General features: G+C 63.6%; 48 protein-coding genes and 1 tRNA gene (1 of these 49 only partly in view). 20 read left to right on the forward strand and 29 right to left on the reverse strand.

The window, feature by feature from the left end; all coding sequences use genetic code 11:
• The 8 genes from bioF to C163_RS01825 all read left to right on the forward strand — a co-directional run.
• On the forward strand, positions 1-337 hold the end of the coding sequence (bioF, locus tag C163_RS01790) for an 8-amino-7-oxononanoate synthase (protein ID WP_025337430.1). The gene continues 836 nt to the left of window position 1, outside the view; the window shows 337 of its 1173 coding nt (coding positions 837-1173); the start codon falls outside the window, past its left edge; the stop codon is at positions 335-337.
• The gene (locus C163_RS01795; RefSeq protein WP_025337431.1) at positions 330-1061 is read left to right on the forward strand and encodes an alpha/beta fold hydrolase; all 732 of its coding nucleotides are present in this window, start codon (positions 330-332) and stop codon (positions 1059-1061) included. Before bioF ends, C163_RS01795 begins: the two co-directional genes overlap by 8 nt.
• Positions 1054-1872, forward strand: a complete 819-nt coding sequence (bioC, locus tag C163_RS01800) for a malonyl-ACP O-methyltransferase BioC (RefSeq protein WP_025337432.1) — start codon at positions 1054-1056, stop codon at positions 1870-1872. The genes C163_RS01795 and bioC overlap by 8 nt, the downstream gene beginning before the upstream one ends.
• 10 nt (positions 1873-1882) lie before the next feature.
• Complete coding sequence (bioD, locus tag C163_RS01805; protein WP_025337433.1) at positions 1883-2563, forward strand: dethiobiotin synthase; 681 nt, start codon at positions 1883-1885, stop codon at positions 2561-2563.
• Positions 2564-2793: 230 nt separating this feature from the next.
• A complete protein-coding gene (locus C163_RS01810; protein ID WP_025337434.1) occupies positions 2794-3090 on the forward strand; it encodes a hypothetical protein in 297 nt (98 codons plus the stop codon).
• Positions 3091-3416: 326 nt separating this feature from the next.
• On the forward strand, positions 3417-5222 hold the full coding sequence (locus C163_RS01815; RefSeq protein WP_025337435.1) for a phenylacyl-CoA dehydrogenase: 1806 nt from the start codon (positions 3417-3419) through the stop codon (positions 5220-5222).
• 290 nt (positions 5223-5512) lie between these two features.
• Entirely contained in the window at positions 5513-6796 is a 1284-nt protein-coding gene (locus tag C163_RS01820; RefSeq protein WP_025337436.1) for a diguanylate cyclase, read from the forward strand.
• A 123-nt stretch (positions 6797-6919) separates the two neighbouring features.
• Positions 6920-8698, forward strand: a complete 1779-nt coding sequence (locus C163_RS01825; RefSeq protein ID WP_025337437.1) for an acyl-CoA dehydrogenase C-terminal domain-containing protein — start codon at positions 6920-6922, stop codon at positions 8696-8698.
• Positions 8699-9051: 353 nt separating this feature from the next.
• Here C163_RS01825 and C163_RS01830 read toward each other — a convergent pair whose 3' ends face one another.
• On the reverse strand, positions 9052-9975 hold the full coding sequence (locus C163_RS01830) for a LysR family transcriptional regulator (RefSeq protein ID WP_004375209.1): 924 nt from the start codon (positions 9973-9975) through the stop codon (positions 9052-9054).
• 210 nt (positions 9976-10185) lie between these two features.
• On the opposite strand from C163_RS01830, the gene C163_RS01835 reads away from it, so the two are divergent.
• Together C163_RS01835 and C163_RS26100 are read left to right on the forward strand one after the other, a co-directional pair.
• Positions 10186-11466 carry an aspartate aminotransferase family protein gene (locus C163_RS01835; RefSeq protein WP_025337438.1) on the forward strand — a complete coding sequence of 427 codons (1281 nt, stop codon included), beginning with the start codon at positions 10186-10188 and terminating at the stop codon, positions 11464-11466.
• A gap of 153 nt (positions 11467-11619) precedes the next feature.
• On the forward strand, positions 11620-11778 hold the full coding sequence (locus tag C163_RS26100) for a YqaE/Pmp3 family membrane protein (protein WP_009681539.1): 159 nt from the start codon (positions 11620-11622) through the stop codon (positions 11776-11778).
• A 132-nt stretch (positions 11779-11910) separates the two neighbouring features.
• Here the strand turns inward: C163_RS26100 and C163_RS01845 are convergent, their stop codons facing one another.
• The 9 genes from C163_RS01845 to C163_RS01880 all read right to left on the reverse strand — a co-directional run bounded on the left by C163_RS01845 (position 11911) and on the right by C163_RS01880 (position 22171).
• Positions 11911-13734: a S9 family peptidase gene (locus C163_RS01845; RefSeq protein ID WP_025337439.1), complete on the reverse strand. Its 1824-nt coding sequence runs from the start codon at positions 13732-13734 to the stop codon at positions 11911-11913.
• Positions 13700-14860, reverse strand: a complete 1161-nt coding sequence (gene pqqE, locus C163_RS01850) for a pyrroloquinoline quinone biosynthesis protein PqqE (protein WP_025337440.1) — start codon at positions 14858-14860, stop codon at positions 13700-13702. The genes C163_RS01845 and pqqE overlap by 35 nt, the downstream gene beginning before the upstream one ends.
• Positions 14832-15107, reverse strand: coding sequence for a pyrroloquinoline quinone biosynthesis peptide chaperone PqqD (gene pqqD / locus C163_RS01855; RefSeq protein ID WP_025337441.1), 276 nt, complete (start codon positions 15105-15107; stop codon positions 14832-14834). The genes pqqE and pqqD overlap by 29 nt, the downstream gene beginning before the upstream one ends.
• Positions 15104-15859 (reverse strand): pyrroloquinoline-quinone synthase PqqC, encoded by a 756-nt coding sequence (gene pqqC / locus C163_RS01860; protein WP_025337442.1) that lies wholly within the window; start codon positions 15857-15859, stop codon positions 15104-15106. Before pqqC ends, pqqD begins: the two co-directional genes overlap by 4 nt.
• A 155-nt stretch (positions 15860-16014) precedes the next feature.
• Complete coding sequence (gene pqqB / locus C163_RS01865) at positions 16015-16926, reverse strand: pyrroloquinoline quinone biosynthesis protein PqqB (protein WP_025337443.1); 912 nt, start codon at positions 16924-16926, stop codon at positions 16015-16017.
• Positions 16927-17004: 78 nt separating this feature from the next.
• Entirely contained in the window at positions 17005-17076 is a 72-nt protein-coding gene (gene pqqA, locus C163_RS26110) for a pyrroloquinoline quinone precursor peptide PqqA (protein WP_003243383.1), read from the reverse strand.
• Between the two features lie 158 nt (positions 17077-17234).
• A complete protein-coding gene (gene pqqF / locus C163_RS01870) occupies positions 17235-19535 on the reverse strand; it encodes a pyrroloquinoline quinone biosynthesis protein PqqF (RefSeq protein ID WP_025337444.1) in 2301 nt (766 codons plus the stop codon).
• A 144-nt stretch (positions 19536-19679) separates the two neighbouring features.
• The gene (locus tag C163_RS01875) at positions 19680-20474 is read right to left on the reverse strand and encodes a carbon-nitrogen hydrolase family protein (protein ID WP_025337445.1); all 795 of its coding nucleotides are present in this window, start codon (positions 20472-20474) and stop codon (positions 19680-19682) included.
• 14 nt (positions 20475-20488) lie between these two features.
• Entirely contained in the window at positions 20489-22171 is a 1683-nt protein-coding gene (locus tag C163_RS01880; protein WP_025337446.1) for an NAD(P)/FAD-dependent oxidoreductase, read from the reverse strand.
• 624 nt (positions 22172-22795) lie between these two features.
• Between C163_RS01880 and C163_RS01885 the strand changes: the two genes are divergently transcribed.
• Positions 22796-23086 carry a hypothetical protein gene (locus C163_RS01885; protein WP_025337447.1) on the forward strand — a complete coding sequence of 97 codons (291 nt, stop codon included), beginning with the start codon at positions 22796-22798 and terminating at the stop codon, positions 23084-23086.
• 13 nt (positions 23087-23099) lie between these two features.
• Here C163_RS01885 and C163_RS01890 read toward each other — a convergent pair whose 3' ends face one another.
• Positions 23100-23561 carry an Lrp/AsnC family transcriptional regulator gene (locus C163_RS01890; RefSeq protein ID WP_015268712.1) on the reverse strand — a complete coding sequence of 154 codons (462 nt, stop codon included), beginning with the start codon at positions 23559-23561 and terminating at the stop codon, positions 23100-23102.
• Between the two features lie 534 nt (positions 23562-24095).
• Between C163_RS01890 and nicB the strand changes: the two genes are divergently transcribed.
• Entirely contained in the window at positions 24096-25034 is a 939-nt protein-coding gene (nicB, locus tag C163_RS01895) for a 6-hydroxy-3-succinoylpyridine 3-monooxygenase (protein ID WP_025337448.1), read from the forward strand.
• Positions 25035-25108: 74 nt separating this feature from the next.
• On the opposite strand, the gene C163_RS01900 is transcribed toward nicB, so the two are convergent.
• The 5 genes from C163_RS01900 to rpsU all read right to left on the reverse strand — a co-directional run bounded on the left by C163_RS01900 (position 25109) and on the right by rpsU (position 33575).
• A tRNA-Ile gene (locus tag C163_RS01900) sits at positions 25109-25185 on the reverse strand.
• A gap of 16 nt (positions 25186-25201) precedes the next feature.
• A complete protein-coding gene (locus C163_RS01905; protein WP_025337449.1) occupies positions 25202-28945 on the reverse strand; it encodes an EAL domain-containing protein in 3744 nt (1247 codons plus the stop codon).
• Between the two features lie 210 nt (positions 28946-29155).
• Entirely contained in the window at positions 29156-31006 is a 1851-nt protein-coding gene (gene rpoD / locus C163_RS01910) for an RNA polymerase sigma factor RpoD (protein WP_025337450.1), read from the reverse strand.
• A gap of 67 nt (positions 31007-31073) precedes the next feature.
• On the reverse strand, positions 31074-33056 hold the full coding sequence (gene dnaG, locus C163_RS01915) for a DNA primase (protein ID WP_025337451.1): 1983 nt from the start codon (positions 33054-33056) through the stop codon (positions 31074-31076).
• Positions 33057-33359: 303 nt separating this feature from the next.
• Positions 33360-33575: a 30S ribosomal protein S21 gene (gene rpsU / locus C163_RS01920; RefSeq protein ID WP_003255575.1), complete on the reverse strand. Its 216-nt coding sequence runs from the start codon at positions 33573-33575 to the stop codon at positions 33360-33362.
• Positions 33576-33779: 204 nt separating this feature from the next.
• Here rpsU and tsaD point away from each other — a divergent pair, with 204 nt between their 5' ends.
• On the forward strand, positions 33780-34805 hold the full coding sequence (tsaD, locus tag C163_RS01925) for a tRNA (adenosine(37)-N6)-threonylcarbamoyltransferase complex transferase subunit TsaD (RefSeq protein ID WP_025337452.1): 1026 nt from the start codon (positions 33780-33782) through the stop codon (positions 34803-34805).
• Positions 34806-34808: 3 nt separating this feature from the next.
• On the opposite strand, the gene plsY is transcribed toward tsaD, so the two are convergent.
• Entirely contained in the window at positions 34809-35378 is a 570-nt protein-coding gene (gene plsY / locus C163_RS01930; RefSeq protein WP_013970581.1) for a glycerol-3-phosphate 1-O-acyltransferase PlsY, read from the reverse strand.
• A gap of 74 nt (positions 35379-35452) precedes the next feature.
• On the opposite strand from plsY, the gene folB reads away from it, so the two are divergent.
• Together folB and folK are read left to right on the forward strand one after the other, a co-directional pair.
• Positions 35453-35809 carry a dihydroneopterin aldolase gene (gene folB / locus C163_RS01935; RefSeq protein ID WP_004375185.1) on the forward strand — a complete coding sequence of 119 codons (357 nt, stop codon included), beginning with the start codon at positions 35453-35455 and terminating at the stop codon, positions 35807-35809.
• Complete coding sequence (folK, locus tag C163_RS01940; RefSeq protein WP_025337453.1) at positions 35800-36309, forward strand: 2-amino-4-hydroxy-6-hydroxymethyldihydropteridine diphosphokinase; 510 nt, start codon at positions 35800-35802, stop codon at positions 36307-36309. The genes folB and folK overlap by 10 nt, the downstream gene beginning before the upstream one ends.
• 110 nt (positions 36310-36419) lie before the next feature.
• Here the strand turns inward: folK and C163_RS01945 are convergent, their stop codons facing one another.
• From C163_RS01945 to C163_RS01995, 11 genes are all read right to left on the reverse strand, one after another.
• Positions 36420-37526 (reverse strand): multifunctional CCA addition/repair protein, encoded by a 1107-nt coding sequence (locus tag C163_RS01945; protein ID WP_025337454.1) that lies wholly within the window; start codon positions 37524-37526, stop codon positions 36420-36422.
• 55 nt (positions 37527-37581) lie between these two features.
• Complete coding sequence (locus tag C163_RS01950; RefSeq protein WP_025337455.1) at positions 37582-39150, reverse strand: SpoVR family protein; 1569 nt, start codon at positions 39148-39150, stop codon at positions 37582-37584.
• On the reverse strand, positions 39147-40418 hold the full coding sequence (locus tag C163_RS01955; RefSeq protein ID WP_013970586.1) for a YeaH/YhbH family protein: 1272 nt from the start codon (positions 40416-40418) through the stop codon (positions 39147-39149). The genes C163_RS01950 and C163_RS01955 overlap by 4 nt, the downstream gene beginning before the upstream one ends.
• 130 nt (positions 40419-40548) lie before the next feature.
• On the reverse strand, positions 40549-42471 hold the full coding sequence (locus C163_RS01960; RefSeq protein ID WP_015268718.1) for a PrkA family serine protein kinase: 1923 nt from the start codon (positions 42469-42471) through the stop codon (positions 40549-40551).
• 283 nt (positions 42472-42754) lie between these two features.
• Entirely contained in the window at positions 42755-43084 is a 330-nt protein-coding gene (gene glpE, locus C163_RS01965) for a thiosulfate sulfurtransferase GlpE (RefSeq protein ID WP_025337456.1), read from the reverse strand.
• A gap of 14 nt (positions 43085-43098) precedes the next feature.
• A complete protein-coding gene (locus C163_RS01970) occupies positions 43099-43965 on the reverse strand; it encodes a symmetrical bis(5'-nucleosyl)-tetraphosphatase (protein WP_025337457.1) in 867 nt (288 codons plus the stop codon).
• Positions 43965-44345 (reverse strand): Co2+/Mg2+ efflux protein ApaG, encoded by a 381-nt coding sequence (gene apaG / locus C163_RS01975; RefSeq protein ID WP_012270198.1) that lies wholly within the window; start codon positions 44343-44345, stop codon positions 43965-43967. Before apaG ends, C163_RS01970 begins: the two co-directional genes overlap by 1 nt.
• Positions 44346-44679: 334 nt before the next feature.
• On the reverse strand, positions 44680-45480 hold the full coding sequence (gene rsmA, locus C163_RS01980) for a 16S rRNA (adenine(1518)-N(6)/adenine(1519)-N(6))-dimethyltransferase RsmA (RefSeq protein ID WP_025337458.1): 801 nt from the start codon (positions 45478-45480) through the stop codon (positions 44680-44682).
• A complete protein-coding gene (pdxA, locus tag C163_RS01985; protein ID WP_025337459.1) occupies positions 45477-46466 on the reverse strand; it encodes a 4-hydroxythreonine-4-phosphate dehydrogenase PdxA in 990 nt (329 codons plus the stop codon). Before pdxA ends, rsmA begins: the two co-directional genes overlap by 4 nt.
• Complete coding sequence (locus C163_RS01990; RefSeq protein WP_015268722.1) at positions 46463-47782, reverse strand: peptidylprolyl isomerase; 1320 nt, start codon at positions 47780-47782, stop codon at positions 46463-46465. The genes pdxA and C163_RS01990 overlap by 4 nt, the downstream gene beginning before the upstream one ends.
• Positions 47763-50570, reverse strand: coding sequence for an LPS-assembly protein LptD (locus C163_RS01995; protein ID WP_025337461.1), 2808 nt, complete (start codon positions 50568-50570; stop codon positions 47763-47765). Before C163_RS01995 ends, C163_RS01990 begins: the two co-directional genes overlap by 20 nt.
• 130 nt (positions 50571-50700) lie before the next feature.
• On the opposite strand from C163_RS01995, the gene C163_RS02000 reads away from it, so the two are divergent.
• Genes C163_RS02000 through C163_RS02010 form a run of 3 tightly spaced genes read left to right on the forward strand, consistent with a single transcriptional unit; the run spans position 50701 to position 53157 of the window.
• Positions 50701-51720 carry an aminoglycoside phosphotransferase family protein gene (locus C163_RS02000; protein ID WP_025337462.1) on the forward strand — a complete coding sequence of 340 codons (1020 nt, stop codon included), beginning with the start codon at positions 50701-50703 and terminating at the stop codon, positions 51718-51720.
• Positions 51717-52388: an N-acetylmuramate alpha-1-phosphate uridylyltransferase MurU gene (gene murU / locus C163_RS02005; protein ID WP_025337463.1), complete on the forward strand. Its 672-nt coding sequence runs from the start codon at positions 51717-51719 to the stop codon at positions 52386-52388. Before C163_RS02000 ends, murU begins: the two co-directional genes overlap by 4 nt.
• A 1-nt stretch (position 52389) precedes the next feature.
• Entirely contained in the window at positions 52390-53157 is a 768-nt protein-coding gene (locus tag C163_RS02010) for a TerB family tellurite resistance protein (RefSeq protein ID WP_025337464.1), read from the forward strand.
• A gap of 106 nt (positions 53158-53263) precedes the next feature.
• On the opposite strand, the gene C163_RS02015 is transcribed toward C163_RS02010, so the two are convergent.
• Positions 53264-54256, reverse strand: a complete 993-nt coding sequence (locus C163_RS02015) for an alpha/beta hydrolase family protein (RefSeq protein ID WP_025337465.1) — start codon at positions 54254-54256, stop codon at positions 53264-53266.
• Between the two features lie 94 nt (positions 54257-54350).
• Here C163_RS02015 and C163_RS02020 point away from each other — a divergent pair, with 94 nt between their 5' ends.
• Together C163_RS02020 and C163_RS02025 are read left to right on the forward strand one after the other, a co-directional pair.
• Entirely contained in the window at positions 54351-56738 is a 2388-nt protein-coding gene (locus tag C163_RS02020) for a PAS domain S-box protein (protein ID WP_025337466.1), read from the forward strand.
• A 7-nt stretch (positions 56739-56745) separates the two neighbouring features.
• Complete coding sequence (locus C163_RS02025) at positions 56746-57378, forward strand: response regulator transcription factor (RefSeq protein WP_170929296.1); 633 nt, start codon at positions 56746-56748, stop codon at positions 57376-57378.
• The last annotated feature ends 293 nt before the right edge of the window (positions 57379-57671 follow it).

Below are 57671 nucleotides of genomic sequence, written 5' to 3' on the forward strand. Positions count from 1 at the left end.
CCTGGAACTGCTGCGCCGCGAGGCCTGGCGCCGCGAGCACCTGGCCGCGCTGATTCGCCAGTTCCGTGAAGGCGCGCAGCAGATCGGCCTGGCATTGATGGACAGCCCGACGCCGATCCAGCCGATCGTCATCGGTGACAGCGCACAGGCCCTGCGCCTGTCACGCATGCTGCGCGAACGCGGCTTGCTGGTGACGGCCATCCGCCCGCCCACCGTGCCGGCGGGCAGCGCACGCCTGCGGGTGACATTGAGCGCCGCGCACAGCGAGGCGCAGGTGCAGCTATTGTTGAATGCATTGGCCGAGTGTTATCCACAATTGGAGAGCGCCGATGCGTAATCGACTTGTTCTGTTGCCCGGCTGGGGCCTGGGCACTGCTTCTCTGGAGCCGCTGGCCGCCAGCCTGCGTGCCCAGGACGCCCGCCTGCAGGTAGAGCTGATGCCCTTGCCGGAACTGGCCGACAGCGATGTGCAGGCCTGGGTCGACCACCTCGACCGCAAGCTGCCGAGCGATGTCTGGCTGGGCGGCTGGTCGTTAGGCGGCATGCTGGCCAGCGCGCTGGCGCACAAGCGCGGCGACCATTGCTGCGGCCTGCTGACCCTGGCCAGCAACCCCAGTTTCGTGGCTCGCCCCGACTGGCCCCACGGCATGGCCGAAGACACTTTCGGCACCTTCCTCGACGGCTGCCGCAGCCATACCCAGGTCACCCTGAAGCGCTTCCGTACCTTATGCAGCGACGGTGCCCTGCAACCGCGTACTCTGCTGCGCCAGCTGGGTGTCGGCGTACCGGACACCGACCCGCTGTACCTGGCCACCGGCCTTGAGGTGCTGGCCAAGCTGGACACCCGCGAAGCACTGCAGGCCTACGGTGGCCCGCAGTTGCACCTGTTCGCCGGTAGCGATGCGCTGGTGCCGGCAGAGGCGGCAAAAGCGCTGAGCGAGCTGCTGCCCGATGTGGAAGTGGGCCTGGTCGAAGACAGTTCCCACGCGTTCCTGCTGGAGTACCCGCAGGAACTGGCGGCGGGCATCAAGAGTTTCCTGCATGAGAGTGGCGATGACTGACCTTTCCCGTCCGACCCTGCCCGGCGCGCTGCCCGACAAGCGCCAGGTAGCGGCCTCGTTCTCCCGCGCTGCAGCCAGCTACGACAGCGTGGCAGCCTTGCAGCGTGCGGTGGGTTCGAGCTTGCTGGAGCAGTTGCCGGAAGGCCTGCAGCCGTCACGCTGGCTGGACCTGGGCAGCGGCACCGGCCATTTCAGCCGGGCGCTGGCCGAGCGTTTCACCCAGGCCAGCGGCGTGGCTGTGGATATCGCCGAGGGCATGCTGCGCCATGCTCGTAACGAACAGGGCGGGGCGCACTATCATGTGGCCGGTGACGCCGAGCGTTTGCCGCTGCGTGATGGCAGTGTCGATCTGGTGTTTACCAGCTTGGCCGTGCAGTGGTGCGACCAGTTCGCCAGCGTGCTGGCAGAAGTGCTGCGAGTGTTGCGCCCGGGCGGCGTGCTGGCCTTCAGCAGCCTGTGTGTGGGTACCCTCGATGAACTGCGCGCCAGTTGGCAGGCGGTGGATGGCCTGGTGCACGTGAACCGCTTCCGTCGTTTCGAGGACTATCAGCGTCTGTGCGCCGCCAGCGGCTTCGAACAGCTTGGGCTGCAGCGCTGCCCGCACGTGCTTTACTACCCGGATGTGCGCAGCCTGACCCATGAACTCAAGGCCCTCGGTGCCCACAACCTGAACCCTGGCCGGCCTTCCGGGCTTACCGGCCGGGCGCGCATGCAGGGCCTGCTGCAGGCCTATGAGGCATTTCGCCAGCCCGAAGGGCTGCCAGCCACCTACCAGGTGGTCTATGGTGTGTTGCGCAAGCCACAGGCGTAAGGGGAGCGAGATGAGCCAGGCCTATTTCATTGCCGGTACCGATACCGATGTTGGCAAGACCACCATCGCTGCCGGGCTGTTGCATGCGGCACGGTCGCAGGGCATGAGCACGCTGGGGGCCAAGCCGGTGGCCTCCGGTTGCACGATGACGCCCAAAGGCTTGCGCAACAGTGACGCTCAGGCGCTGATCGATGAAAGCACGATCAAGCTGCCCTACGAACAGGTCAACCCGTTTGCCTTCGAACCGGCTATCGCACCCCATGTGGCGGCGCGCGAGGCCGGGGTAACGCTTGCCGTGCCGGAGTTGCTGGCAGCGATGCGCAATGTGCTGCAGCAAAATGCCGACTTCACCCTGATCGAGGGGGCCGGAGGCTGGCGCGTGCCGTTGTCGGGGCAAGCCAACTTGTCCGACCTGGCCATTGCCCTCAAGCTGCCGGTGATCCTGGTGGTGGGGGTGCGGCTGGGGTGCATCAGCCACGCCTTGCTCAGCGCCGAGGCGATTGCCCGTGACGGGCTGCAACTGGCGGGGTGGGTGGCAAACATCATCGAGCCGCGTACTTCCCGCCTGGAAGAGAACCTGGCCAGCCTGGCCGAACGCTTGCCGGCGCCTTGCCTGGGGCGGGTGCCCAAGTTGAAGCAGGCCAGTGCCGACATGGTGGCTGAGCATTTGCAGCTGGACCTGCTGGATTAGCCGTTTGCAGGTCTGGCCCTTTCGCGGGCTTGCCCGCTCCCACAGGTACAGCGTGGGGCTCAGGTGTTGTGCGGTCCCTGTGGGAGCGGGCAAGCCCGCGAAGAGGCCGGTACAGGAATACCCAAGGCCTATCAAATGGCACCAGGCCATTAGGGATTTAAACGGGCCTTTTCACCCCTGGCCTGCTTTAATTGGGCCTGTTCGTCATCCAGCGTCAATGGAGTCCTGACATGGAAATCACCGGTAGCTCCGCCTACTACGCGGGCCTGAGCGCAATCCAGACCGGCCAGAACCGCGTCGATCAGGCCGCCAGCCAGATCGCCAATACCACCGCCGAACGTACCGCCACTAGCCAGTCCAGCGATTTTCAGGCCGAACGCCTGCGCGCGGTCGACCGCAGCCAGCAGATGGACCTGGCCACCAGCACCGTGCAGCTGGCGGTGGGCAAACTTGAAGTCGAGCTTGGCGCAAAGGTCGTCAAGGCATCCGACGAAATGCTCGGCCGGATCATCGACACCTACGCCTGACCGGGCGCTCACTCGAATTACACACACACCCTGTAGGAGCTGTGGGAGCGGGCATGCCCGCGAATGCGTCAGATCAGGCACACCTTCTACTGCCTGGCCTGGCCCATTCGCGGGCACGCCCGCTCCCACAGCTCCCACAGCTCCCACTGCTCCCACAGGGGCATCTTTTTCCTAGGGTTGGCGTGAATGCCATTTTTCGTGGCGTAAATGGCACCATAGTCCATCCTTGACATAAGGCGGAGCTAAACGTAAGTTTCAAACAACTGTTTGATCGACGGCCGCCAAGTGCGGGTCACCCCACAGAACTCACCTAGAGGTTCATCGCAATGCCTGATTACAAAGCCCCCTTGCGTGATATCCGCTTCGTTCGCGACGAGCTGCTCGGCTATGAGGCGCACTATCAGAGCCTGCCGGGTTGCCAGGACGCCACGCCCGACATGGTCGACGCGATCCTCGAAGAAGGCGCGAAGTTCTGTGAGCAGGTGCTGTCGCCGCTGAACCGCGTGGGAGACCAGGAAGGTTGCACCTGGAGCGAATCGGGCGTGAAAACCCCTACCGGCTTCAAAGAGGCCTACCAGCAGTTCGTCGAAGGCGGCTGGCCGAGCCTGGCGCATGACGTCGAGCACGGCGGCCAGGGCCTGCCGGAGTCGCTGGGCCTGGCCCTGAGCGAAATGGTCGGTGGTTCGAACTGGTCGTGGGGCATGTACCCGGGCCTGTCGCACGGCGCGATGAACACCATCTCTGCGCACGGCACTGCCGAGCAGCAGCACACTTACCTGACCAAGCTGGTATCCGGCGAGTGGACCGGCACCATGTGCCTGACCGAGCCGCACTGCGGTACCGACCTGGGCATGCTGCGCACCAAGGCCGAGCCACAGGCAGACGGCAGCTACAAGGTGTCGGGCACCAAGATCTTCATTTCGGCCGGTGAGCACGACATGGCCGACAACATTGTCCATATCGTCCTGGCCCGCCTGCCGGACGCACCGGCTGGCACCAAGGGCATCTCGCTGTTCATCGTGCCGAAGTTCCTGCCCAACGCCGAAGGCGGTGTGGGCGAGCGCAATGGCGTGAGCTGCGGCTCGATCGAACACAAGATGGGTATCCACGGCAACGCCACCTGCGTGATGAACTTCGACGGCGCTACCGGCTACCTGATCGGCCCGGCCAACAAAGGCCTGAACTGCATGTTCACCTTCATGAACACCGCTCGCCTGGGTACCGCGCTGCAAGGCCTGGCCCACGCCGAAGTAGCGTTCCAGGGTGGCCTGAAGTACGCCCGTGAGCGCCTGCAGATGCGCTCCCTGACCGGCCCGAAAGCACCGGACAAGGCTGCTGACCCGATCATCGTCCACCCGGACGTGCGTCGCATGCTGCTGACCATGAAGGCCTTCGCCGAAGGCAACCGCGCGATGGTGTACTTCACTGCCAAGCAGGTGGACATCGTCAAGTACAGCCAGGATGAAGAAGAGCGCAAGAAGGCCGATGCCCTGCTGGCGTTCCTGACCCCGATCGCCAAGGCGTTCATGACCGAGGTCGGCTTCGAGGCCGCCAACCACGGCGTGCAGATCTACGGTGGCCACGGCTTCATCGCCGAGTGGGGCATGGAGCAGAACGTGCGCGACAGCCGCATTTCCATGCTGTACGAAGGCACCACCGGCATCCAGGCCCTGGACCTGCTCGGCCGCAAGGTGCTGATGACCCAGGGCGAAGCGCTGAAGGGCTTCACCAAGATCGTGCACAAGTTCTGCCAGGCGCAGGAAGGCAACGAAGCGGTCAAGGAGTTCGTCGAACCGCTGGCGGCGCTGAACAAGGAATGGGGCGAGCTGACCATGAAAGTGGGTATGGCCGCCATGAAGGACCGCGAAGAAGTAGGTGCGGCCTCGGTCGATTACCTGATGTATTCCGGCTACGCCTGCCTGGCCTACTTCTGGGCCGACATCGCCCGCCTGGCGGCCGAGAAACTGGCTGCCGGCACCAGCGAAGAAGCGTTCTACACCGCCAAGCTGCAGACCGCGCGCTTCTACTTCCAGCGCATCCTGCCGCGTACCCGTACCCACGTGGCGACCATGCTGTCGGGTGCCAACAACCTGATGGCGATGGACGAAGAGCACTTCGGCCTGTCGTACTGATCCTGCCGCTGTAAACCAAACCCGCCTGCCCTCACCGGCAGGCGGGTTTTTTTATTTCTTCAGGTCCAGCGCGGTCCCTTGTAGGAGCGGCCTTGTGTCGCGATGGGCTGCAAAGCAGCCCCAGCAATCTTTGCTGTGGCAGAAATCCTGGGGCTGCTTCGCACCCCGATCGCGACACAAGGCCGCTCCTACACGGAATCGAGTCTGATTCGAAATTCAACTGTTCATGTGCACTGCCGATGAAGTAAGGGCACAATGCCACCATTGATCTGCCGGGTTGGAGATTACCCTTGTTTCGTTTTAACGCTGTTCGCGCGAGCCACTTCCTGCCTTCGCTGATTCTTTTGCTGGCAGGCCTCGCCGCGGCCTATGTGAGAGACCTCAGTGTCTTTTTCACATCGCTGTTCAACGTCCTGCCCACCTTGGTCCTGCTGCTGGGCGGAGCCTACTGTGCGGTGTACCGTCGCCAGCGCGAGCTGTTCCTGATGCTCACTGTGTACATCGCCTACTACCTGCTCGACACCCAGACCGACTTCTACCGTGACCATGGCCGCGTGCGCGAGGACGCGGCGGTGATCTTCCACCTGGTGTGCCTGCTGCTGCCCACCCTGTTCGGGCTGTATGGTGCCTGGCAGGAGCGCACCCACCTGCTGCAGGACCTGGTCGCCCGTGGCGCCGTGCTGTTTGCCGTGGGCAGCGTGGCAGTGGCCCTGGAGCAAAGCTACCCCGAAGCGCTACTGACCTGGTTGGCGGAAATCCGCTGGCCAACCTTGCATGGCCAGTGGATGAGCCTGATCCAGATGGTCTACCCGCTGTTCCTCGGCGTATTCATCCTGCTGGTGGTGCAATACCTGCGTGCGCCACGGCCGCTGCATGCTGCGCAGGTGATGGGCCTGCTGGGCATTTTCTGGATGCTGCCGCAAACCTTCATTCTGCCGTTCACCCTGAACATCATGTGCAGCCAGGTGATGCTGATGATCGCCGCAGCGGTGGCGCACGAGGCCTACCAGATGGCCTTCCGCGACGAGCTGACCGGCCTGCCGGGGCGCCGTGCGCTGAACGAGCGCATGCAGCGCCTGGGGCGCAACTATGTGATCGCCATGACCGATGTCGACCACTTCAAGAAATTCAACGACACCCACGGCCACGACGTCGGCGACCAGGTGCTGCGTCTGGTTGCCAGCCGCCTGTCCAAGGTCACCGGGGGTGGCCGCGCCTACCGCTATGGCGGCGAGGAATTCGCCTTGGTGTTTGCTGGCAAGACCGCCGAGGAATGCGTGCCGCACGTGGAGGCCGTGCGCGAAGTGATCGCCAACTACGTGATGCACCTGCGCGACCAGCACAACCGCCCGCAGGACGATACCACCGGGCGCCAACGGCGGGCGGGCAGCAGTGGCGGCACGGTGTCGGTCACCATCAGCATCGGCGTGGCCGAGCGCCAGGCCGATCATCGTAACCCCGAAGCCGTGCTGAAATCCGCCGACCAGGCGCTGTACAGCGCCAAGGGCGCGGGGCGCAATTGTGTCATGGTGCATGGGCAACAATCGCAGCGAGGGGCAGTACGCACGGCGTGACCGAAATAGACTGTACGGTCTAGTGATGACCCTATGTCTCGTAAAAGTTGTTCGGTTACACTGCCTGCAACCCAGTGTCGCGGTTCCCCGAGACCGCCCCGACCCGACTAGCGAGAGGTTGTCATGGCTGAATATAAAGCGCCCCTGCGCGACATGCGCTTCGTACTGAATGAAGTGTTCAACGTGGCCGAGCAGTGGGCGCAGTTGCCCGGGCTGGCCGAGGTTGTCGATGCCGACACGGCCATGGCGGTGCTGGAAGAAGCTGGCAAGGTCACTGCCAGATCCATTGCGCCGCTCAGCCGCGCCGCGGATGAAGAGGGCTGCCACTGGGACAACGGCGCAGTGCGCACACCGGCCGGTTTCATCGACGCCTACAACACCTATGCCGAAGGCGGTTGGGTGGGCGTGGGCGGCGACCCACTGTTCGGCGGCATGGGCATGCCCAAGGTCATCTCGGCCCAGGTCGAGGAAATGGTCAACGCCTCCAGCCTGTCCTTCGGCCTGTACCCGATGCTGACTGCTGGCGCCTGCCTGTCGATCAATGCCCACGCCAGTGAAGCGCTGAAGGAAAAGTACCTGCCGAACATGTACGCCGGCGTGTGGGCCGGTTCCATGTGCCTGACCGAGCCGCACGCCGGTACCGACCTGGGCATCATCCGCACCAAGGCCGAGCCCCAGGCCGACGGCAGCTACAAGGTCAGCGGTACCAAGATTTTCATCACCGGCGGCGAGCACGACCTGACCGAGAACATCATCCACCTGGTGCTGGCCAAGCTGCCGGACGCACCGGCGGGGCCGAAAGGCATTTCGCTGTTCCTGGTGCCGAAGTTCCTGGTCAATGAAGACGGCAGCCTGGGTGCGCGCAACCCGGCCACCTGTGGCTCGATCGAGCACAAGATGGGCATCCAGGCCTCGGCCACTTGCGTGATGAACTTCGACGAAGCGGTCGGCTATATCGTCGGTGAGCCGAACAAGGGCCTGGCGGCCATGTTCACCATGATGAACTACGAGCGCCTGGGTGTTGGTATCCAGGGCCTGGCCTCGGCCGAGCGCTCCTACCAGAATGCCGTGGAGTACGCCCGCGACCGCCTGCAGAGCCGCGCCCCGACCGGGCCGCAAGCCAAGGACAAGGCCGCTGACCCGATCATCGTCCACCCGGACGTGCGCCGCATGCTGCTGACCATGAAGGCGCTGATCGAGGGTGGCCGTGCCTTCTCCAGCTACGTGGCCATGCAGCTGGACAGCGCCAAGTACAGCGAAGACCCCGCCGTGCGCAAGCGCAGCGAAGAGCTGGTGGCACTGCTGACGCCGGTGGCCAAGGCTTTCCTCACCGACCTGGGCCTGGAGTGCGCGGTGCACGGCCAGCAGGTGTTCGGCGGGCATGGCTACATTCGCGAATGGGGGCAGGAGCAACTGGTGCGCGATGTGCGTATCACGCAGATCTACGAAGGCACCAACGGCATCCAGGCCCTCGACCTGATGGGGCGCAAGGTGGTGGCCAGTGGTGGGGCTTACTACCGGCTGTTCTCCGACGAGATTCGCCAGTTCATTGCCAGCGCGGATAGCGAGCTGGATGAATTTGCCAAGCCGTTGGCTGCCGGTCTCGATCAACTCGACGGGTTGACCGAGTGGGTGCTGGAACAGGCCAAGGGCAACCCGAACGAGATTGGCGCGGCTTCTGTCGAGTACCTGCATGCCTTTGGTTATGTCGCCTATGCCTACATGTGGGCATTGATGGCGCGGGCGGCGCAGGCGGGTGAGGGGGATGAAGCGTTCTATGCGGGCAAGCTGGGTACGGCGCGGTTCTACTTTGCGCGGTTGCTGCCGCGGGTGGATTCGCTGGTGGCTTCGGTGAAGGCGGGGAGTGAGTCGTTGTACCTGCTGGATGCCGAGCAGTTTTGAGGGATTTTGGGGCTGCTTTGCAGCCCATCGCGACACAAGGCCGCTCCTACAGGTACCGCGCAGGCCGTCATGACGATGCGGATCCTGTAGGAGCGGCCTTGTGTCGCGATGGGCCGCAAAGCGGCCCCTGCCATGTAAGCTTTTTCCTACACAACGTGGTGACTTTTCACCACTGTTCTCAGATTGGATCCACGGCTATTCTTTACCACATGGACGTTGCGCAGGAAGCGCAAAGGACAGATCAAGGACGACGACGAAGGACCACCTGCCAGGATGGCGGGGCGATACGGATGTCACAGGGAAACAGTCTGGAAAACCCCGCTTCGGCGGGGTTTTCTTTGTGCGCGTGTTTTTCAGCCCAGCACATCCAGCGGTGATGCGCCCAACAGGCGGGCGTCCGTCTCCTCCTCCAGCAGCGTGCGCAGCAGCTCCACAGAGGCCTGCTGGCGCTGGGCATCGCGGAACACCAAGCCAACCTTCAGCGGTACCCGCGGCTCGCTCAACGGCTTCCACAGCAGCCCCTGGTCATCCTCGGCGGCCTCCTTGGCCCGCCCCGGCAGGATGGTGGCCAGCGCGGTATGGGCCAGGCTGTCGAGAATCCCCGCCATGTTGTTCATCTCTGCCTGCACCTGCGGCCGACGCCCCTGGCTGGCCAGCTGCGCCTGCCAGATCTGGCGGATCTGGAACTCCTCGCCCAGCATCAGCATGGGCAGCTCGGCAGCCTGGCGAATGGACACCTTCTTGAAGTCCTTCAGCGGGTGGGTAGCGGGGATGACCAGTTGCAGCTCATCTTCGTACAGCAGCAGACCATGCAGCCCCGGCTGGCGTGGCGGCAGGTAGCTGATACCGATGTCCAGGCTGCCATTGAGCAAGCGCCGTTCGATCTCCAGCCCCGACAATTCGTAGATCTGCACCACAAGGTGCGGCTGTGCCCTGCGCAGGCGTTCGAGCAGCTGCGGCACCAGGCTCGGTCGCACAGTCTGCAGCACGCCGATGGCCAAAGTACGCAGCGACTGGCCCTTGAAGTTGCGCATGGCCTCGTGGGCTCGCTGCAGGCCGTCGAGCAGCGGCAGGGCGTGGTTGTACAGGGTGTGGGCGGCCAGAGTCGGCAGCAGGCGCTTGTTGCTGCGTTCGAACAGGCTCAGGTCGAGGCTGTGCTCCAGCTGGCGGATCTGCTGGGAAAGCGCTGGCTGGGACAGCGACAGGCGCTCGGCGGCGCGGCCCACGTGGCCTTCTTCATACACCGCGACGAAATAACGCAGTTGGCGGAAATCCATAAGTGACACTTATCGAAAATGCTGGAAAAACGAAATGGTCGAAAACCCTCGCGAGGCCTAGTCTATCGCCGTATTCCAGCGGGTTACAGCGATGAATCGATCGATTGTTACCCCGGATGAAAAACACTTTTGATAGGCAAGGCAAAATATCGAGTGCCGGCACCCAGACCGCACCGTGGCCGCCCTTTACCGTGATTGGTTGGAGCCCTGATGAACCTGTTCAACCTGCGCCGCCCGGCCCCTGCCGCCGTCGCCGAGCCCAAGCGTGCGCCGGTGATCGTGCCGGAAGCGCCGCAGCTGTCGCGTGAGCGCCTGATGCCCAGCACCGAACGCGCAGCGCAGGTGTTCGTGCGTGGCCAGGGCTCCTGGTTGTGGGACAACGAAGGGCATGCCTACCTGGACTTCACCCAGGGTGGCGCGGTCAACAGCCTGGGCCACAGCCCCAGCGTGCTGGTGAAGGCGCTGGGCAACCAGGCCCAGGCGCTGATCAACCCGGGCTCGGGCTTCCACAGCCGTGGCCTGCTGGAGCTGGTCAACCGCCTGTGCCAGAGCACCGGCAGCGACCAGGCCTACCTGCTCAACAGCGGTGCCGAAGCCTGCGAAGGCGCGATCAAGCTGGCGCGCAAGTGGGGCCAGCTGCACCGCAACGGCGCCTATCACATCATCACCGCCAGCCAGGCCTGCCATGGCCGCAGCCTGGGCGCGTTGTCGGCGTCCGACCCGCTGCCGTGCAACCGCTGCGAGCCGGGCCTGCCGGGCTTCAGCAAGGTGCCGTTCAACGACCTGGCGGCGCTGCACGCCGAGGTGGACTCGCGCACCGTGGCGATCATGCTCGAGCCGATCCAGGGCGAGGCAGGTGTCATCCCGGCTACGCAGGAATACCTCAAGGGTGTGGAAACGCTGTGCCGCGAACTGGGCATCCTGCTGATCCTCGACGAGGTGCAGACCGGCATCGGCCGCTGTGGCGCGCTGCTGGCCGAGGAAACCTACGGCGTGCGCGCCGACATCATCACCCTGGGCAAGGGCTTGGGCGGTGGCGTGCCGCTGGCGGCCTTGCTGGCCCGGGGCACGGCGTGCTGCGCCGAGCCTGGCGAACTGGAAGGCAGCCACCATGGCAACGCGCTGATGTGCGCCGCCGGCCTGGCCGTGCTGGATACCGTGCTGGAGCCTGGCTTTTTCGTCCAGGTACAGGACAACGGCCGCCACCTGCGTGAAGGCCTGAGCCGGCTGGCCGGGCGCTACGGCCAGGGCGAAGTGCGCGGGCAAGGCCTGCTGTGGGCCCTGCAGATGAAAGAAAACCTGGCCCGCGAGCTGGTGGCGGCAGCCCTGCACGAAGGCCTGTTGCTCAACGCACCGCAGGCGGATGTGGTGCGTTTTTCGCCAGCGCTGACCGTGAGCAAGGGCAACATCGACGAAATGCTGCTGCGCCTGGCCCGTGCCTTTGCCCGCCTGCACGCCCAGCAGCAGGCCCGCCGCGAAATGCCAGCCTAGCGGCCTGGTGACATCGAGAATTCTACGAACCGTCTGGCGTTCCTGCGCATCGCCCTTGGCCTGTTTCATTCGGCCCGGGGCGTTTTTTTTTGCCTGTTGAACCTCTGTGGTGGGCGGCTAGTCTCTGATGTAACCCCTTCAGGAGAGACTCGCATGGACTTTATTCGCATCATCATCGCCATCATCCTGCCACCGCTGGGCGTGTTCCTGCAGGTGGGGTTTGGCGGGGCGTTCTGGCTGAATATCTTGCTGACCTTGCTGGGGTATATTCCGGGGATCGTGCATGCGGTGTACATCATCGCCAAGCGCTGAGATTTTTGGGGCTGCTTTGCAGCCCATCGCGACACAAGGCCGCTCCTACAGGTACAGCGCCACATTCGGGCTTGTCCGATCCCTGTAGGAGCGGCCTTGTGTCGCGATGGGCCGCAAAGCGGCCCCAGAATCTCAGCCCTCCAACACCCGGCAATAGAACTTCCACTCTTCTTCCAAGGCATGCGCCAGGTTCTCCGCCTTGCGGAACCCATGACGCTCCCCCGCATAGAAGTGCCCTTCGGCCTCTATCCCGTTAGCCTGCAGCGCCGCCAGGATCGACCGCGTCTGCTCCGGCACCACCACCGCATCCAGCTCACCCTGGAAGAAAATCACCGGCACCTTGATCTGCCCCGCATGCAGCAGCGGCGTACGCTGGCGATAGCGCTCGGCATCCTGCAGCGGGTCGCCGATCAGCCAGTCCAGGTAGTCCCCTTCGAACTTGTGGGTGGCCCGGCCCAGGGCAACCGGGTCGCTGACCCCGTACAGGCTGGCGCCGGCGCGGAACACATCATGGAACGCCAGGGCGCAAAGGGTGGTGTAGCCGCCCGCGCTACCGCCGCGGATGAACGCCTTGCGGCTGTCGACCAGCCCACGTCCGGCCAGGTATTCCACCGCCGCGCAAGCATCGGCCACATCGCTTTCGCCCCAGCGCAGATGCAAGGCCTGGCGGTATTCACGGCCATAGCCGGTGCTGCCCCGGTAGTTCAGGTCGGCGACGGCGAAGCCGCGTTGGGTCCAGTACTGGATACGTGGGTCGAGCACGGGATAACAGGCCGAAGTCGGCCCGCCGTGGATGAACACCACCAGCGGCGCGGCCCCTTGCGAGCGGGCTGCCGGGTAGAAGAAGCCATGGGCGCGCTGGCCGTCACTGCCGTAGTGGATCGACTGCGGCAGGCTGATATGCCTTGCCGGCAGCACTTCGGCGCCACCAGCCAATACGCTGACCTCGTGGTTGCTGCGGGCGATGGCGATGACCGCCGGCGGGCTAATCGGCGAGGCGGCAATGGCATACAGGTGTTCGGCATCCATGGCCAGGCTGCGAAAACGCGTGTAGGCGCTGGCGAAACGCTCCAGGCTACCATCGGCAGTACGCAGCCCCAGTTGCCCGAAGCCGTCTTCGAACCAGCTCGCCAGATAGCTTTGCTGCCCCAGTGGCAACCAGGTGCTGGCGCCCAGTTGCCAGGGCGCCGCAGCGTGGTCTGCGGGCTCGGCAGGCAGGGCCTGCCAGCAGCCATCGATCTCGCCCCAGGGTTGCCAGAAGCCATTGCGGTCGGACAGGCAGTAGAGTCGGCCTTCGCTATCGAAGCGCGGCTGCTGCAGCGATTCGTCAGCGCCGGCCACACATTGCGCGGGCCCCCAGTGGCCACTTGCATCACGTGTGCGGCACATCAGCCTGGTGACGGTCCAGGGTTGTGCCGGGCGGTCCCATTCGACCCACGCCAGGCGCTGGCCGTCGGTACTCACCGTAGGCGAGGCATAGAAGTCGGCACCCTCGGCGAGCACTTCGCGGGCTTGTTCACCCAGGGCGACCAGGCGATGCTCGACCCGTTCGCCATGCTGCTCCTCGACCGCCAGCACCAGGCCACCATGCCACTGCAAATCGCCGTAGCGGCAGCTGGCATCATCGGTCAGGGCACGCGGTACCGCGCCTTCCAGGGCCTGGGTATAGACCTGCTGGTCCTTTTCGTTGACGAACAGCAGCCCGTCACCACCCAGGCAAAAACTGCCACCGCCGTATTCGTACACCCGGCTACGCACGCTGAAGCCATCGGGGGTCAGGCAGCGGGCCTGCTGGTACTGCCAGTGCCAGATGCGACAGGCACCATCGGCCGGGCGAAACTCGTTCCAGAACAGCCCCGCGGCGCTGACCTTGAGTTCGGCGAAGTCGGTGCCGGCGGCAACTGCCTGGGCCGCGCTGAACTCAGCCGCGGACGATGACACGGGAGTTTCGTTCATTGCGGAAGGTCATCTCTTCAATGGTGAGCTGGGCGCTTTCCGCCTCCTCGCGGGCCTTGAGGATGATGCCGTGGTCGGCCGACTTGGCGCACACCGGGTCGGCGTTGCTGGCATCGCCGGTGAGCATGAAGGCCTGGCAGCGGCAGCCGCCGAAGTCCTTTTCCTTCTCGTCGCAGGAACGGCAGGGTTCGGGCATCCACTCATAGCCACGGAAGCGGTTGAAGCCGAACGAGTCGTACCAGATGTGGTGCAGGTCGTGGTCGCGCACGTTGGGGAACTGCACCGGCAGCTGGCGCGCGCCGTGGCAGGGCAGGGCGGTACCGTCCGGGGTGATGGTGAGGAACAGGCTGCCCCAGCCATTCATGCAGGCCTTGGGGCGCTCCTCGTAGTAGTCCGGGGTGACGAAGATCAGCTTGCACGGGTTGCCCTCGGCCTTGAGCTTGTCCCGGTACTCGTTGGTGATGCGTTCGGCCCGTTCCAGCTGCGCGCGGGTCGGCAGCAGGCCCAGCCGGTTGAGGTGGGCCCAGCCGTAGAACTGGCAGGTGGCAAGCTCGACGAAGTCGGCTTCCAGGGCGATGCACAGCTCGATGATGCGGTCGATCTTGTCGATGTTGTGCCGGTGGGTGACGAAGTTGAGCACCATCGGGTAGCCATGGGCCTTCACCGCACGGGCCATTTCCAGCTTTTGCGCAAAGGCCTTCTTCGAGCCGGCCAGCAGGTTGTTGACCTGCTCGTCACTGGCCTGGAAGCTGATCTGGATATGGTCCAGGCCGGCCTTCTTGAAGTCGGCGATGCGCGCCTCGGTCAGGCCGATGCCCGAGGTGATCAGGTTGGTGTAGTAGCCCAGCCGGCGGGCCTCGCCGATCAGTTCGGCGAGGTCTTGGCGTACCAGCGGTTCTCCGCCGGAAAAGCCGATTTGCGCGGCACCCATTTCCCGGGCTTCGGCCATCACCTTGAACCACTGCGCGGTGCTTAGCTCCTGGCCCTGGGCGGCGAAGTCTAGCGGGTTGGAGCAGTACGGGCACTGCAGCGGGCAGCGGTAGGTCAGCTCGGCCAGCAGCCACAGCGGCAGGCCGACTGCGGGCGTGGGCGGTAATTCAGGCGAGGACGATCCAGTGTTCGGCACGGGCCACCTCCATGAACTGCTCGATGTCATCGGCCACTTCCGGGACACCGGGGAACTGTTGTTCGAGTTCGGTAATGATCGCGGCAACGTCACGTTGGCCGTCGATCAGGCCACCGATCAAGGCCGCGCTGTCGTTGAGCTTGATCATGCCCTCGGGGTACAGCAGCACATGGCCCTTTTGCGCCGGCTCGTACTGGAAGCGGTAGCCGGGGCGCCAGTTCGGCACTTGATTACGGTCGAAACTCATAGGGTGATCCCTTTGTGCCACACCCGTTCCTGGGTGACGGAGTGATAGGGCGGGCGGTTCAGCTCGTAGGCCATGCTCATGGCGTCGAGCATGCTCCAGAGAACATCCAGCTTGAACTGCAGTATCTCCAGCATACGCTCCTGGCCCGCGCGGGTGGTGTAGTGCTGCAAGGTAATCGCCAGGCCGTGCTCCACGTCACGCCGGGCCTGGCCCAGGCGGGTGCGGAAGTATTCGTAGCCGGCCGGGTCGATCCACGGGTAGTGCTGCGGCCAGCTGTCCAGGCGCGACTGGTGGATCTGCGGGGCGAACAGCTCGGTCAGCGAGCTGCTGGCCGCTTCCTGCCAACTGGCCCGGCGGGCGAAGTTGACGTAGGCATCCACGGCAAAGCGCACACCGGGCAGTACCAGCTCCTGGGAGCGCAGCTGGTCCGGGTCCAGGCCCACGGCCTGGCCCAGGCGCAGCCAGGCTTCGATACCACCGTCCTCGCCGGGCGCGCCATCGTGGTCGAGCAGGCGCTGGATCCACTCGCGGCGCACTTCGCGGTCCGGGCAGTTGGCCAGGATCGCGGCATCCTTCATCGGGATGTTGACCTGATAGTAGAAGCGGTTGGCTACCCAGCCCTGGATCTGTTCGCGGGTGGCGCGACCCTGGTACATCGCCACGTGGTACGGGTGATGAATGTGATAGTAGGCGCCCTTGGCGCGCAGGGCCTGCTCGAATTCGGCAGGGGACATTGGCAGTGCGTCGCTCATTCGGCTGGCTCCTGTATAGCTGAGTCTGGGCTCACCTCGCCCCCTGTGGGAGCGGGCATGCCCGCGAACACCGGCGAAGCCGGTGCCATACAACGTGTTGGATTTTTCGCGGGCATGCCCGCTCCCACGGGGGTTGTGTCAACTCGCAGACCTTTTTACAACTCGATACTCATGCCATCAAAGGCCACTTCCACACCCCGGCGCAGCACTTCGGCACGCTCGGGCGAGTCTTCGTCGAGAATCGGGTTGGTGTTGTTGATGTGGATAAGTACCTTGCGCTGGCGCGGGAAGCCATCCAGCACTTCCAGCATGCCGCCTGGGCCGTTCTGCGCCAGGTGGCCCATCTCGCGGCCGGTACGGGTGCCCACGCCACGGCGCTGCATTTCATCATCTTCCCACAGGGTGCCGTCGACCAGCAGGCAGTCGGCGTCGTGCATCATCGTCAGCAGCTTGTCGTCCACCTGGCCCAGGCCCGGGGCGTAGAACAGCTTGCCGCCGGTGCGGGTGTCCTCGACCAGCAGGCCAAGGTTGTCGCCCGGGTGCGGGTCGAAGCGGTGCGGCGAGTAGGGCGGCGCGGCGCTGCGCAGGGGGAACGGGGTGAAGCGCAGGTTGGGGCAGGCGTCGATGACGAAGCTGCCTTCCAGCTCGATGCGGTTCCAGTGCAGGCCGCCGTTCCAGTGGCTGAGCATGTTGAACAGCGGGAAGCCGGTGGTCAGGTCCTGGTGGACCATGTCGGTGCACCACACCTGGTGCGGGCAACCTTCGCGCAGGCTGAGCAGGCCGGTGGTGTGGTCGATCTGGCTGTCCAGCAGGATGATGGCGTTGATGCCGGTGTCGCGCAGGGCGCGGGCCGGCTGCATCGGCGCAAAGGCCTGGAGCTGGGCGCGAATGTCGGGCGAGGCATTGCACAGCACCCAGTGCACGCCGTCGTCGGACAGGGCGATGGACGACTGGGTGCGTGGCGTGGCCCGCAGGGTGCCGTCACGCAAGCCCTTGCAGTTGACGCAGTTGCAGTTCCACTGTGGGAACCCGCCGCCGGCGGCGGAACCGAGAACCTGGATGTACATGGCCACTCTCTCTGCAGAAACCGTAGCGAAAAAACGAAAACGCCCCGGCAGGCCGAGGCGTTGAACCGTAAGCCGGGCTTAGCGGTTGGCGAAGTACATGGTGACTTCGAAGCCGATGCGCAGATCAGTGTATGCAGGTTTGGTCCACATGGAATTACTCCTTCCGGATGAGGGGGTGGGTTTGTCAGCTACTACTTGGGTACCGCCATTGGCTGGAGGTTCCCATGGCTGGGATTGCGCTATCTTACAAGAAAAATTTGTACCGAAAGGTTAATTATTCGAAAACTCCGTTGCGGTTTTCGTAACAATCATGGGGTGGAACCCAGCCAGGAAGCATCTGGTGCGGCAGCGTTGGCAAGGCATAGCCAAGTGGAGCCTTTATCGAGCAAGTGGCTCAGCAGCTGGTCCAGATCCGTCTGCCGCGTTTTCAGGATAGACCTGCGCAGCGCATCCAGCCTGTCGGGTTGTGTGGCCAGGAATGTCTGCCACGCCCATTCGGCGACTTCGGCGTTGCCCATCGCCGGTTCATCGAATTGCCCGGCCAGGGCCTGACCAGCGGCAGGGGCCAGGGTGACGCCCTGGCGCAGCAAGGTGAGCAGGTGGTCGAGGATCTGTACCTGGCTGGCATGAGGCGACTGGACCCCGAACAGCAGGCCGCCGACCCCCTCGACCTGACGAAAGGTACTGAATACCGCATAGCCGAGTTGCAGTTCTACCCGCAGCCGTTGGTAAACCGGCCCTTGCAGCAATTGGGCGAGCAGGCGGCCAGCGGCTTCCATGGCCGCCGGCAGTGGGCAGAACAGCAGCAGGGCATGCTCACTGCCAGGTACTTCGGCATGTTGCCAACGGTGGCTGGCCCAGGCGGGCAGAGGGCCAGTCGCCGAGCCTTGGCCAGGGCAGTGCTGCAGCACGGTGCCCAATGCGTTCAGGGCGGCATCGTCGAAGCCGGCAGCCAGGCCGTGCCAGCGTGTTTGCTGCCACAGGCTGTCGAGATGCGTCTGTGCCAGGGTGCAGGCCGGAGCAGGTGCAGGCGTGGCGCCCAGCACGGCGTCGGGCAGCTGCTTGAGCAGGGCCCGGATGGGGATCAGTGCCGGAGGCTGCGTCGAACTCGGCAGCCAGCTTCCTGCCGGGGGCTTGAGCATCAGTGCCAAGGCCTGTTCCACAGTGCGCAATACCGCTGCCGGCAGCCCGGCGCAGCGCAGTTGCCAATATTCGCCAGCGGTACTGAACTGCAGCTGCACCGATACGCGCTCGCAGCGCTCCTGCAGGGGGTGCAAGGCGCGCTCGAGCAGCGCATGCAGGCGCTGGCGCAAGGGGGATGGGGCATGCCAGCGCAGGTACAGCGCCGCGTACTGACGGGCGCCAGGCAGCTGGTCGCTGACCTTCAGTGCCGCTGGCAGCGGCTGCGGCCTGGCATCAGGCAAGTCTGCCAGGAGCAAGGGGTCGACGGCGGGCAGTTGCCAATGCCCATGTGCGCGGCCCGGCAGGCCTTCCAGCAGGGCACGAAGGGCCTGCAAGCCTTGTGTGTCCAGGCCGGCGAACGGCTGGCCGGCGCTGTCCCGGCGGGCCAGCTCAAGCGCACTGGCGCTGCGTTCTCGGCTTTGCTGCAGCAGTTCGAACTCGGCACTCAATTGCTCAGGGGCGGTCTGGCGGATGAAGCCGAACCAGCCCTGCAACAGGGCATCGGCTTCATCTGGGCAGGCGTCCTCGCTCAGCTTCAGGTCAATGTGCCACAGCAACTGCCCGGCGAAGGCATACAGCGCCTCGGCCTTGAAGCCTTGCAGCCAACCACGCTGGCGAAGCGCATCCAGCCAGGTCCCTGGGCGGCTATCGCCGAGGCAGGCGATCAGTAACTCAAGGGCCTGCTCGGCACCTGCCGGCAGGTTTTCGTGGCTGAACAACAGGTGCGTGTCGGTCGTCGATAAAGGCGGTGGCAGAGCTTGTGGCACCCGTTCACCCGTTGCGAACAGCTTGGCATGCTGCCGGCCCAGCAATTCCAGTTCATCCAGCGATTGTGGGCCGCACAGGCTCAAGGTGACCTGGCCGCCTTGGTAGAAGCGCTGGTGAAATCCACCGAGCGCTTGCTGGAAGGCAGGATCCTGCAAGGCCAGGGTGTGCCGGTTACCGGCATGAAAAGCGCCCAATGGATGGCCGGGCGCTGCCGATTGCAGCAAGGCGAACTGCTGCTGGGCCTGAGGGTTGCGCGACCAGGCAATGAACTCGGCATGGATTACTTCGCGTTCGCGGCGTTGGCGCTCGATGCCCAGGTCTGGCTCGGCCAACATCTGGCACAGGCGCTCCAGCCCCCCGGCCAGGGCGCTGGGTGGGACCTCGAAGAAGAAGTCGGTGGTGCGTTCGCGGGTGCTGGCATTGACCTGGCCGCCGAGAGCCTGCACGTAGCGCATCAGGCCGTCGTCCAGGGGGAAGCGCGAGGTGCCGAGGAAGAACAGGTGCTCCAGAAAGTGGGCCAGGCCGGGCCATCTGGTCGGCGCGTCGTGGCTACCCGCGTGCACCCGCAGTGCGGCGGCCGAGCGCTTCAGGCGCGGGGCGTTGCGCAGGGTCAGCTGTAGGCCGTTGGCGAGGGTGAGGTGGCGGGTGGCGTCAGGCATGGGGGCTCCGGTAACTGCTGTCCATGCTAACCCATTTGTTTGCAGGCCCGGCCTCTTCGCGGGCACGCCCGCTCCCACAGGAATGGCGCAGGTATGAAAGGCAGCGCAGACCCTGTGGGAGCGGGCGTGCCCGCGAAAGGGCCATCAGCCCTTACGCAGATGCAACTCCTGGCGCAGATCGCTCAGGTAAGGAAACGCCGCCCGCCCCTGCACCACCCGCTCATGCTCCAGCTCCGCCAGCAACTGGCATTCGTCCCGCCCGGCCATGGCCAGCAGGCTGCCATCCGGGCCGATGATGCTGCTCTGCCCGCAATACTGGATCTCGCCTTCCGAGCCGCAATAGTTGGCATACACCAGGTAGCACTGGTTCTCCTGCGCCCGCGCCCTCACGGTCACCTGGCAGATGAAGTCGTACGGCGACATGTTCGCCGTCGGCACCAGGATCAGCTCGGCGCCGTCCAGCGCCAGGCGCCGGGCATTCTCCGGGAACTCGATGTCGTAGCAGATCAGCAGGCCGACCTTCCAGCCATCCAGCTCCACCACCGGGAAGTGATCGGAACCTGCGCTGAACATCGAGCGGTCCAGCTCGCCGAACAGGTGGGTCTTGCGATAGTTGCTCAGGCTGCGGCCGTGCGCATCGATCAACTGCACGCTGTTGTAGATCGCGCCATCATCACCGAGCTCCGGGTAGCCGTAGACGATGGCGATGCGGTGCGCCTGGGCGATCTCCACCACCTCCATGGCCGCCGGGCCATCGACGGCCTCGGCCAGGCGCTCGACCTGGGCCAGGCCGATGTTGTAGCCGGTCAGGAACATCTCCGGGCACACCAGCAAACTGGCGCCGCGTTCGGCCGCCAGTTGCGCCTGGTGGCGCAACCGTTGCAGGTTGCCGGGCACGTCCAGTGGCTTGGGTGCGCCCTGGAACAGAGCGATGCGCATGCTGCCTCCTTGTCTCAGTCCGGCAGGGCGATCGGGCCGATTTCGTCGAACACATCGCCTGGGCCGGGGTTGTCCGGGTGGGTGCGGCCACCGAAGTGATTCATGATACCCCACACCGCATTCAGCGATGTCTGTACCGCGCCTTCCACCCAGGCCGGCGTCCACGACACATCGTCACCGGCGATGAACATGCCGCGCTGCTCGGCAGGCATGTCCTGCTGCATGAAGTGCGCGTACATGCGTTGGTTGTAGCGGTAGTGCCCAGGCAGCGCGCCCTTGAAGGCGCCGAGGAAGTGCGGGTCGGCTTCCCAGGAAACGGTGATCGGGTCGCCGATGATGTGCCCGGCAATGTCGGTCTTCGGGTAGATCTTCTTCAGTGCATCCAGAGCCAGTTGCACGCGTTTTTCCACCGGGTGCGGCAGCATCTTCAGCGCGTCGCTCATCCACGAGTAGGACAGGCAGATCACCCCCGGCTTGTCGTCACCGTTGTCGAACAGGTAGGTGCCACGGGTGAGGCGATCGGTGAGGGTCATGCTCATCAGGTCGCGGCCGGTTTCCGGGTCCTTGTCCTTCCAGAACGGCCGGTCGACCATGACGAAGGTCTTCGACGACTGCATGTAGCGGGTGCGGTCCAGGGCCATCCACATCTTTTGCGAGAACAGCGATTCCTCGCAGTCGATCTGGGTGGTCAGCAGCCAGGTCTGGCAGGTGGCGAGCACGGCACTGTAGTGACGGGTGTCGCCCCAGTTGTCGGTGACCGCCAGACGGCCATCGGCAGCGCGGGCGATGCGCTTGACCCCGGTACGCGGTGCGCCGCCATGCAACCCGCTCAGGCTGGTGCCTTCCGGCCAATGCACGCAGCGCTCCGGTACATGGCGCCAGATGCCTTGCGGTACCTGCTCCACACCGCCGACTACCAAGTGCTGGTGGTCGTCGCAGTTGGTCATCACCACGCGGAAGATTTCCAGCATCGAGTTGGGGAAGTCCGAGTCCCAGCCGCCGGTGCCGAAGCCGACCTGGCCGAACACTTCGCGGTGCTGGAAGCTCAGCTGGGCGAATGAGCGCGAGGTGGCGACGAAGTCGTAGAAGGTGCGGTCGTCCCACAGCGGTACCAGCTTGTTCCACAGCTCTTTCAGGCGCGGTACGTCACGGTCGCGGATGGCCTGCTGGATGTCAGCGAACTGCGCACCGCTTTCCAGCGCGTCGGCCCAGGCATCGGCCACTTCGTGGAACAGCTTGGGCAGGTCGGTGGGTTTTTCGGCGTAGTAGGTCTGGCCTTCCAGGTCGATCACCGTGCTGCCCGAGGCCGGGGTCAGCGGGTTGGGGAACGGTTTGGTCTCCAGGCCCAGCTTGTCCACGTAGTGGTAGAAGGCAGTGGATGACACCGGGAAGCGCATGCCACCCAGTTCGGCGATGATCCCGTCGGTGCCGTTGAAGGTTTGCGAGCGCAGCCGGCCACCCAGCTTGGATGCTTCGTACACCACCGGCTTGAGGCCCAGCTTCATCAGCTCGTAGGCCGCCACCAGGCCGGCGATACCGGCGCCCACGATTGCCACTTCCTCACCATGGCGCTCGGCCGGGATGCTGCCCAGGCCTGCGGGGTGTTCCAGCCAGTCGTCGAAGGCGAAGGGGAAATCCGGGCCGAAGATGGTGACGGGTTTTTTACCATCGGCGGGGTGGCGGTTTTTCTTGTTCATGAAGTGACCTTGCCAGAGAGGCTGCGCAGCGGGCGGAGCCTGAGTATAGGAGATGCCTGGGGGCCATTTTAGGGAGTGGGGTGTTCGTTATTAAGGTGCAGATTGTTGTCTGAATGTAGCTTGTATCGTCGAAATGTATAAGCAATATAGCTTTATGACGGACAGGAAGCCTACCCGTCTCAAGCACAGCATCGGCCCCCTGTGGGAGCGGGCGAGCCCGCGAAGAAGCCCCCGCGGTGTATGGCACGGGCTGCGCCCGTGTTCGCGGGCACGCCCGCTCCCACAGGGTGTGCGGCGGGCTTACCAGGGTGTGATCAGATAGTTCCTACACCCATGCCGGGAAATAAAGAATTACCCTACGCCCCCTATCGCCTCGGTCTGGCATCGCGGGAATCGCTTCATCGTTAACTTCACTGGGTCGCCCGAAATTCGGCGATCGGGCGTGAGAACCCGCGGACCATTCTGGAGGCGCACTGCTATGGCAGCTGTGCGCGGGCAGGCTTTGCCTGGCCGGGTACGCGCCTCCAAGTTCGCCGGTTCTCACCTCGTGCATGGCTGCCACCCAATTCCCGTGAGAAGGATGCGATTGGCCGCCGATCACCCTTGTGATTTGGAGGCTATACCATGACCAAACGCTTACCCGACCAACCCGAAAAACTGAAACCCACCGCAGAAAAAACCTTCTGCAACTGCGAATCCAGCCACCCGCCATTATTCGCCATACGCCCCGGCATCGACGCTGCAGACGCCTTGGTCCACGCCTGCCTGCTGGCCCGTGGCCTCAATCAGATCGCCACCGACTACGCCCAGCATCACGCCCCCGAGCGCAGCCGTGACATCGTCTGGTCGATGCAGCATTCCGCCGAAAGCCTTTCGGCGATTCTGGAAGGCCTGCTCGACGGCCAGGAGGCCTGACCGCCAGCCAGGTTCAGAGCGGCTGCCCGCGGTCCACCTTGCTGCTGAGAATGATCGACGTGGTGGTCTTCTCCACCCCGTCGACACTGCCTATCTGGTCGAGCAGTTGGTCCAGTTGCTCGGGCGAATCCGTGCGCAGCCAGGCCACATAGTCGAACTCGCCGCTCACTGCGCACAGCTGCTGCACCTGGCCCATGGCACTCAGGCGCCGCACCACCTCCTTGCCTGAGCGCGGCTGCACCTTGATCCCCACATACGCCTGCAGCCCCCCACCCATCACCCGCTGGCCCAGGCGTACGCCATAGCCGGAGATGACCTTGTTCTTCTCCAGCCGCTCCAGGCGCGAGTTGACGGTGGTGCGGGCGATGCCCAGCTGGCGGGCGAGGGTGGCGACGCTTTCGCGGGCGTTTATCTGCAGCAGGGCGATCAGCTGGCGATCGATTTCATCCAGCGTGATGGAGCGGGAATCCGACATGGCGAGTCTCTACGGTTGACCCGCTAGCCTAGCCAGCCTGCGGTAAGCAGGGCAAGGGTAGACAGTTGGCCATGCTGACGCGACCCCGTTGTAGGAGCGGCCTTGCGTCGCGAAAGGGCTGCGCAGCAGCCCCAGCAACATTTGCATCAGCGCCGAAATCCCGGGGCCGCTTCGCGGCCCTTTCGCGACACAAGCCCGCTCCTACAGCCTCCGCGCCGGCATGTAAGCATCGGGCGCAATGGCAGAACTGCTCGATTGGTGCGGCAGGTCGAGGTGCGGTCCAGGGTGGGATAGGGGCTCACAAAATCTAACGATTTATCGCTGTCTAGATAGCCATGCCTGAGCAGAGAATGGCCCTCTCACGAACGTTGTGTTTCGGAGGACGAGGATGCCAGCCTACCACCTTGCATCAGCTCCCTCATTGCGCAATACTGCCGACAACAACTAACCCTCACGACCGGCGTGGCATGACCATCTGGTTGGAGGGGGAAAAAGCCGGCTTAAGCCGGTTTTTTCGTTTCTGGAGTGCAAAAAATGCAGAGAAAGCTTGATTCTGAGCCTCTGCGCACTCGTATCTATATCGACGGCTACAACTTCTACTACGGCTGCTTGCGCGGCACACCGTACAAGTGGCTCGACCTGTTGCCTCTCTTTGAAAAGCACATCTTGCCTTCCATACTGGTCACGGACAGCCATGGCCAGATCAGGGCATGGCGGCTCCTGGAATCCCCCTCGATCAAATATTTCACGGCAAAGATCATCGAGTCGGTCGCCCGTGCTGGCGATTCGGTGTCGTCACAAGCTCGCTACCACACCGCTTTGCGCAAGCTGCATGACGGTCGAATAGAGCTCATCGAAGGTTATTACGCCGTCAATAAAATGAAGGTGAAGATCGTCGACCCTGAAGATCCGGACAAGGCTCCGCGTGAGTGCCAGGAAATCCAGGCCTGGAAGGTGGAGGAGAAACAGAGCGACGTGAATCTGGCCCTCCAGGCTTACCATGATTCGATCACGGGGCAGATTGACCATGCCGTCATCGTTACCAACGACACTGACATCGCTCCTGCACTTGAGATGATTCGTGCTCACACAGATGTGCGGATTGGCGTGGTTGTACCGACGTCGGGGCAAAACCGCTCGGCGAATACCGACCTGATCAAGTTTGCGCACTGGAAGCGGGAGCACATCAATTCAGGCGAGCTTGCGGCCTGTCAGCTACCGAGAGTGATTCCAGGGAGGAAACCAACCACCAAGCCGGAGTCCTGGTATGGGCAACCTGAACTGCTGCAGGAAATTCTGAATTTGGCCATTCCTATACGCGGAGGCAGGGCGGCAGCGTTCAAGTGGATGGAGCAGCCCAATCAGTTCCTCAGTGGTGAGCGGCCGATAGAGCTGGTGGAAACTGCCGAAGGTGCGACACGGGTTATTCAGTACATACACAGCTGGATAGCCCAGCAAGAGGAGTTGCCCTAGTCAGGAGAACATGGCTACTGCTGACCCTGAAATGACAAAGGCCTACGTTCTGCAACGTAGGCCTTTGAGTTTTCTGGTGGGCCCACACGGACTCGAACCGTGGACCAAAGGATTATGAGTCCTCTGCTCTAACCGACTGAGCTATAGGCCCTCAGTAAGTGGCCGGATTATAACGAGGGTTTCGCACCTGTGCCATCTGAAAGATCCGATAGTGCTATGCGAAGAAACGTCGCCGCGAAGTCGTCCGGGGGCAGGGGCAGGCTGACGATGTAGCCCTGGATCTGTTCACAGCCTTCAGCCGCCAGGAAGCGTTGCTGGGCCTGGTTTTCCACACCCTCGGCAATGATGGTCAGCTGCATGCTGCGGCCCAGGGCGATGATCGCGCGGGCGATGGCGGCGTCGTGGGGGTCGTCGGGCAGGCCGCGGATGAACGATTTGTCGATCTTGAGGATGTCCAGCGGCAGGCGCTTGAGGTAGCTCAGCGATGAATAACCTGTGCCGAAGTCGTCGATGGCCAGCTGCACGCCCAGCTTCTTCAGCTGGTACAGCACGGCCAGGGCTTCCTCTGCCTGGCTCATGATGAAGTTTTCGGTGATTTCCAGCTGCAGGTCGCCGGCCTTGAGCTGGTAGTGCTTCAGCAACTGTTCGATGCGCCGGGCAAGGTGGGGGTGGCGTAACTGGGCGCCGGCGAGGTTTATCGACAGTGGGCCGAAGGGGTCGTAGTGCATCTTCCAGGCCTGCATCTGCCGGCAGGCCTGTTCCAGTACCCAGTCGCCGATCTGGAGGATGGTGCCGTTCTCTTCCGCCAGGTGGATGAAGTGCTCTGGCGGCACTTCACCAAAGGTCGGGTGGCTCCAGCGGATCAGCGCTTCGGCGCCGACCAGGCTCTGGGTCTTGAGGCTGAGCTTGGGCTGGAAGCACAGGCTCAGTTCGTTGCGCTCGATGGCGCGGCGCAGTTCGTGCTCCAGGGCGATGCGTTCGCTGGCCTGGGCGGTGAGGTCGAGGGTGTAGGCTTCGACGCGGTTGCGGCCCTTGGCCTTGGAGCGGTACATGGCTGCGTCGGCGTTGCGAATCAGTGTGGCAACGTCTGTGCCGTCCTGTGGATAAAGGCTGATGCCGATGCTGGCGCTGGTGAAGAACTCGTGCTCGCCGGCCTGGAACGGCGCGTTGAAGCAGGCCAGCAGCTTGTTGGCGATGGCGCTGGCGTCACTGGGTTTGTGCAAGCCGGGCAGCAGGATGATGAACTCGTCGCCGCCCAGGCGGGCCACGGTGTCGACATCACGCACCTGCTCCTTCAGGCGTTGGGCAATGCCCTTGAGCAGCAGGTCACCGACCGGGTGGCCGAGGCTGTCGTTGATGTGCTTGAAACGGTCGAGGTCAAGGAACAGCACCGCGCCCTTGCGGTTGGACACCTGCGAGCAGGTGAGCGCGGCCTGCAGGCGGTTCTCGAACAGGGCGCGGTTGGGCAGGCCGGTCAGCGGGTCGTGGTGGGCCTGGTAGTCGAGCTTGGCCTGGGCGTGCTTGAGGCTGGAGATGTCGGCAAACACGGCGACGAAGTGGGTGATCTCGCGCTCTCTGTTGCGCACGGCGCTGATGGTCAGCCAGCCGGGGTACAGCTCGCCGTTCTTGCGCTTGTTGTAGATCTCGCCTTGCCAGTGGCCTTCGTCGGTCAGCTGGTGCCACATGGCGACATAGAACGCGCTGTCGTGCTGGCCGGAGGCAAGCAGGCGCGGGGTCTGGCCGAGGGCTTCGATCTCGCTGTAGCCGGTGATTTCGCTGAAGGCGCGGTTGACGGCACTGATGCGCTGGTCGATGTCGGTGATCAGCACGCCTTCGGCGGTGTTCTCGAACACGGTGGCGGCCAGCTGCAGTTTTTCCTGCATCAGGTGGCGCTCGGTGATGTCGCGGGCGATGGTCAGCATGCAGTCGTCGCCAGCAATCGGCAGCGGCCGTGCAGAGAGCTCGCAGAGGCGAATCTGCCCATCACTGCGGCGCAGGTGGCACGTGAAGTCGCGTACGAAGCCGTCGCGATTGAGCTGTTCGACCAGGCGTTTGCGCTCGTTGAGGTCGACCCAGATGCCCAGGTCCAGCGAGGTCTGGTCGAGCGTCGGGCTTAGGTCATAGCCGGTGAGTCGGCAGAAGCCCTCGTTCACTTCAAGCAGCAAGCCGTCGCTCTGGCGCGACAGCAGCAGGCCATCGGGCGAGGCATGGAAGGCCTTGGCGAATTTCTCTTCCGAGATTTGCAGCTGCTCCTGGGTTTCCTTGAGCTGGCTGATATCGCGTACCGCTACCACCAGCGCGAGGTTGCCGTCGAGTTCGAAGGTTTCGGCCGAGGTCAGGCCGGTGAACAGTTGGCCGTTGCTGCGGCGGAAGCTCATTTCCAGGTTGCGGATGCCGCCCTGGTGCAGGCGTTCGAGCAGCCGCGGGCCGGTGCCTTCGACGCCCCACAGGTTGAGCTCGGTGGCGGTGCGGCCGATTACCTGGCCCGGGGTGAGGCCGATCTGCTCTTCGAAGGCTTCGTTCACCTCCAGCAGGCAGCCGTCGCTGTGGCGGGCGATCAGCAGGATGTCGGGGCACTGCTGGAACACCGAGGCGAACTTCTGCTCGGACAGGCGCAGGGCGTCCTCGGTGCGCTTGGTCTCGCTGATGTCGATCATCAGGCCACGCATCACCGGCTGGTGGCCATGCTCGATCATGCTGACGATGTTGCGTACCCACAATGGCTGGCCATCGGCCCGGATTACCCGGTAGTCGAGGCTGTGGTCGCGCCCGGCGGCAGTTTCGCTGTCGCAGTAGGCCTGGGCCCAGAGGGCATCCTCCGGGTGCAGGATGCTGCGCCAGAAGCCGGGTTTGAGCCAGTCGGTCAATGGGTAGCCGAGCAGGCCTTCGGCGTGGGGTGAGACGTAGCTGTAGGTGAAGTCGTTGGCGTCGGCTTCCCAGGCGATGGCGGACAGGCTCTCGACCAGGCTGCGGTAGTGGTACTCGCTGCTGCGCAGTTCCTGTTCCAGGGCGATGCGCCGGGAAATTTCCGAACTGAGCCGGCGGTTGATGCGGATGACCACTGCCAGCACGGCCATCAATACCAGCACCGCCGGCAGGCCGTATACCAGCAGGTCCGACCAGAACATCCGTTGGTCGACCACATTGCCCACCCAGCGTTGCTGGATCTGGCTGACTTCGCCGCTGCTCATGTCGGCCATCACTTTGTCGAGAATGCCGACCAGCACCTTCTTGTCGCGCGGGGCGGCCATGGCCAGCTGGTAGCGGTAGGGCGTTTCGCCACTGACGTAGAGGCCGTCGAGCTTGAGCTGGCGCAGGCTCCAGATGCTTGAGGCGAGGTCGCCGACCACCGCGTCCACTTCGTCGGTGGCCAGGGCCTGCAGGGTGGAACTGACGTTGGGCAGGGCCACCAGGTTGAGGTCCGGGTGGTGGGTGCGCAGCAGTTCGTGCGGGGCGTAGTTTTCGACCACGGCAATCTTCAGACCGTACAGGTCGTCCAGGTTGCGCGGCTGTGCGCCGCCTTTGTGGGCGAGGATGACGATCGGGAAGTCGAGGTACGGCCGGGTGAAGGCCAGGTAGCCTTGGCGTTCGGGGGTGGACATGATGCCGGGCAGCAGGTCGATGCGACTTTCGCGTGCTTGCGCCAGTACCTCGGTCCAGCTGCTGGGTTCGACCGGTTTGAGCGTCACACCCAGGCGTTGCTGGATCGTGGCGATGTAATCGGCGGCCAATCCCTGGTATCGGCCCTCCTGGTCGCGAAACTCGAACGGTGGCCAAGAGGCGTCTACACCCAGGCTCAGCTGCGGGTGGGCAGCCAACCAGGCTTTCTCCTCGTCTGTCAGGGTCAGGGCGCCGGCCGCTGTGTTCCACAAAATCAGGAGCAGCAACAGGATGGCCGGCATCAGCGGCATAGCGGCCTCACATTCAAGTGGTATGAAGTCGAGTGTAGACGGGCATTGCTGCAGGTGTGCGGTGGAAGGGCGGGCTTTGTGTTCTGGCTGTCGGAAGGGGGGTAATGAGGAAATGGGGCTGCTGCGCAGCCCATCGCCGGCAAGCCGGCTCCCACAGGGATCGCGCAGGGCCGGAAAAGAAAAACCCCGGCCTGGGCCGGGGTTTTGTCATCACTCGTCGAGGAAGGAGCGCAGATGCTCGCTGCGAGTCGGGTGGCGCAGTTTGCGCAACGCCTTCGCTTCGATCTGACGGATCCGCTCGCGGGTCACGTCGAACTGCTTGCCGACCTCTTCGAGGGTGTGGTCGGTGTTCATGTCGATACCGAAACGCATGCGCAGCACCTTGGCTTCGCGTGCGGTCAGGCCCGAGAGCACGTCACGGGTGGCTTCCTTGAGGCTTTCGACCGTGGCCACGTCGATCGGGGACTGCATGGTCGAGTCCTCGATGAAGTCGCCCAGGTGCGAATCTTCGTCGTCACCGATCGGGGTTTCCATGGAGATCGGCTCTTTGGCGATCTTCAGTACCTTGCGGATCTTGTCCTCAGGCATTTCCATGCGCTCGCCCAGCTCTTCCGGGGTCGGTTCGCGACCCATTTCCTGCAGCATCTGGCGGGAAATACGGTTGAGCTTGTTGATCGTCTCGATCATGTGCACCGGAATACGGATGGTGCGCGCCTGGTCGGCGATCGAACGGGTGATCGCCTGGCGGATCCACCAGGTGGCGTAGGTCGAGAACTTGTAGCCGCGACGGTATTCGAACTTGTCCACCGCTTTCATCAAGCCGATGTTGCCTTCCTGGATCAGGTCGAGGAACTGCAGGCCACGGTTGGTGTACTTCTTGGCGATGGAGATCACCAGACGCAGGTTCGCCTCGACCATTTCTTTCTTGGCGCGGCGGGCCTTGGCTTCACCGATCGACATGCGACGGTTGATTTCCTTGATCTCGGCAACGGTCAGGCCGGTTTCGGTCTCAAGGTCGATCAGCTTCTGCTGGCAAGCGACGATGGCAGCGTCCTTTTCACCCAGGGCGGCCGCCCACTTGGTGTTGCGCTTGGCCAGGTCACCGCTCCAGGTCTGGTCGGTTTCGTTGCTCGGGAACATGCGCAGGAAGTCGGCACGCGGCATGCGGGCATCACGCACGCACAGCTGCATGATGGCGCGTTCCTGCTGGCGCAGGCGGTTCAGGGCGTCACGAACACGCTCTACCAGTACCTCGAACTGCTTCGGTACCAGCTTGATCGGCATGAACAGGTCGGCCAGGGCCTGCAGGGCGTCGATGCTTTCCTTGTGGGCGCGACCGTTCTTCTTCAGGACCTTGTTGGTGGCCTGAAGCTGATCGTTGACCGCACCGAAACGCTGGCGAGCGACTTCCGGGTCCGGGCCGCTCTCGGCCTCTTCCTCGTCGTCACCGCTTTCGGATTCTTCCTCGTCGTCGTCGGACTCTTCCTTCGCGGCGGCGGCCTTGGTGCCCGGGATCGGCACTTCTTCGGTCGGCGCGGCGATATTGTCATCAGGGTCGATGTAACCGCTGAGAACGTCGGACAGACGGCCACCTTCGGTGGTGACACGGTCATATTCGCCGAGAATGTAGTCGACAGTGCCCGGGAAGTGGGCGATGGCGCCCATGACTTCACGGATGCCTTCCTCGATACGCTTGGCGATTTCGATCTCGCCTTCGCGGGTCAGCAGCTCGACGGTACCCATTTCGCGCATGTACATGCGCACCGGGTCGGTCGTGCGGCCGATATCGGTTTCAACTGCCGCCAACGCAGCAGCGGCTTCTTCGGCCGCGGCTTCGTCGGTGTCGGCTTCCGCCAACAGAAGGGCATCCGCATCCGGAGCACTCTCGAATACGTTGATCCCCATGTCGTTGATCATGCGGATGATGTCTTCCACCTGTTCCGGATCTGAAATATCCTCAGGCAGGTGGTCGTTGACCTCCGCGTAAGTCAGGTAGCCCTGCTCACGACCGCGGGTGATCAACTCTTTGATACGAGACTGCTGTTGCGCTTTTCCGGACATAACACCCTATCCACTGAAGGTCTTGGCGGGCAAAAAACAAGCCGAGGATTATACCCGAGCATGGGCCTCACGCGCCAGATGAGGTCGGCGTTTGTGCGGGAACATTCCGGCTCAGCAGGGCGAGGAGCTGGGTTTTTTCCTCGCTGGTCAATTCGCTTTGACGTGATTTCCTGAGCAGTTGTTCCAGGCTGCGCTCGCGTTGGCGGGCGGACAAGCTAGTTATAGTGTCGAAAAACTGTTGTTCAAGGTTGTCGGCCACGATCAGCCATTCCTTTTCCGCCAGAGCCCGCAGCAGGCGCCCCTGTTCGGTGCCGTGCCAACGTGCGATCAACTGCATTGAGCTTAGCCCAGGATTTTTCTGCGCGGCTTCGATCAGTGCCACCAGAAGCTGGCTGTACAGGTGTTCTTCGTCGGCGAAGTGGCTGGCATCCTCCACCTTGCCGGCCAGCAGCGGGTGGTGCAGCAGGGTGCGCAGGGCGGCCAGGGTGGGCGGCTCGACCGGGGCCGGTACGCGTGGTGGCGCTTCGTCACGTTGCTGCCATGGCTTGCCACCCTTGCGGTTCTTGTCCCAGGGTTTGTCGCTCCACTGCTTCTTGCCCGCGCCCTTGTTCGGCTTCCACTCCTGTTCCTGATGAACGGGGGCGAAGTCGTGCTGCGGCATGTCGCCGTAGTCGGGGGTGTAGCTGGCCATGGCGTCGTAGTCGTAGCCAGGGTCGTAGTCCGGCACGCTGCTGGCGGCCGGGGCGTGTTGCGCCAGTTGCTCGACCTGCTGCGGGTCGAGGCCGGTGATTTCCTTCAGGCGGTTGCGCATCAGCTGGCGCAGGTTGGCGCCGGGGATCTTTTCGATCAGCGGTGCGGCCAGGGTCGCCATATGCGCCTTGCCTTCCAGCGAGCGCGGGTCGGCTTCGACGCCTAGTTGCTCGAAGAAGTAATCGGCCAGCGGCTGGGCGTGCTGGTTGATGCGGGCCATGAAGGCATCGGTGCCTTCGGCGCGCACCAGGCTGTCCGGGTCTTCGCCTTCGGGCAGGAACAGGAAGCGCGCGCGGCGGCCGTCCTGCAGGTTCGACAGGGTCGACTCCAGGGCGCGCCAGGCGGCCTTGCGCCCGGCCTGGTCACCGTCGAAGCAGAACAGCACGCTGGGTACCACGCGGAACAGGCGCTTGAGGTGCTCTTCGCTGGTGGCGGTGCCGAGGGTGGCCACGGCGTTGCGCAGGCCCTGCTGGGCCAGGGCAATGACGTCCATGTAACCCTCGACGACGATGATTTCGTCGAGGTTGCGGTTGTGCTTGCGTGCCTCGTACAGGCCGTAGAGTTCCTGGCCCTTGTGGAACACCGGGGTTTCCGGGGAGTTCAGGTACTTGGGTTTGTCGTCGCCGAGCACCCGGCCACCGAAGGCGATGATGCGCCCGCGGCTGTCGCGGATCGGGAACATCACCCGGTCGCGGAAGCGGTCATAGCGCTTGCCGCTTTCGGCGTTCTCGATCAGCAGGCCGGCATCGATCATCACCTTCTGCTGCAGAGTGTCGGCACCCAGGTGCTTGAGCAGGTTGTCCCAGCCTGGTGGGGCGAAGCCCAGGCCGAAGTCGCGGGCGATTTCCCCGGACAGGCCACGGCCCTTGAGGTAATCCACAGCCGCCTTGCGGGTCGGGTGGCTGCGCAGGGCCTGGCGGTAGAACTCGGAGGCGGCGTCCAGCAGCGGGTACAGTGGCGAGTCGGTTGGCTGGCGCGGCTTGTGGTCGCGGCGGCCTTGCTCGCGGGGCACTTCCATGCCGGCGGCGCGGGCCAGCTCCTCGACGGCCTGGGGGAAGTCCAGGTTGTCGTGGTCCATGACGAAGCCCAGGGCGTTGCCGCCGGCACCGCAGCCGAAGCAGTAGTAGAACTGCTTGTCGGGGCTGACCGTGAAGGAAGGGGTCTTTTCCTTGTGGAACGGGCAGCAGGCGGAGTAGTTCTTGCCGGTTTTTTTCAGCTGGACGCGCGAACTCACCACGTCGACGATGTCGAGGCGGTTGATAAGGTCGTCGATGAAACTCTGGGGAATCAGCCCGGCCATGGCAGTCTCGTCATCTGGCAGCTGGCAAGTCTAATCGCTCACGCGCCGAATGGGGCGAGTGCCGCTTGGGAAAGTGCGAGGGAATGTGTGCTCGTCGCCGGCCCCTGAGGGCCCGTCAGTCGGACGTGCACGTCTGGTCATACAACAAGGAGGACCAGCTCTGACGTTTCAGGCAGGTTGCCCATGTGCAGTTCGCATGAAGCTTGTGCAGGGCCTTGAGCTAGCTGCTCAAGTTTGAAGCGACCACTGCCATCGCCCGGCGGTTAGCCGGGCAGGGCAGAAGCTTTGCGTAGAACGTCTGTATTAGTACAGACGAACGGCGCGGCGCTGTTCGCGCTGAACTTTCTTGGCGTGACGCTTAACAGCAGCAGCTGCTTTGCGCTTACGCTCGGCGGTCGGCTTCTCGTAAAACTCGCGGCTACGAACTTCAGCCAGTACACCGGCTTTTTCGCAGGAGCGCTTGAAACGACGCAGAGCTACGTCGAAGGGTTCGTTCTCTTTAACTTTGACGGCTGGCATCCAGGGCTACCTTAATTCATTACCGGGGTAGACGTGCTCCTGGCAAAACAAAGGTGTGCTGGAGAACGTCGGTTTTCAAGGGTTGCGGATGTTAACCCTTAGCAAGCCGGAATGCAAAGCCTCTGATCGAAAACCGCTGGTCGGCATCCGACACGGGGACTATCATGCGCGGCTTCGAATTCAGCCCCCACAAGGGACGAACCCATGCTAGTACTGGGATTGGAAACATCCTGCGACGAAACTGGCGTCGCATTATACGACAGCGAACGCGGTTTGTTGGCCGACGCGCTGTTCAGCCAGATCGACCTGCACCGCGTGTTCGGCGGTGTGGTGCCAGAGCTTGCCTCGCGTGACCACGTCAAGCGCATGCTGCCACTCATCCGCCAGGTGCTGGATGAGGCCGGCTGCGTCGCCACCGAGATCGACGCCATCGCCTACACCGCGGGCCCTGGCCTGGTCGGTGCCCTGCTGGTGGGGGCCTCCTGCGCCCAGGCGCTGGCCTTTGCCTGGGACATCCCGGCGATTGGCGTACACCACATGGAAGGCCACTTGCTGGCACCCATGCTGGAAGAAAACCCGCCGGAGTTTCCGTTCGTCGCTTTGTTGGTTTCCGGTGGCCACACGCAGTTGGTGCGGGTCGATGGCATCGGCCAGTACGAGCTGCTGGGCGAGAGCCTGGATGACGCCGCCGGCGAAGCGTTCGACAAGACCGCCAAGCTGATCGGCCTGAACTACCCCGGTGGCCCGGAAATCGCCCGCCTGGCCGAGCGCGGCGTGCCTGGCCGCTTCGTGTTCCCGCGGCCGATGACCGACCGCCCGGGCCTGGAGTTCAGCTTCAGCGGCCTGAAAACCTTTGCCCTGAACACCTGGCAGCAGTGCCGCGATGCCGGCGACGACAGTGAGCAAACCCGTTGCGACCTGTCCCTGGCATTCCAGCAGGCGGTGGTGGAGACTTTGACCATCAAGTGCAAGCGGGCGTTGAAGCAGACTGGCCTCAAGCGCCTGGTCATTGCTGGTGGCGTCAGCGCCAACAAGGCCCTGCGTGCATCCCTCGAGGACATGCTCGGCAGCATCAAGGGCAACGTGTACTACGCGCGCCCGCAGTTCTGCACCGACAACGGCGCGATGATCGCCTATGCCGGCTGCCAGCGGTTGTTGGCCGGGCAAAAGCAGGACCTGGCAATCAGCGTGCAGGCACGTTGGCCGATGGAGCAGTTGCCGCCGGTTTAAGCGTTAGAAGTGCCGTTCGCGGCCTGCGAACAGGTCGCGCAGGTTGCTGCGGTGGCGCCATACGATCATCGCTGTCAGCACGGTGATCGGCAGCAGGGCCTCTGGCTCGCGCCAGGCCAGCAATGGCAAGGTCAGCGGTGTGGCGATCAGCGCCGCCAGCGAGCTGGTGCGGGTGAGGTAGAAGGTCAGCAGCCAGGCACCGATGGCCAGCAGCGCGGCCGGGAAGTACAGGGCCATGAGCATGCCGGCGGCGGTTGCCACGCCCTTGCCGCCCTGGAAGCGGAAGTACAGCGGGAACAGGTGGCCCAGCACTGCGCACACGCCAACCCAGGCCTGCGCGTGCAGGTCCAGCCCGGCACCGCGGGCGAGCAATACCGGCAACAGGCCCTTGCACAGGTCGCCAAGCAGGGTCAGGATCGCCAGTTTGCGGCCTGCCAGGCGTAGCATGTTGGTGGCGCCGGCATTGCCTGAACCGCTGGAACGCGGGTCCGGGCTGCCCGTAAGGCGGCTGAGGACGATGGCGAAGGACAGCGAGCCGAGCAGGTAGGCGAGCAACGCCAGTAACCAAAACATGCTAACTATTCCGGGCGAGGACGCCCTGATTCTAACGGCGCCAGTCGCCCTTGTCGTGCTGTGGAGAGAAGTGCTTGGACAGAGTGTTCATCGAAGGCCTGGAAGTCGATACCGTCATCGGTGCCTATGACTGGGAGCGGGATATTCGCCAGTGCTTGCGCCTGGACCTGAGCTTTGCCTGGGACAACCGCCCGGCTGCGGCCGGTGACGACCTGAACCTGGCACTGGACTATGCCAGTGTGTCGGCGCGCATCCAGGCGTTTGCCGAACAGGCCCGTTTCGAGTTGGTGGAAACCTTCGCCGAGCGCCTGGTGGCGACGTTGATGGAAGAGTTCCACATCCCGTGGGTGCGGTTGAAACTGACCAAGCCGGGTGCGGTGCCGGCGGCCCGTGGTGGTGTTGGCGTGGAGATCGAGCGCGGATGTCTCTGAGCACGGTTTACCTGGGCCTTGGCAGCAACATCGACCGCGAGGTGCACTTGTGCGCCGGGCTCGATGCGTTGGCGGGCATCCTGACCGACATGCGCTGTTCGCCGGCGTTCGAAAGCCAGGCGGTGGGGATCAAGAGCGGGCCATTCATCAACTTCGTGGTGACCGGGCAGACTGCATTGCCGTTGATCGAACTGGACCGCCGGTTGAAGTTCATCGAGGCCGACAATGGTCGCTATGCGCCGGACCGCAAGGGCCTGCCGCTGGATATCGACGTGCTGATGTATGACGGCCTGCACGGCACGTTCGATGGGCTGGTGTTGCCTCGAGCCGAGATCCTGAAGAACGCCTTTGTGTTGTGGCCGCTGTCGCTGCTGGCGCCGGAGCTGGTACATCCGGGGGTAGGCAAGACAATGGCGCAGTTGTGGCAGGAGGCGCGGATTGATCAGGTGTTGGCCCCGGTTGCCTTTGAGTGGCGTGGGTTGCAGCTGACTCCCGCGTAAGCCTGTACCGGCCCTTTCGCGGCTAAAGCCGCTCCCACAGGTACAGCGACAACCTCGAGAGCAACGCCGTACCTGTGGGAGCGGCTTTAGCCGCGAAAGGGCCGGTATGTTCAGCCGAGCTTGTAAGCCTCGAGCGCTCTCAGCCGTTCACCTTTGAGCGCTTCCCCCAAGGCCTGGCCAGTAAGCCCTGCCTGCACCAACGGCTTGACATCCACTGCCCGCGCCGCCGCCGCTGCCCTTCGCAGGTAGTCGGCCTGTGGATAACCCGCTTTGCCCTCGCCCAGCGCTGTCATCTCGCAAGCGATCAGGAAGTCTTCGAACCGCTGTGGCCGCCGGTACACATCGAACTTCTGCAACAGCTCCAGCAGTGCCGTGGCAGGCAGCTCCTGCGCCTGGTTGCCCAGCTTCAGGCACTCACCCGTCAGCAGCGCCAGCTCCTGGCACTCCCGCGGCGCCTTCAGGCGCTGGTTGATGGCTTTGATCGCGGCCGGTGTCAGCGACTGCAGCAGGCAGGCCCAGCGTACATGCAGGGGCCGTTCATGCATTGCCGCCTGTTCCAGCGCCGCCAGGGCCTGGGGAGCGTCATCAAGCTCTGGCAGCAGCTCCTGCAGGGCCCCACAAGCATGCAGCACCTGGAAGAACACCTGCGGCTGCGCCTCCATCAGCGCCCGCTCGATTTCCTTCCAACTGCGCTCGGCGGTCAGCGCCTGCAGTTCGCCCGAGGCGCTGATCTGGCGCATCAGCTCAAGCGTCTCATCGGCAACCCGGAAACCCAGCGGCGCATAACGGGCAGCAAAGCGCGCAACACGCAGCACACGCAATGGATCTTCGGCGAATGCCGGGGAAACATGGCGCAAAAGGCGCTGATCGAGATCGCTCTGGCCGTGATAGGGGTCGTACACCGTACCCGTCTCGTCCTCGGCCATTGCATTGATGGTCAGGTCACGGCGGATCAGGTCTTCTTCCAGGGTCACATCGGGGCTGGCGTGGAAGGTGAAGCCGCCGTAGCCGCGCCCGCTCTTGCGCTCGGTGCGCGCCAGGGCATATTCCTCGCCGGTTTTCGGGTGCAGGAACACCGGGAAATCAGCGCCAACGGGGCGAAAGCCCTTGGCGTGCATTTCCTCGACCGTGGCGCCGACCACCAGCCAGTCGATATCGCTGACAGGGCGGCCGAGCAGGCGGTCGCGCACGGCGCCGCCGACTTTGTAGATGTGCATGTGCAGCTCTCCATAACTGCCGACAGGATACCCTGTCGGCACTCATGGCGTGGCACTAGAGGTGGTGGATGACAGCCAGGTCCATGCGGCCGTAGTCGGCACTTTCGCCGTGCTCGCCGCGTGGTGGCATGTGGTGGGTCTTCATCACCTGCTCGCCCTGGACGGTCTCCAGGTGGATGTCGAAGCCCCACAGGCGGTGCAGGTGCTTGAGCACTTCATCGGTAGAGTCGCCCAGCGGTTTGCGGTTGTGTTGCTGGTGACGCAAGGTCAGCGAGCGGTCGCCGCGGCGGTCGACGCTCCAGATCTGCACGTTCGGTTCGCGGTTGCCCAGGTTGTACTGCGCCGCCAGCAGTTCGCGAATAGTCCGGTAGCCGGCCTCGTCGTGGATGGCAGGTACATACAGGTCGTCGCGCTGGTCGTCATCGAGGATGCTGAACAGCTTCAGATCGCGCATGACCTTCGGCGACAGGTACTGCAGGATGAAGCTCTCGTCCTTGAAGCTGCTCATGGCGAACTTGATGGTAGAAAGCCAGTCACTGCCGGCAATGTCGGGGAACCAGCGGCGATCTTCTTCAGTCGGGTTCTCGCACATGCGGCGTATGTCGGTGTACATCGCAAAGCCCAGTGCGTAGGGGTTGATGCCGTTGTAGTAGGGGCTGTCGAAGCCGGGCTGGAACACCACGCTGGTGTGCGACTGCAGGAACTCCATCATGAAGCCTTCGGTGATCAGCCCCTCGTCGTACAGGTCGTTCATCAGCGTGTAGTGCCAGAACGTCGCCCAGCCTTCGTTCATCACCTGGGTCTGGCGCTGCGGGTAGAAATACTGGGCGATCTTGCGCACGATGCGCACCACTTCACGTTGCCAGGGCTCCAGCAGCGGGGCGTTCTTCTCGATGAAATACAGGATGTTTTCCTGCGGTTCGGCGGGGAAGCGTGCATCATCGCGCTCGTTACCCTTGTCGGCACTCTTCGGAATGGTCCGCCACAGGTCATTGATCTGCCGCTGCAGGTGCTCCTCGCGCTCCTTCTGCCGCCGCCGCTCCTCTTCGGCGGAAATCGGATAAGGCCGCTTGTAACGGTCGACGCCGTAGTTCATCAGGGCATGGCAGGAGTCGATCAGGTCTTCCACGGCATCGATGCCATGGCGCTCTTCGCACTGGGCGATGTACTGCTTGGCGAACACCAGGTAGTCGATGATCGAGCTGGCGTCGGTCCAGGTGCGGAACAGGTAGTTGCCCTTGAAGAAACTGTTATGGCCGTAGCAGGCATGGGCGATTACCAGTGCCTGCATGCACATGGTGTTTTCTTCCATCAGATAGGCGATGCACGGGTCGGAGTTGATCACGATCTCGTAGGCCAGGCCCATCTGGCCACGGCTGTAGGACTTCTCCGTGCTGAGGAACTGCTTGCCGTAGGACCAGTGGTGATAACCCAGCGGCATGCCGACCGAGGCGTAGGCGTCCATCATCTGCTCGGCGGTAATCACCTCGATCTGGTTGGGGTAGGTGTCCAGGGCGTAACGCTCGGCCAGGCGGCTGATTTCCCGGTCGTAGGTCTGGATCAGTTCGAACGTCCACTCGGACCCGGTGGAAATAGGTTGGCGTCTCTGTGCTCTGGCGGTCATGTGGCTAACCTGCGCTGGAAGAGTTCACGGAAGACCGGGTAGATATCGCCGGCCGATACCAACTGCTGCTGGGCGAACGTGTCGGGGAAGGCTTCGCCGATGCGCTCGTATTCGTACCACAGCGCCTGGTGTTCACGCGGGGTGATTTCAACGTAAGTGTAGTACTGCACATGCGGCATGATCTGCTTGGCCAGGATGTCGCGGCAGATCGGCGAGTCGTCGTTCCAGTTGTCGCCGTCGGAAGCCTGGGCGGCGTAGATGTTCCAGTCGCTGGCCGGGTAGCGTTCGGCCATGACCTCCTGCATCAGCTTCAGCGCGCTGGAAACGATGGTGCCGCCGGTTTCCCGCGAATAGAAGAATTCTTCCTCGTCGACTTCACGGGCGCTGGTGTGGTGGCGGATGAACACCACTTCGATGCGGTCGTAGTTACGCTTGAGGAACAGGTACAGCAGGATGAAGAAGCGCTTGGCGATGTCCTTGGTGGCCTGCGTCATCGAGCCGGACACGTCCATCAGGCAGAACATCACTGCCTTGGAGCTGGGGTTGGGCTGCTTGACCAGCAGGTTGTACTTGAGGTCGAAGGTGTCGAGGAAGGGCAGGCGGTTGATGCGTGCCTTCAGGCGTTCGATCTCGTGTTCGACTTCCTGGATATCGGTGAAGTTGTCGGGTTCCTCGACCTTCAGGCGGGCGAGTTCCTTCTGCGCTTCGCGCAGCAGTGCGCGGCTGCTGCCGGTCAGGGCGATACGCCGGGCATGGGCCGAACGCAGGGTGCGCACGATGTTGATGCGTGACGGGTTGCCTTCGTTGGCGATACCGGCGCGCACGGTCTTGAAGGTGTCTGCCCCGGTCAGGTGACGTTTGACCAGGTTGGGCAGTTCGAGGTCCTCGAACATGAACTCGAGGAATTCTTCCTGGGTGATCTGGAAGACGAAGTCGTCCATGCCTTCGCCGGAGTTGCCGGCCTTGCCTCGGCCGCTGCCACCGCCACCGCCTTGTGGCCTGGGGATGTGTTCACCGGCGGTGAATTCCTTGTTGCCTGGGTGCACGATGGTCTGCTTGCCCCCGCGACCATGGTGCAGCACCGGTTCGTCGATGTCGCGCCCCGGGATGCTGATCTGCTCGCCATGTTCCATGTCCATGATGGAACGGCGGCTTACCGCCTCTTCGACGGCTTTCTTGATGTGTTCGCGGTACCGCCGCAGGAAGCGCTGGCGGTTCACCGTGCTCTTGTTCTTGCCGTTCAGGCGTCGATCTATAACGTAGCTCATGGTCCCTCCGGTAGCTGGGAACAGCTGCACGCTTCAAGCTACGAGCTGCTGCACGTAAAGGCAGCAAAGCAGCTGCCGCCGCCCAGGGCTGGCATAGCAGCCCTGGGCGCGCGGTGGGTAGCTTGTCGCTTTATTGCGATTTCCTGACCCGCAGGTACCATTCCGACAGCAGACGAACCTGTTTGTCGGTGTAGCCACGCTCCACCATGCGCGTGACGAAGTCGTTGTGTTTCTGTTGGTCCTCCTTGCTTGCCTTGGCGTTGAAGCTGATGACCGGCAGCAGGTCCTCGGTGTTGGAGAACATTTTCTTCTCGATCACCACCCGCAGCTTTTCGTAGCTCAGCCAGCTTGGGTTCTTGCCGTTGTTGTTGGCCCGGGCACGCAGCACGAAGTTGACGATTTCGTTGCGGAAATCTTTCGGGTTGCTGATGCCGGCCGGCTTCTCGATCTTCTCCAGTTCTTCGTTGAGGGCGATACGGTTGAGGATTTCGCCGGTTTCCGGGTCGCGGTATTCCTGGTCCTGGATCCAGAAGTCTGCGTACAGCACGTAGCGGTCGAAGATGTTCTGGCCGTATTCGCTGTAGGATTCCAGGTAGGCGGTCTGGATTTCCTTGCCGATGAACTCGATGTAGCGCGGGGCCAGGTACTCTTTCAGGTAGCGCAGGTAGCGTTCGCGCACCTCGGCCGGGAACTGTTCCTGCTCGATCTGCTGCTCCAGCACATACAGCAGGTGCACCGGGTTGGCGGCCACTTCATGCGGGTCGAAGTTGAATACCTTGGACAGGATCTTGAAGGCGAAGCGGGTCGACAGGCCGTTCATGCCTTCGTCGACGCCGGCGGCATCGCGGTACTCCTGGATCGACTTGGCCTTCGGATCGGTGTCCTTGAGGTTTTCCCCATCGTACACCCGCATCTTCGAATAGATGTTGGAGTTTTCCGGCTCTTTCAGGCGCGATAGTACGGTGAACTGGGCGAGCATCTTCAGCGTGTCTGGCGCGCAGTGGGCCTTGGCCAGCGAACTGTTGATCAGCAGCTTGTCGTAGATCTTGATTTCGTCGCTGACGCGCAGGCAGTACGGCACCTTGACGATGTAGATCCGGTCGATGAACGCCTCGTTGTTCTTGTTGTTACGGAAGGTGTGCCATTCCGATTCGTTGGAGTGGGCCAGCAGAATCCCGGAGTAGGGGATGGCGCCGAGGCCTTCGGTACTGTTGTAGTTGCCTTCCTGGGTGGCGGTGAGCAACGGGTGCAGGACCTTGATCGGTGCCTTGAACATCTCGACGAATTCCATCAGGCCCTGGTTGGCCCGGCACAGCGCGCCCGAATAGGCATAGGCGTCGGCGTCGTTCTGCGGGAATTCCTCGAGCTTGCGGATATCCACCTTGCCGACCAGCGCCGAAATGTCCTGGTTGTTTTCGTCACCGGGTTCGGTCTTGGCGATGGCGATCTGGTTGAGGATCGACGGGTACAGCTTCACCACCTTGAACTTGCTGATGTCGCCGCCGAACTCCTGCAGGCGCTTGGTGGCCCAGGGCGACATGATGGTGTTCAGGTAGCGCCGCGGGATGCCGAACTCTTCCTCGAGGATGGCCCCGTCTTCGGTGGCGTTGAACAGGCCCAGGGGCGACTCGAATACCGGCGAGCCCTTGATGGCATAGAACGGTACCTTTTCCATCAGCTGCTTGAGTTTTTCGGCCAGCGACGACTTACCGCCGCCCACCGGGCCCAGCAGATAGAGGATCTGTTTCTTTTCCTCCAGGCCTTGGGCGGCGTGGCGGAAGTAGGACACGATCTGGTCGATGCACTCTTCCATGCCATGGAAGTCGGCAAAGGCCGGATAGCGGCGGATAACCTTGTTGGAGAAGATTCGCGACAGTCTGGAGTTGGTTGAGGTGTCGATCAGCTCCGGCTCACCGATGGCCAGCAACAGCCGTTCGGCCGCCGATGCGTAGGCACTGCGATCCTCTTTGCACAGCTCGAGGTACTCCTGCAGCGAGAGTTCTTCCTGGCGCGTAGACTCGAAACGTTGTTGGAAGTGGCTAAAAATACTCATGACGTCACCTCGCTCGATACGTGGAGACGACGCCGGATCAGTCAGCTGATGCTGGCATGCAACCGGGGTTGCCGATTGCTGTATACCCCCCAGAACACCCTGTAACGCTACCGATGACCCGCACGCCGGTGTACCGGCTCTCCCCTTTTTCTGGATGGCCTGCGCTTAAGAATAGTTGGTTATCCGCAAGGTCAAGGGCGAGGGGCGGAGAAGTTGCGAACGACCGTTCGTCAGATAAGCCGCAAGCCCGCATGGGGCGCGGGCTGCAGTAAAAATGAAAAAATTATTCGGCAGTGCCCTGGGCGGTTTCGGCCGGGTAGGTGGCGCGCCACAGCTCAAAGCCGCCGTCCACGCTGTATACGTCCGAGAAGCCTTGGCCCACCAGATAGGCCGCAGCGCTCTGGCTGGAATTGCCGTGGTAGCACACCACCAGGGTTGGGGCATCGAGGTCGGCATTGCGGATGAACTCGGCGACCGAATGGTTATCCAGATGCTTGGCACCGGTGATGTGGCCGGCGGCAAAGGCCTGCGGGTCGCGAATGTCGACGACTACCGCACCTTGCGCGCGCAGGGCCAAGGCCTGTTCGGGAGGGATGCGCTTGAATTCGCTCATGGGTACGGCTTCCTTCAGGATTGATCGTTCAGTGTAGGCGTTTGGGTGGGGAGGCGTAAGTTGCCGTCGTCGCTGCAGTCACAGCGGTGGTATTCGCCGCTGTCGACGTTGTACAGGGTCATGGCACCGCCCCACACGCAACCGGTGTCCAGGGCGATGATGCCGGGCTCGTCGACCTGCCCCTGCAGGGCGGCCCAGTGGCCGAAGATGATCTTCACGTGGCGTGAGCGTCGGCCTTTGTGTGCGTACCAGGGCTTGTAGCCCTTGGGGGCGGTATTCAGGCCTTCCTTGCTCTTGAGGTCGAGCTTGCCCTCGGCGGTGCAGAAGCGCATGCGCGTGAGGCAGTTGGTGATGACCCGCAGGCGTTCGATGCCGCTGAGGTTCTTGCTCCACTTGTTCGGCTCGTTGCCGTACATGCCGTCCAGGTACAGCTTCAGGCGCTCGTCGTCGCGCAGCACTTCCTCGACCTCGGCGGCCAGCTCCAGGGCTTTGCCCAAGGTCCATTGCGGTGGAATGCCGGCGTGAACCAGGGCAATGCCACGGGGTTCGTCGTAATGCAGCAGCTTTTGCTGGCGCAGCCAGTCGAACAGCTGGTCGGCGTCCGGCGCTTCGATGATCTCGCGCAGGGTGTCGCTTTTCTTCAGGCGTTCGACGTTGTGCCAGGCGGCCAGCAGGTGCAGGTCATGGTTGCCCAGCACGCACACCAGCGACTGGCGGATCGAATAAAGGAAGCGCAGGGTTTCCAGTGACTCGGGGCCGCGGTTGACCAGGTCGCCGACCAGCCACAGGCGGTCGACGGCGGGGTTGAAGTTGACCCGTTCGAGCAGGCACTTGAGTGGCTGCAGGCAGCCCTGCAGGTCACCGACGGCGTAGGTAGCCATCAGTGCAGCGCCCCGGGCACCGCCAGGCGGAAGGGCGCGATCTCGGCATCGAAGCGTTTGCCGTCTTCGGCGAACATCTGGTAGCTGCCCTGCATGGTGCCCACGCGGGTGCTGATGACCGCTCCGCTGCTGTAGGTATGGCTCTGGCCCGGGTCGATATTGGGCTGCTGGCCGACCACACCGGCGCCACGCACCTCCTCGACCTCGCCGTCACCGTTGGTGATCAGCCAGTGGCGCGACAGCAGCTTGGCCTTGAGCGAGCCATTGTTCTGCACGGTGATGGTGTAGGCGAAAGCGAAACGACTGTTTTCGGGGTCGGATTGTTCTTTGAGGTAGCGGGTCACGACGCTGACGTCGATCTGATAGCGGGGGTCGGACATGCAAGGGCCTTGGGCGAACTGACGCAATAATGCAGTCTAGGCCATTGAGAGGGGGAAGGGCCAGCGGTGAGGGGCTTGGGGATTTGTGTTGTCTGTCCCGGCCCTTTCGCGGGTAAACCCGCTCCCACCTGGCCGGCATGGGTTTCAAGGCATGCACAGCACCTGTAGGAGCAGCCTTGTGCTGCGAAGAGGCCATTACTGTCGAAGAAAATCTTTCGCCCTACTGGCTTCTTCGCAGCACAAGGCTGCTCCTACAAGGTACTGCGCAGATTTTGAGGGCTGTGGAGTACCTGTGGGAGCCGGCTTGCCGGCGATAGGGCCGGTACAGGAGATATCAGGCTTGTTGGTCAGCCAACTGGTCAGCCAGGCGCACGAAGGCGGCCAGGTCCAGCTGTTCAGGGCGCAGGCTGCCGTCCACGCCGGCAGCTTCGATGGCCGCGCTGTCGAGCAGGCCTTTCATGGTGTTGCGCAGTGTCTTGCGGCGCTGGTTGAAGGCTTCGCGTACCACCTGCTCCAGCAGCTTTGCGTCCTTGGCCGGGTACGGCAGCACTTCGTGCGGCACCAGGCGGACGATGGCCGAGTCCACTTTCGGCGGCGGGTTGAAGGCGCCAGGGCCAACGTTGAACAGGTGCTCGACCCGGCAGTGGTACTGCACCATGATCGACAGACGCCCCCAGTCACCACCGCCAGGGCCGGCGGCCATGCGCTCGACCACTTCCTTCTGCAACATGAAGTGCATGTCGCGGATCAGCCCGGCATGGCTGAGCAGGTGGAAGATCAGTGGAGTGGAGATGTTGTAGGGCAGGTTGCCCACCACCTTGAGGCTGCGCGGTGGCACGCCCAGCTGGTTGAAGTCGAACTTCAGGGCGTCGCCCTGGTGCAGGCGGAAATTGCTGCGACCGGCAAACTTGTGCTGCAGGATCGGCACCAGGTCCTTGTCCAGTTCCACCACGTCCAGCTGTGCCCCGCTGCCCAGCAGGCCTTCGGTCAGGGCGCCCTGGCCGGGGCCGATTTCCAGCAGATGTTCGCCGGCCTTGGCGTTGATGGCACGCAGGATGCGGTCGATGATGCCGGCATCGTGCAGGAAGTTCTGGCCGAAGCGCTTGCGCGCCCGGTGTTGGTATTGCTCGTTCATGGTCGGTTCTCGGCCATCTGGTAGGCGGTTTCCAGCGCGACGCGCAGGCTGCCGGTGTCGACCTTGCCAGTGCCGGCCAGGTCCAGGGCGGTGCCGTGGTCGACCGACGTGCGGATGATCGGCAGGCCCAGGGTCACGTTGACTGCAGCGCCGAAGCCTTTGTACTTGAGTACAGGCAAGCCCTGGTCGTGGTACATCGCCAGCACCGCATCGCAGTGCTCCAGATATTTGGGGGTAAACAGGGTATCGGCCGGCAGCGGCCCGCGCAGGTCCATGCCTTCGGTGCGCAGGCGGGCCAGGGTCGGCTCGATGATGTCGATTTCCTCGCGGCCCAGGTGGCCGCCCTCGCCCGCGTGCGGGTTGAGGCCGCACACCAGGATGCGCGGGTTGGCAATGCCGAACTTGTCGCGCATGTCGGCATGCAGGATACGGGTTACACGCTCGACGCGCTCGGCAGTGATGGCGTCGGCAATGTCGCGCAGCGGCAGGTGTGTGGTCACCAGGGCCACACGCAGGCCACGGGTGGCCAGCATCATCACCACTTGCGCGGTGTGGGTCAGCTCGGCAAGGAATTCGGTATGCCCGGAGAAGGCGATACCGCTTTCGTTGATCACGCCCTTGTGTACAGGGGCGGTGATCATCCCGGCGAAGTGCCCGTCCAGGCAGCCTTGCCCGGCACGGGTCAGGGTTTCCAGCACGAACGCGGCATTCGCCTTGTCGAGCTGGCCCGGCACTACCGGGGCCGCCAGGGGGGTATCCCAGACGTACAGGCTACCCGCTGGCGCCGGCTGCTCGGGCCATAGGTCCGGCGCTACCGGCAGCAGGTTGACGGCCAGCCCCAGCTGCGTGGCCCGCTCGGCGAGCAGGTCACGGCTGGTGATGGCGATCAGGGGGTGGGGCTGGGCGTCTGCGGCGAGCAGCAGGCACAGGTCGGGGCCTATGCCGGCCGGCTCGCCGGGGGTGACGGCGAAGCGCAGGGGCTTCACTGGGCGGCCTGGTCAGCGCCAGGCAGCTTGATTTCAACGTAGGCCTCGTCGCGGATCTGGCGCAGCCAGGTCTGCAGCTCTTCGTCGTACTTGCGGTTGCGCAGTACGTTCATGGCCTGTTGCTCACGAGCCTGCTCGGTGCTGTCGGTGGCGCGACGGCCCAGCACTTCCAGGACATGCCAGCCGTACTGGGTCTTGAACGGACGGGTGACTTCGCCTTGGGCGGCGTTGGCCATCTGCTCGCGGAACTCCGGTACCAGGCTGTTCGGGTCAACCCAGTTGAGGTCGCCGCCGTTGAGCGCCGAACCCGGGTCTTCCGAGAAGCTCTTGGCCAGCTCGCCGAAGTCTTCGCCGTTCTTGATGCGCTCGTACAGGCGTTCGGCCAGTTGCTCGGTGGCCGCCTCGCTGCGGATTTCGCTCGGCTTGATCAGGATGTGGCGAACGTGCACTTCGTCACGCAGCACGTTCTCGCTGCCACCACGCTTCTCCTCGAGCTTGAGGATGATGAAGCCGTTGGGAATGCGGATAGGCTGGGTAATTTCGCCAACCGGCATGCTGCTGAGCATCTTGGCGAAGTCTGGCGGCAGCTGGCCGGCTTTACGCCAGCCCATCTCGCCGCCTTCCAGGGCGTTTTCGCTGGCGGAGCGGGCAATGGCCATCTGGCCGAAGTCCGCGCCCTGCTTGAGCTGCTGGTACACATCGCCAACCTGGCGCGCGGCGGCCTGGATGGCTTCCGAGTTGGCCGCTTCCGGGGTCGGGATCAGGATGTTGGCCAGGCGGTACTCTTCCGACATCTGCATCTTGCCAAGGTCGGAGTTGAGGAAGTTCTTCACTTCCTGCTCGGACACCTGGATACGCTCGGCCACGCGGCGCTGGCGCACGCGGCTGATGATCATCTCGCGCTTGACCTGCTCGCGGGCGTCGTCGAACGACATGCCGTCACGGGCCAGGGCGGCGCGGAACTGGTCCAGCGACATGCCGTTGCGCTGGGCAATGGTGCCCATGGCCTGGTTCAGTTCTTCGTCGGTGATGCGGATGCCGGAGCGCTCGCCGATCTGCAGTTGCAGGTTCTCGACGATCAGACGTTCCAGTACCTGCTGGTCCAGCGCACCGGCAGGCGGCATGCCGCCGCCACGCTTGGCGATGGTTTGCTGGACCTCGCGGACACGCTGGTCCAGCTGGCTTTGCATGACCACGTCGTTGTCGACGATGGCCACCACGCGATCAAGAGGTTGCACCGCGGCATGCACCGCGCCACTCAGCAATGCAACGCCCAGCAACGCCGGGCGCAGTCGATCAATAAGCTTGGTCTTCACGTTCACGATAACCTTGAATGCCTTGGTCGAGGAAAGATTCGACCTTGTTGCCGACTACACCACCGAGGCCTTTCAGGACGATCTGAAGGAAGATGCCGTGGTCGCCTTTTTCGTTCTGAGGCAGGGCTTGGCTGAAGTCGTCGTAGTCGATCCAGTAACGGTTGATCAGGCGCAGCTTCCAGCAGCAGTTGTCGTACTCGAAACCGCCCATGGCTTCCAGGGTGCGGTTGCGGTTGTAGTCATGCTGCCAGCGAGCGATGACGCTCCACTGCGGAACGATCGGCCAGATGACGGAGAAGTCATGCTGCTGGATCTTGTAGTAGTCCTTCACGTAGTTAGGACTGCCCGGGGTGCCATAGTCGCCGCCGCCCACTTTCCAGGTACCGGTCGTGGAGTCGTAGGCGATGGTGTCGTTACGGTAGCGATAACCGAGGTTGACCACCTTGTTCGGGTTGTCTTCAGGCTGGTAGTGGAACATCGCGCTGCCCGAGCGGGTGCTGCGGCTGTCCGGGTCCCAGTTGAAGTCCGAATTGAAGCGCCAGTCGCGGTTGAAATAGTAGTTGTACAGCAGAGCGTACGGCGACACATCGGACTGCGCATCCTTGCGGTCGCGGTAGTCGATGCCCGGCAACTGGACCTTGCGGTCCTTGAAGTAGTACGCCTGACCGATGCTGAAGTTTTGGCGCTCGAAACCGTTGTCTTCGATCCAGCGGGTGGTCACACCCAGCGACAGCTTGTTCTCGTCACCGATACGGTCGACACCGCTGAAACGGTTGTCACGGAACAGGGAATCGTAGCTGAAGAGCGTCTCGCCGGAGTCAAACAGCGGGATGTCCACCTGGTCCTTGTACGGAACGTAGAGATAGAACAGGCGCGGTTCGAGGGTCTGCTTGTAGTTCGTGCCGAACAGCGATGTGTTGCGGTCGAAGTACAAACCACTGTCGACGCTGAAGATCGGAACGTCGCGGTTCTGATTGCTCTTGAAGTCACCGTAAAGATCGATCCGCCCTGGGTTATCGATCAGGTCTTGCTTGCCCTTGCTGTCCAGATCAAGGTCATAGTGCGTGTACATGTACTTCAATTTCGGCGTGATGTAGCCATAGCTGGCTTCCATCGGCAGGCTGATCGACGGGGCGACATTGAAGCGGTTGCCCGTGGAACGGGCTACGCCGAAGATATTTTCGTCGAGTCGTTTACCCGCCACGCCGCCAACGCTGGTATCTGGGTTGCCATCCTCGTTGAATACGAAGTCGTCTTTCAGATCACGATCGAAACGGACTGCCTCGGTTTCGTAGGCAATATTGAGCCCACCTGGCTCGTACGGCAGCTTGCCATTGAAGGTAATCTGCGGCAGGCGGTCATACGGCGTGATCTGGGAGATGGTCGCCATTTCATGGGCATGCACGTTCAGTCGCGCGGTGTAGCTGTCGCCGCGCCATGTCAGTGCGCCCTGTTGATCCAGGATGTCCTTGCTTTCAACACCAATCTGATCAGATTCCAGGTCCTGGAAGTAGAACGGGTCGCTGATGTCGGTGTAGTCCACCTCGGTCATCAGGCGCTCGTCCAGCCCGCCCTTGTGCTGCCAGTTGACCATCCAGCGCTGTTCTTTGTAGTCAGTCTGGTCTTTGCGGTCGTCGTTCTTGTCGTTGAGGTACGCACCACCGAACTGGCCTTCGCTGGAAGGCGTCAGGTAGCGGAACTCGCCTTCCATCAGCAGGCCGCGCTTGGTCATGTAGCGCGGGTACAACGTGGCGTCGTAGTTAGGCGCCAGGTTGAAGTAGTACGGCGTGACCAGCATGAAGCCGGTGTCGCTGCTGCTGCTGAACGATGGCGGCAGGAAGCCGGACTGGCGACGGTCGTCGATCGGGAAGTAGATGTACGGTGTGTAGAACACCGGGAAATCCTTGACCCGCAGCGTAACGTTGGTCGCGGTACCGAAACCGGTGGCCGGGTTCAGGGTGATGTTGTTGCCCTTCAGCTGCCAGGCGTTGCTGCCCGGTTCGCAGGTGGTGTACGTACCGTCCTTGAGGCGGATGATGGCGTTCTCGCCACGCTTGGCGTACAGGGCACTGCCGCGGATGTGCGACTTGTGCATCACGTATTCGGCGTTGTCGACCTGGGCTTCGCCCGTGTCGAGCTGGATCTGTGCCTCGTCACCGACCACCAGCGAACCGTTGTCACGGATCTTGACGTTGCCCTTGAGCTCGCCACGGTTTTCGGTCTGGTAGAGGTTGGCCTCGTCGGCCTCGGCCTGCATGCTGCCCTGGCGCATCACCACGTCACCGGCGAGGGTAGCGATCTGCTGCTCCTGCTGGTACTTGGATACCTTGGCGTTGATGTAGGTCGGCGACTCGTCCTTCGGCGTGGTGTCGGCCATGCCCGGGCGGGTTGGCTCGATGTAGGCGCCACCGCAGTACGGGCCGGTTTCGGCCAGCTGTGCGGCAGTGAGCTTTTCACGCGGAACCCAGTCCAGGTGGCTGTAGTCTTCGCTACGCGACTTCAGGCCACGGCCTTTGGCCTCGGTGACCAGCATCGGCCTGTCCGCGGTTTCGCCTTCGCTCGCGGCTTCGGTGCCGGTGCTGACGGCAGCACCCTCGTGCACCGGGCGCGGCGGCAGGTTGTTGGCTGGGGTCTTGGGCTTGCAGTCCCAACCACCGGAGGCGGACACTTGGCAGTCGAACTGTTCGGCTGCCACCACGTAAGACGTGGCCAGAGGTTGCAGGGCCAGCAAACCGCCGGTTACCAGCAACGGAAACTTTCTACGAAACGCGGGGGATTTCAATGCCATCTTATTAGTCCGGGCTTCCTGCGTGCCATCTGCCCGCGTGTGGGGCCGCACGCCTCTCGATGGTCTGAAAAAGATGCTGGATAATAAAGCATGACCCGCTTGACGGCTAGGGCCGTCGGAGACCCTTGTAATGCCTGAACACGATGTACGCCTGCAACAACTGACGGTCTGGCTCGATGAGCAGCTCAATGATCTTTTCCGAACAAACGCCTGGGGCGAAGTGCCCGCAGGCAGCCTGACCGCGGCCAGCAGCGATGCCAGCTTCCGTCGTTATTTCCGCTGGCAGGGCGCCGGCCACAGCTTCGTGATCATGGATGCACCACCTCCGCAGGAAAACTGCCGACCGTTCGTCGCCATCGACCACTTGCTGGCCAGCGCCGACGTGCACGTGCCGCTGATCCATGCCCAGGACCTGGAGCGTGGCTTCCTGCTACTGGGTGACCTGGGCCACCAGACATACCTTGATATCATTGATGCCGACAACGCCGATGGCCTGTTCGCCGATGCCATCGACGCGCTGCTGGCGTTCCAGCGCCTGCCGATGGACGCGCCGTTGCCCAGCTACGACGATGCGCTGCTGCGCCGTGAAGTCGAGTTGTTCCCGGAGTGGTACGTGGGCCGTGAGCTTGGCCTGGCCTTCAGCGATGCCCAGAAAGCCACCTGGCAACGAATCAGCCAGCTGCTGATCGAAAGCGCACTGGCCCAGCCCAAGGTACTGGTGCACCGCGACTACATGCCGCGCAACCTGATGCAGAGTACGCCCAACCCCGGCGTGCTGGACTTCCAGGATGCCGTGTACGGCCCGGTCACCTACGACATCACCTGCCTGTTCAAGGACGCCTTCCTCAGTTGGCCGCAGGCGCGGGTCGAAGGCTGGCTGCGCGACTACTGGCAGAAGGCGCAGGCTGCCGGCATCCCGGTGCAGGCCGACTTCGAGGCGTTCCAGCGTGCCAGCGACCTGATGGGTGTGCAGCGCCACCTGAAGGTGATCGGCATCTTCGCCCGTATCTGCCACCGCGACGGCAAACCCCGTTACCTGGGCGACGTGCCGCGCTTCTTCGCCTATATAGAAGAAGTGATCAGCCGCCGGCCCGAATTGGCGGAGCTGGGTGAGCTGATTGCCGAGCTGCAGGCCGGAGCGCGTGCATGAAGGCAATGATTTTGGCAGCGGGCAAAGGCGAGCGCATGCGCCCGCTGACCCTGCACACCCCCAAGCCGCTGGTCCCGGTCGCCGGCCAGCCACTGATCGAATATCACCTGCGGGCCCTGGCTGCGGCGGGCGTCACCGAGGTGGTGATCAACCATGCCTGGCTCGGCCAGCAGATCGAGGACCACCTGGGTGACGGCAGCCGTTTCGGCCTGAGCATCCGCTATTCGCCCGAAGGCGAGCCGCTGGAAACCGGCGGTGGCATCTTCAAGGCCCTGCCATTGCTGGGTGACGCGCCGTTCCTGTTGGTGAACGGCGATGTCTGGACCGACTACGACTTCGCGCGCCTGCAGGCTCCCCTGCAAGGCCTGGCTCACCTGGTGCTGGTCGACAACCCAGGCCATCACGGCCGCGGCGACTTCCGCCTGGTGGGCGAGCGGGTGGTCGATGGTGATGATGCCCCTGGCACGCTGACCTTCAGCGGCCTTTCGGTGCTGCACCCGGCGCTGTTCGAAGGCTGCCAGCCTGGCGCCTTCAAGCTGGCACCGTTGCTGCGCAAGGCCATGGCTGCGGGCCAGGTCAGTGGGGAGCACTACCGTGGGCTCTGGGTTGATGTCGGTACGCTCGAGCGTCTGGCCGAGGCCGAGCGCCTGATCGGCGAGCGCGCCTGACATGTGGTGGCCAAGCACGGTGATTGGTGCCGGTGCCGGCTTTGCCGTTGCCAGCATCCCCGGGGCCTTGCTCGGCGCGTTGCTCGGCCAGGCCATGGACCGCCGCCTGCGTTTGCAGGGCTGGGAGGACATGCGTGAGCGCCTGGGCGGGCGTCCGGCCTTGCAGGACGATGAGTTGCTGTTCGTGATGCTCGGGCGCCTGGCCAAGTGCGATGGCCGGGTGGGCGAGCAGCATATCCAGCAGGCGCGCCAGGAGATGGTGCGCCTGGATCTGGCCGAAGCGGCCCGGCTGCGTGCGATTGCCGCGTTCAACCGTGGCAAGGCGGGCAAGGACCGGCTGAGTGGGCACCTGCGGCGCATTCGCCAGCAGCCGCATGCGGCCGAGGGCACCCTGCGTGCCTGTTGGCGCATGGTCTGGGCCGACGGCAAGATGGGCAACAAGGAGCGTGAACTGCTGCTGGATTGGGGGCAGAAACTGGGCCTGAGCCGGCGGCAGGTGCAAGCCATGTCGCTGGAGTACGAACCACGCAAGGCGGCGGGTCCGGAAGGGGTCGCCATGACCTATGCGGCGGCGTTGCGCTTGCTGGCGGTCGAGGCGGATACCGATGCCGACAAGGTCAAGCAGGCGTATCGTCGGCTGGTCAGCCGGCACCACCCGGACAAGCTGGCGGGCACTGGTGCCAGTGAGGCGCAGGTGCGTGAAGCGACCGAGCGGACCCGGGAGCTGCATCAGGCTTATGCCATGATCCGCAAACGGCGCGGCCTGTAGGAGCGGCCTTGTGTCGCGATGGGGCGCGCAGCGGCCCCAAGTAGTCAGCTTCGCAACAGATATCGCTGGGGCCGCTTTGCGGCCCTTTCGCGACACAAGGCCGCTCCTACAGGCTCATCCACCCCCGCACCCGGCGGAACAGTTGCTCCTGCTCGGCCGCCTTGTTCCCCGGCATGGCAATCAGCGACAACTGCCGGTACTGGCTGTCCTTCTGCCGCTTGCTGGCCTGCAGGCGCTGCGCGGCAGCATTGCGGTCAGCGCTGCGGGTGGCGTAGTAGATGTCGGCAGTCGGCACTTTCAAGGTTGGCGCCAGGCTTTCCAGGTCATGCTCCACCCGCGCCGGTGTCTGCGCGGCAACCATCACCAGTTTCTGCACCTGCGGTGGCTGTTTCTCGCTCAGGTAGCGGGCCGCCCAATACGCGCCGCTGCCATGGCCGATCAGCACGATGCTGCGGGCGTTGTGCTGCTGGGCAAAGGCCACCGCAGCATCCAGGCGGGCAAAAATGCGCTCGGCATCGGCCGGGTCGGTTTGCTCGCTGGCCTGTTTGGCGTCAGTGCTTTCCGCGGTGTCGGCATCGGCTGCGGTGGCCTGGGCGACGTTGGCATTGGCATCGGCCGGCATGTCCTTGGCCGGGGCGCTTTCGCCCTTGTCTGGCTGCGGCTCGGCAGCCGGCTTGGCTTCGACCCGCGCCTGCGGGCTGTCGGCGAGCAGGTCGGGTAGGCTGATGCTCAGGCTGTGCCAGCCGATATCGGGGAACTTCTGCCGCAGCGGGCCGACCGCATTTGGCCAGTCAGCCGTTTCGCCAGCCCCCGGGACGATGATGACCGCCCCCTGCGGGTCGCTGTCGTTGGCCGGTTTCCACAGGGCCAGGAAGCTGTCGGCACCGGCCTGCAGGGTCTGCTGTTCGGCCTTGGGCACCAGCCGCTCCAGCGCCTGGGCGTCCTCCTGGCTGCGCTCCAGCAGCGGCGGGCGAGGGGCTTGGGCAGCGGGTGCCTCGGTGGTGGTGGATGGTTTTTCGGCATCGGCGGCCAGGGCGCCGAGTGGAAGGATCGAGGCCAGGCAGCACATTGCCAGCGTCGTGCGATAAAGTGTGGACATGAGTCAACCCAGGGCCAGAATGATACCGGCAGCCTAATAGTATTTGCCCGTGACGGCCATGCTGCATGGCCGCCTTGCCAAGACGAGCGTGTAGATGAAGCGAGTGCGTCGCCTGTTGGTTATCGGCTGCTTTTGGTTGCCCTTGATTGCATTGGCCAGGCCCGAAGCGGTGCCCACGGTTGCCCTGGAACCGGCCCAGCAGCAATGGCTGGATACGCACCGCAGCCTGCGTGTCGGCCTGGTGTTGCAGGCGCCCTACGCTCAGTTCGACCGGCGCCTGCAGCAGCTGTACGGGGCCAACGTGGAACTGGTGAGCAGCCTGGCGCAGGCGCTGCGGCTGGACCTTACCTGGCGCAACTTCGCCGACCAGGCCAGCCTCGAGCATGCCCTGCAGGCCGGCGAAATCGACTTCGCCCCGGGGCTTACCCAGACCCCTGCCAGCTTGCGTCTGTGGCTGTTCAGCGACCCTTACATGCGCGTGCCGCAACTGGTGGTTGGGCCGCGCACCGGGACCATGGCCGTGGAACTGGAAACGCTCGAGGCCGAGCAGCGGGTGGCGGTGCGCATGCCCAGCCAGCTGGCGGACTACCTGCGTGGCAACTACAGCAACCTCAACCTGCAAGGGGTGCCCAACGAGCGCGAGGCCCTGCAACTGGTGGTGGGCGGCCAGGCCAGTTTCGCAGTGCTGGACGAAGCCCAGCTCAGCCGCCTGTCGCGCGAAAGCGAGTTCGGCGAGCTGGCGGTGGTCGGCGATATCGGCCTGCCGCAACTGTTGCGCATCGGTTCGCGCCGCGACTGGCCGCTGCTGGCCGATGTGCTCGAGCGTGGCCTGCAGGCGCTGCCGGCCAAGGAACTGGAGCAACTGCACCAGCGTTGGCTGCAGCCAAAGTACCCACGCCTGAGCGAGTCGACGGGGTTCTGGCAGAACCTGGCCCTGCTGTTCGGCATGCTGCTGTTGTGCGCGCTGGCCACCCTGGTGTGGCTGCGCCGGCAGCAGCGCCAGCTGGAGCGCAGCCTGCTGGCCACGCGCGAAAGCCTGGTGGAGCGGCAGGTGCGCGAAGAAGCGTTGCGCCTGAGCCAGTTCGCCATCGACCAGAGCACGGTGGGCATCCTCTGGGTCAACTGGGACAGCCACGTACGCTACGCCAACCATGCCGCCGAGCGCATGCTGGGCTACGGCGAAGGCGCGCTGCTGGAGCGGCCGCTGAGCGACTTTGAACCCAGCCTGACCATGGACCGCTGGCTGGAGCTGTGGAAGGGCGCGCGCACCGGGGCGGGTGGTATCGGCCAGTTCGAGACGCAGTGCCGCCGGGCTGACCACAGCCTGCTGCCGGTCGAGCTGTCGCTGAGTTTTCTGCGCTTTCGTGATTCCGAGTACCTGGTGGTTTACCTCGCCGATGTCACCGAGCGCCACCGCGCCCTGGCGGCCCTGCGCGAAAGCGAGGCGCGGCTCAAGGGCATTGCCGGCAACGTGCCGGGGTTGGTGTTCCGCCTGGAGCGCGACCCGGCCGAGGGCGACCTGGAATTCCCCTACATCAGCGAGGGCAGCGAGGCCTTGGTGGGCTATTCGCCCAGCGAGATACAGCACCCGCAGATGGGCCTGCGCAACCTGGTACATCCCGAGGACCGCGCCGATTACCACCGAGTGCAGGACCTGGCCCTGGCCAGCGACCAGGACTGGTCCTGGCAGGGGCGCATCCTCACCCGCCAGGGTGAACAGCGCTGGGCCGACATCAAGGCCAGCACCCGGCGCCTGGGCAACGGCCAGGTGGTGTGGGACGGCGTGGTGTGGGACATCACCCAGGGCAAGCGGGCCGAGCTTGCCCTGGCGAAATCCCAGGAGCAGCTGCGCGAACTGTCGGCCCACCTGGAAAGCGTGCGTGAGGAAGAAAAGGCCCGCATTGCCCGGGAAGTGCACGATGAACTGGGGCAGATGCTGACCGTGCTCAAGCTGGAGGTGTCGATGTGCGAGCTGGCCTTCGCCGAGCTGGACCCGGGCCTGAACGAGCGCCTGACCAGCATGAAGCGCCTGATCGCCCAACTGTTCCAGCTGGTGCGCGACGTGGCCACCGCCTTGCGCCCGCCGATTCTCGATGCCGGCATCGCCTCGGCCATCGAATGGCAGGCGCGGCGCTTTGAAGCACGCACGCAAATCCCCTGCCTGGTGCAAGTACCGGATAATCTGCCAGCATTGAGCGATGCCAAGGCCACCGGGCTGTTCCGTATCCTCCAGGAAGCGCTGACCAACGTGATGCGCCATGCCCAGGCGCACAGCGTGGAGATCGAACTGGTGCGTGAGCACGGGCAATTGCGCATGACTGTCAGCGATGATGGCCAGGGCTTTTGCCGCGACCAGCCACGGCCCACCTCGTTCGGCCTGGTAGGGGTGCGTGAGCGGGTGCTGATGCTGGGCGGCAGCATGGCGCTGGACAGTGAACCGGGCGAAGGCACCAGCCTGAGCGTGGCCATACCGTTGGAGTAGGAGAGCGATCGTGATTCGAGTGCTGGTGGCTGAAGACCACACCATTGTCCGTGAGGGCATCAAGCAGTTGATTGGCCTGGCCAAGGACATGCAGGTGGCGGGGGAGGCCGGTAACGGCGAGCAGTTGCTGGAAACCCTGCGCCACACGCCGTGCGAGGTGGTACTGCTGGATATCTCGATGCCGGGTGTGAATGGCCTGGAGGCGATCCCGCGGATCCGCGCGTTGCACGACGCCCCGGCGATCCTGATGCTGTCGATGCACGATGAAGCGCAGATGGCGGCGCGGGCGCTGAAGGCCGGGGCGGCGGGCTATGCCACCAAGGACAGCGACCCGGCGCTGTTGCTGACCGCAATTCGCCGGGTTGCCGCTGGCGGGCGTTACATCGACCCGGCGCTGGCCGACCGCATGGTCTTCGAAGTGGGCCTGACGGAGTCGCGGCCGTTGCACACGCTGCTGTCCGAGCGGGAGTTTTCGGTGTTCGAACGCCTGGCCCAGGGCGCCAACGTCAACGACATCGCCCAGCAGCTGGCGCTGTCGAGCAAGACCATCAGCACCCACAAGGCGCGCCTGATGCAGAAGCTGAAAGTGAACTCGCTGGCTGAGCTGGTGAAGTACGCGATGGAGCACAAGCTGGTCTGAATGCGACATGCCTGTTCTCGGAACTTGCCGAGGTCCCTGTGGGAGCGGGCGTGCCCGCGAAAGGGCCTGACCTGCCGATCTCTATGGCTGAACCGGCCCCTTCGCGGGCATGCCCGCTCCCACAGGTTTGGCGGGTGGCTCGGATGAGCATTCCAAACCCGCCATCTTTGTAGGGGAATCCCTACAGCAAATCTTCCATCCGGATGATGGCATTCTCTCAGCACCCCCGATTTTCCGGCGCTTGCCGCTTGTCTAGTCTTTGCCTACGCAGTCATCCAACAAGAAGGTGCAGG

Origin of the sequence: Pseudomonas sp. FGI182 (genome assembly GCF_000511325.1) — a bacterium.
GTDB classification, from domain to species: Bacteria; Pseudomonadota; Gammaproteobacteria; order Pseudomonadales; family Pseudomonadaceae; genus Aquipseudomonas; species Aquipseudomonas putida_Z.

Bases quoted from the DNA above. Each gene is read 5' to 3' on its own strand.
- dnaG (WP_025337451.1), bottom strand. From the start codon at position 33,056: ATGGCCGGGCTGATTCCCCAGAGTTTCATCGACGACCTTATCAACCGC.
- C163_RS26100 (WP_009681539.1), top strand. From the start codon at position 11,620: ATGGACTTTATTCGCATCATCATCGCCATCATCCTGCCACCGCTGGGC.
- C163_RS02015 (WP_025337465.1), bottom strand. From the start codon at position 54,256: ATGTCCACACTTTATCGCACGACGCTGGCAATGTGCTGCCTGGCCTCG.
- C163_RS02000 (WP_025337462.1), top strand. From the start codon at position 50,701: ATGCCTGAACACGATGTACGCCTGCAACAACTGACGGTCTGGCTCGAT.
- C163_RS01970 (WP_025337457.1), bottom strand. From the start codon at position 43,965: ATGGCTACCTACGCCGTCGGTGACCTGCAGGGCTGCCTGCAGCCACTC.
- C163_RS01815 (WP_025337435.1), top strand. From the start codon at position 3,417: ATGCCTGATTACAAAGCCCCCTTGCGTGATATCCGCTTCGTTCGCGAC.
- C163_RS01830 (WP_004375209.1), bottom strand. From the start codon at position 9,975: ATGGATTTCCGCCAACTGCGTTATTTCGTCGCGGTGTATGAAGAAGGC.
- rpsU (WP_003255575.1), bottom strand. From the start codon at position 33,575: ATGCCAGCCGTCAAAGTTAAAGAGAACGAACCCTTCGACGTAGCTCTG.
- C163_RS01795 (WP_025337431.1), top strand. From the start codon at position 330: ATGCGTAATCGACTTGTTCTGTTGCCCGGCTGGGGCCTGGGCACTGCT.
- C163_RS01825 (WP_025337437.1), top strand. From the start codon at position 6,920: ATGGCTGAATATAAAGCGCCCCTGCGCGACATGCGCTTCGTACTGAAT.
- C163_RS02010 (WP_025337464.1), top strand. From the start codon at position 52,390: ATGTGGTGGCCAAGCACGGTGATTGGTGCCGGTGCCGGCTTTGCCGTT.
- bioC (WP_025337432.1), top strand. From the start codon at position 1,054: ATGACTGACCTTTCCCGTCCGACCCTGCCCGGCGCGCTGCCCGACAAG.
- C163_RS01835 (WP_025337438.1), top strand. From the start codon at position 10,186: ATGAACCTGTTCAACCTGCGCCGCCCGGCCCCTGCCGCCGTCGCCGAG.
- C163_RS01955 (WP_013970586.1), bottom strand. From the start codon at position 40,418: ATGAGCTACGTTATAGATCGACGCCTGAACGGCAAGAACAAGAGCACG.
- C163_RS01905 (WP_025337449.1), bottom strand. From the start codon at position 28,945: ATGCCGCTGATGCCGGCCATCCTGTTGCTGCTCCTGATTTTGTGGAAC.
- C163_RS01885 (WP_025337447.1), top strand. From the start codon at position 22,796: ATGACCAAACGCTTACCCGACCAACCCGAAAAACTGAAACCCACCGCA.
- rpoD (WP_025337450.1), bottom strand. From the start codon at position 31,006: ATGTCCGGAAAAGCGCAACAGCAGTCTCGTATCAAAGAGTTGATCACC.
- C163_RS01960 (WP_015268718.1), bottom strand. From the start codon at position 42,471: ATGAGTATTTTTAGCCACTTCCAACAACGTTTCGAGTCTACGCGCCAG.
- murU (WP_025337463.1), top strand. From the start codon at position 51,717: ATGAAGGCAATGATTTTGGCAGCGGGCAAAGGCGAGCGCATGCGCCCG.
- nicB (WP_025337448.1), top strand. From the start codon at position 24,096: ATGCAGAGAAAGCTTGATTCTGAGCCTCTGCGCACTCGTATCTATATC.
- pqqB (WP_025337443.1), bottom strand. From the start codon at position 16,926: ATGTACATCCAGGTTCTCGGTTCCGCCGCCGGCGGCGGGTTCCCACAG.
- plsY (WP_013970581.1), bottom strand. From the start codon at position 35,378: ATGTTTTGGTTACTGGCGTTGCTCGCCTACCTGCTCGGCTCGCTGTCC.
- C163_RS01810 (WP_025337434.1), top strand. From the start codon at position 2,794: ATGGAAATCACCGGTAGCTCCGCCTACTACGCGGGCCTGAGCGCAATC.
- folK (WP_025337453.1), top strand. From the start codon at position 35,800: ATGTCTCTGAGCACGGTTTACCTGGGCCTTGGCAGCAACATCGACCGC.
- glpE (WP_025337456.1), bottom strand. From the start codon at position 43,084: ATGAGCGAATTCAAGCGCATCCCTCCCGAACAGGCCTTGGCCCTGCGC.
- pqqD (WP_025337441.1), bottom strand. From the start codon at position 15,107: ATGAGTTTCGACCGTAATCAAGTGCCGAACTGGCGCCCCGGCTACCGC.
- bioD (WP_025337433.1), top strand. From the start codon at position 1,883: ATGAGCCAGGCCTATTTCATTGCCGGTACCGATACCGATGTTGGCAAG.
- C163_RS01995 (WP_025337461.1), bottom strand. From the start codon at position 50,570: ATGGCATTGAAATCCCCCGCGTTTCGTAGAAAGTTTCCGTTGCTGGTA.
- pqqF (WP_025337444.1), bottom strand. From the start codon at position 19,535: ATGCCTGACGCCACCCGCCACCTCACCCTCGCCAACGGCCTACAGCTG.
- C163_RS01950 (WP_025337455.1), bottom strand. From the start codon at position 39,150: ATGACCGCCAGAGCACAGAGACGCCAACCTATTTCCACCGGGTCCGAG.
- C163_RS01845 (WP_025337439.1), bottom strand. From the start codon at position 13,734: ATGAACGAAACTCCCGTGTCATCGTCCGCGGCTGAGTTCAGCGCGGCC.
- tsaD (WP_025337452.1), top strand. From the start codon at position 33,780: ATGCTAGTACTGGGATTGGAAACATCCTGCGACGAAACTGGCGTCGCA.
- C163_RS01875 (WP_025337445.1), bottom strand. From the start codon at position 20,474: ATGCGCATCGCTCTGTTCCAGGGCGCACCCAAGCCACTGGACGTGCCC.
- pqqC (WP_025337442.1), bottom strand. From the start codon at position 15,859: ATGAGCGACGCACTGCCAATGTCCCCTGCCGAATTCGAGCAGGCCCTG.
- apaG (WP_012270198.1), bottom strand. From the start codon at position 44,345: ATGTCCGACCCCCGCTATCAGATCGACGTCAGCGTCGTGACCCGCTAC.
- C163_RS01880 (WP_025337446.1), bottom strand. From the start codon at position 22,171: ATGAACAAGAAAAACCGCCACCCCGCCGATGGTAAAAAACCCGTCACC.
- rsmA (WP_025337458.1), bottom strand. From the start codon at position 45,480: ATGAACGAGCAATACCAACACCGGGCGCGCAAGCGCTTCGGCCAGAAC.
- C163_RS01945 (WP_025337454.1), bottom strand. From the start codon at position 37,526: ATGCACATCTACAAAGTCGGCGGCGCCGTGCGCGACCGCCTGCTCGGC.
- C163_RS01890 (WP_015268712.1), bottom strand. From the start codon at position 23,561: ATGTCGGATTCCCGCTCCATCACGCTGGATGAAATCGATCGCCAGCTG.
- C163_RS02020 (WP_025337466.1), top strand. From the start codon at position 54,351: ATGAAGCGAGTGCGTCGCCTGTTGGTTATCGGCTGCTTTTGGTTGCCC.